This is a genomic window from Mangrovimonas sp. CR14 (genome assembly GCF_011764015.1).
Classification (GTDB): domain Bacteria; phylum Bacteroidota; class Bacteroidia; order Flavobacteriales; family Flavobacteriaceae; genus Mangrovimonas; species Mangrovimonas futianensis.
In genome coordinates, this window is the sequence record NZ_JAAFZY010000001.1 from 230,687 (window position 1) to 288,357 (window position 57,671).

General features: G+C 35.1%; 57 protein-coding genes (1 of these 57 cut by a window edge). 50 read left to right on the top strand and 7 right to left on the bottom strand.

Features of this window, described 5'->3' with window-relative positions; translation table 11 throughout:
• Window positions 1–1,012 precede the first annotated feature (1,012 nt).
• From GZ212_RS00920 to GZ212_RS00930, 3 genes are all read right to left on the bottom strand, one after another.
• Window positions 1,013–1,603 (bottom strand): hypothetical protein, encoded by a 591-nt coding sequence (locus GZ212_RS00920; protein ID WP_166956400.1) that lies wholly within the window; start codon window positions 1,601–1,603, stop codon window positions 1,013–1,015.
• A 744-nt stretch (window positions 1,604–2,347) separates the two neighbouring features.
• Window positions 2,348–4,933, bottom strand: a complete 2,586-nt coding sequence (locus GZ212_RS00925) for a phosphoenolpyruvate carboxylase (RefSeq protein WP_166956403.1) — start codon at window positions 4,931–4,933, stop codon at window positions 2,348–2,350.
• 162 nt (window positions 4,934–5,095) lie between these two features.
• Entirely contained in the window at window positions 5,096–5,428 is a 333-nt protein-coding gene (locus GZ212_RS00930; protein WP_166956406.1) for a single-stranded DNA-binding protein, read from the bottom strand.
• A 176-nt stretch (window positions 5,429–5,604) separates the two neighbouring features.
• On the opposite strand from GZ212_RS00930, the gene GZ212_RS00935 reads away from it, so the two are divergent.
• From GZ212_RS00935 to GZ212_RS00950, 4 genes are read left to right on the top strand one after another with little or no spacing between them, the layout of a single operon-like run.
• A complete protein-coding gene (locus tag GZ212_RS00935; RefSeq protein ID WP_166956409.1) occupies window positions 5,605–6,243 on the top strand; it encodes a spermidine synthase in 639 nt (212 codons plus the stop codon).
• A 44-nt stretch (window positions 6,244–6,287) separates the two neighbouring features.
• The gene (locus tag GZ212_RS00940) at window positions 6,288–7,427 is read left to right on the top strand and encodes a serine hydrolase (RefSeq protein ID WP_166956412.1); all 1,140 of its coding nucleotides are present in this window, start codon (window positions 6,288–6,290) and stop codon (window positions 7,425–7,427) included.
• Between the two features lie 2 nt (window positions 7,428–7,429).
• The gene (locus GZ212_RS00945; RefSeq protein WP_053970611.1) at window positions 7,430–7,780 is read left to right on the top strand and encodes a hypothetical protein; all 351 of its coding nucleotides are present in this window, start codon (window positions 7,430–7,432) and stop codon (window positions 7,778–7,780) included.
• A gap of 48 nt (window positions 7,781–7,828) precedes the next feature.
• Window positions 7,829–8,527 carry a hypothetical protein gene (locus GZ212_RS00950; RefSeq protein WP_166956415.1) on the top strand — a complete coding sequence of 233 codons (699 nt, stop codon included), beginning with the start codon at window positions 7,829–7,831 and terminating at the stop codon, window positions 8,525–8,527.
• Between the two features lie 8 nt (window positions 8,528–8,535).
• Here the strand turns inward: GZ212_RS00950 and GZ212_RS00955 are convergent, their stop codons facing one another.
• The gene (locus GZ212_RS00955) at window positions 8,536–9,015 is read right to left on the bottom strand and encodes a CBS domain-containing protein (protein WP_166956418.1); all 480 of its coding nucleotides are present in this window, start codon (window positions 9,013–9,015) and stop codon (window positions 8,536–8,538) included.
• Between the two features lie 121 nt (window positions 9,016–9,136).
• Between GZ212_RS00955 and GZ212_RS00960 the strand changes: the two genes are divergently transcribed.
• The 5 genes from GZ212_RS00960 (at window position 9,137) to GZ212_RS00980 (ending at window position 16,351) form a co-directional block, all read left to right on the top strand.
• Entirely contained in the window at window positions 9,137–11,434 is a 2,298-nt protein-coding gene (locus GZ212_RS00960) for a M28 family peptidase (protein ID WP_166956421.1), read from the top strand.
• Window positions 11,435–11,554: 120 nt separating this feature from the next.
• Window positions 11,555–12,937 (top strand): sensor histidine kinase KdpD, encoded by a 1,383-nt coding sequence (locus tag GZ212_RS00965; RefSeq protein ID WP_166956424.1) that lies wholly within the window; start codon window positions 11,555–11,557, stop codon window positions 12,935–12,937.
• The gene (locus tag GZ212_RS00970; protein WP_053970616.1) at window positions 12,934–13,635 is read left to right on the top strand and encodes a response regulator transcription factor; all 702 of its coding nucleotides are present in this window, start codon (window positions 12,934–12,936) and stop codon (window positions 13,633–13,635) included. The genes GZ212_RS00965 and GZ212_RS00970 overlap by 4 nt, the downstream gene beginning before the upstream one ends.
• Before the next feature lie 15 nt (window positions 13,636–13,650).
• Window positions 13,651–15,435, top strand: a complete 1,785-nt coding sequence (locus GZ212_RS00975; protein WP_166956427.1) for a T9SS type A sorting domain-containing protein — start codon at window positions 13,651–13,653, stop codon at window positions 15,433–15,435.
• A 214-nt stretch (window positions 15,436–15,649) separates the two neighbouring features.
• Window positions 15,650–16,351 carry a lipopolysaccharide assembly protein LapB gene (locus GZ212_RS00980; RefSeq protein WP_166956430.1) on the top strand — a complete coding sequence of 234 codons (702 nt, stop codon included), beginning with the start codon at window positions 15,650–15,652 and terminating at the stop codon, window positions 16,349–16,351.
• Window positions 16,352–16,410: 59 nt separating this feature from the next.
• Here GZ212_RS00980 and GZ212_RS00985 read toward each other — a convergent pair whose 3' ends face one another.
• Both GZ212_RS00985 and GZ212_RS00990 read right to left on the bottom strand, forming a co-directional pair.
• A complete protein-coding gene (locus GZ212_RS00985; protein WP_166956433.1) occupies window positions 16,411–18,501 on the bottom strand; it encodes a M13 family metallopeptidase in 2,091 nt (696 codons plus the stop codon).
• A 74-nt stretch (window positions 18,502–18,575) separates the two neighbouring features.
• A complete protein-coding gene (locus tag GZ212_RS00990; protein WP_166956436.1) occupies window positions 18,576–19,082 on the bottom strand; it encodes a hypothetical protein in 507 nt (168 codons plus the stop codon).
• Window positions 19,083–19,212: 130 nt separating this feature from the next.
• On the opposite strand from GZ212_RS00990, the gene GZ212_RS00995 reads away from it, so the two are divergent.
• The 11 genes from GZ212_RS00995 (at window position 19,213) to GZ212_RS01045 (ending at window position 28,586) form a co-directional block, all read left to right on the top strand.
• On the top strand, window positions 19,213–20,175 hold the full coding sequence (locus GZ212_RS00995; RefSeq protein WP_166956439.1) for an NAD-dependent epimerase/dehydratase family protein: 963 nt from the start codon (window positions 19,213–19,215) through the stop codon (window positions 20,173–20,175).
• A gap of 173 nt (window positions 20,176–20,348) precedes the next feature.
• Window positions 20,349–20,999: an ankyrin repeat domain-containing protein gene (locus GZ212_RS01000; protein ID WP_166956442.1), complete on the top strand. Its 651-nt coding sequence runs from the start codon at window positions 20,349–20,351 to the stop codon at window positions 20,997–20,999.
• A gap of 155 nt (window positions 21,000–21,154) precedes the next feature.
• Window positions 21,155–22,030, top strand: a complete 876-nt coding sequence (locus GZ212_RS01005; protein WP_166956445.1) for a hypothetical protein — start codon at window positions 21,155–21,157, stop codon at window positions 22,028–22,030.
• Between the two features lie 242 nt (window positions 22,031–22,272).
• Window positions 22,273–22,815: a hypothetical protein gene (locus tag GZ212_RS01010; protein ID WP_166956448.1), complete on the top strand. Its 543-nt coding sequence runs from the start codon at window positions 22,273–22,275 to the stop codon at window positions 22,813–22,815.
• 115 nt (window positions 22,816–22,930) lie between these two features.
• Window positions 22,931–23,848 carry a DUF4240 domain-containing protein gene (locus GZ212_RS01015; RefSeq protein ID WP_166956451.1) on the top strand — a complete coding sequence of 306 codons (918 nt, stop codon included), beginning with the start codon at window positions 22,931–22,933 and terminating at the stop codon, window positions 23,846–23,848.
• 29 nt (window positions 23,849–23,877) lie between these two features.
• Window positions 23,878–24,684 (top strand): hypothetical protein, encoded by an 807-nt coding sequence (locus GZ212_RS01020; protein WP_166956454.1) that lies wholly within the window; start codon window positions 23,878–23,880, stop codon window positions 24,682–24,684.
• A gap of 93 nt (window positions 24,685–24,777) precedes the next feature.
• Complete coding sequence (locus GZ212_RS01025; RefSeq protein ID WP_166956457.1) at window positions 24,778–25,239, top strand: hypothetical protein; 462 nt, start codon at window positions 24,778–24,780, stop codon at window positions 25,237–25,239.
• A gap of 196 nt (window positions 25,240–25,435) precedes the next feature.
• Window positions 25,436–26,551, top strand: coding sequence for an acyltransferase (locus tag GZ212_RS16205; RefSeq protein ID WP_206080358.1), 1,116 nt, complete (start codon window positions 25,436–25,438; stop codon window positions 26,549–26,551).
• Window positions 26,548–26,955: a hypothetical protein gene (locus GZ212_RS01035; RefSeq protein WP_166956462.1), complete on the top strand. Its 408-nt coding sequence runs from the start codon at window positions 26,548–26,550 to the stop codon at window positions 26,953–26,955. The genes GZ212_RS16205 and GZ212_RS01035 overlap by 4 nt, the downstream gene beginning before the upstream one ends.
• Window positions 26,956–27,133: 178 nt before the next feature.
• The gene (locus GZ212_RS01040) at window positions 27,134–27,823 is read left to right on the top strand and encodes a hypothetical protein (RefSeq protein ID WP_166956465.1); all 690 of its coding nucleotides are present in this window, start codon (window positions 27,134–27,136) and stop codon (window positions 27,821–27,823) included.
• 157 nt (window positions 27,824–27,980) lie between these two features.
• Window positions 27,981–28,586, top strand: a complete 606-nt coding sequence (locus tag GZ212_RS01045; protein ID WP_166956468.1) for a hypothetical protein — start codon at window positions 27,981–27,983, stop codon at window positions 28,584–28,586.
• A gap of 40 nt (window positions 28,587–28,626) precedes the next feature.
• On the opposite strand, the gene GZ212_RS01050 is transcribed toward GZ212_RS01045, so the two are convergent.
• Window positions 28,627–29,871, bottom strand: coding sequence for an NAD(P)/FAD-dependent oxidoreductase (locus GZ212_RS01050; protein WP_166956471.1), 1,245 nt, complete (start codon window positions 29,869–29,871; stop codon window positions 28,627–28,629).
• 107 nt (window positions 29,872–29,978) lie between these two features.
• Between GZ212_RS01050 and hutH the strand changes: the two genes are divergently transcribed.
• The 30 genes in view from hutH to GZ212_RS01200 are tightly spaced (at most 24 nt apart) and all read left to right on the top strand, a layout consistent with a single transcriptional unit that may run on beyond the window.
• Window positions 29,979–31,499: a histidine ammonia-lyase gene (gene hutH / locus GZ212_RS01055; protein ID WP_166956473.1), complete on the top strand. Its 1,521-nt coding sequence runs from the start codon at window positions 29,979–29,981 to the stop codon at window positions 31,497–31,499.
• Between the two features lie 12 nt (window positions 31,500–31,511).
• Window positions 31,512–32,639, top strand: coding sequence for a WG repeat-containing protein (locus tag GZ212_RS01060; protein WP_166956476.1), 1,128 nt, complete (start codon window positions 31,512–31,514; stop codon window positions 32,637–32,639).
• Between the two features lie 24 nt (window positions 32,640–32,663).
• Window positions 32,664–33,395, top strand: a complete 732-nt coding sequence (gene fabG / locus GZ212_RS01065) for a 3-oxoacyl-ACP reductase FabG (protein WP_166956479.1) — start codon at window positions 32,664–32,666, stop codon at window positions 33,393–33,395.
• 11 nt (window positions 33,396–33,406) lie between these two features.
• A complete protein-coding gene (locus tag GZ212_RS01070; protein WP_166956482.1) occupies window positions 33,407–34,630 on the top strand; it encodes a beta-ketoacyl synthase in 1,224 nt (407 codons plus the stop codon).
• Between the two features lie 2 nt (window positions 34,631–34,632).
• The gene (locus tag GZ212_RS01075; protein ID WP_053970631.1) at window positions 34,633–34,875 is read left to right on the top strand and encodes an acyl carrier protein; all 243 of its coding nucleotides are present in this window, start codon (window positions 34,633–34,635) and stop codon (window positions 34,873–34,875) included.
• 21 nt (window positions 34,876–34,896) lie between these two features.
• Window positions 34,897–35,790 (top strand): lipid A biosynthesis acyltransferase, encoded by an 894-nt coding sequence (locus GZ212_RS01080; protein WP_053970632.1) that lies wholly within the window; start codon window positions 34,897–34,899, stop codon window positions 35,788–35,790.
• Window positions 35,790–36,719 carry a dialkylrecorsinol condensing enzyme DarA gene (locus tag GZ212_RS01085; protein WP_166956485.1) on the top strand — a complete coding sequence of 310 codons (930 nt, stop codon included), beginning with the start codon at window positions 35,790–35,792 and terminating at the stop codon, window positions 36,717–36,719. Before GZ212_RS01080 ends, GZ212_RS01085 begins: the two co-directional genes overlap by 1 nt.
• A gap of 3 nt (window positions 36,720–36,722) precedes the next feature.
• On the top strand, window positions 36,723–37,856 hold the full coding sequence (locus GZ212_RS01090) for a beta-ketoacyl-ACP synthase III (protein ID WP_053970634.1): 1,134 nt from the start codon (window positions 36,723–36,725) through the stop codon (window positions 37,854–37,856).
• Entirely contained in the window at window positions 37,857–38,288 is a 432-nt protein-coding gene (locus GZ212_RS01095; RefSeq protein WP_166956488.1) for a hypothetical protein, read from the top strand. It abuts the gene before it with no gap.
• Complete coding sequence (locus GZ212_RS01100) at window positions 38,281–38,730, top strand: ABC transporter permease (RefSeq protein WP_053970636.1); 450 nt, start codon at window positions 38,281–38,283, stop codon at window positions 38,728–38,730. The genes GZ212_RS01095 and GZ212_RS01100 overlap by 8 nt, the downstream gene beginning before the upstream one ends.
• A 6-nt stretch (window positions 38,731–38,736) precedes the next feature.
• The gene (locus GZ212_RS01105; RefSeq protein WP_166956491.1) at window positions 38,737–39,147 is read left to right on the top strand and encodes a hypothetical protein; all 411 of its coding nucleotides are present in this window, start codon (window positions 38,737–38,739) and stop codon (window positions 39,145–39,147) included.
• Window positions 39,137–40,132 carry a BtrH N-terminal domain-containing protein gene (locus GZ212_RS01110; protein WP_053970638.1) on the top strand — a complete coding sequence of 332 codons (996 nt, stop codon included), beginning with the start codon at window positions 39,137–39,139 and terminating at the stop codon, window positions 40,130–40,132. The genes GZ212_RS01105 and GZ212_RS01110 overlap by 11 nt, the downstream gene beginning before the upstream one ends.
• Window positions 40,133–40,137: 5 nt before the next feature.
• Window positions 40,138–40,881 (top strand): ABC transporter ATP-binding protein, encoded by a 744-nt coding sequence (locus GZ212_RS01115; protein WP_166956494.1) that lies wholly within the window; start codon window positions 40,138–40,140, stop codon window positions 40,879–40,881.
• Window positions 40,874–42,145 carry an ABC transporter permease gene (locus tag GZ212_RS01120; RefSeq protein WP_166956497.1) on the top strand — a complete coding sequence of 424 codons (1,272 nt, stop codon included), beginning with the start codon at window positions 40,874–40,876 and terminating at the stop codon, window positions 42,143–42,145. Before GZ212_RS01115 ends, GZ212_RS01120 begins: the two co-directional genes overlap by 8 nt.
• Entirely contained in the window at window positions 42,123–42,572 is a 450-nt protein-coding gene (locus GZ212_RS01125; protein WP_166956500.1) for a thioesterase family protein, read from the top strand. Before GZ212_RS01120 ends, GZ212_RS01125 begins: the two co-directional genes overlap by 23 nt.
• A complete protein-coding gene (locus GZ212_RS01130) occupies window positions 42,565–43,713 on the top strand; it encodes a beta-ketoacyl synthase (protein ID WP_166956503.1) in 1,149 nt (382 codons plus the stop codon). The genes GZ212_RS01125 and GZ212_RS01130 overlap by 8 nt, the downstream gene beginning before the upstream one ends.
• Window positions 43,710–44,774: a methyltransferase gene (locus tag GZ212_RS01135; RefSeq protein ID WP_166956506.1), complete on the top strand. Its 1,065-nt coding sequence runs from the start codon at window positions 43,710–43,712 to the stop codon at window positions 44,772–44,774. The genes GZ212_RS01130 and GZ212_RS01135 overlap by 4 nt, the downstream gene beginning before the upstream one ends.
• Complete coding sequence (locus GZ212_RS01140) at window positions 44,775–45,392, top strand: 3-oxoacyl-ACP synthase (protein WP_166956509.1); 618 nt, start codon at window positions 44,775–44,777, stop codon at window positions 45,390–45,392.
• Between the two features lie 2 nt (window positions 45,393–45,394).
• Complete coding sequence (locus GZ212_RS01145; RefSeq protein ID WP_053970645.1) at window positions 45,395–45,652, top strand: phosphopantetheine-binding protein; 258 nt, start codon at window positions 45,395–45,397, stop codon at window positions 45,650–45,652.
• Between the two features lie 7 nt (window positions 45,653–45,659).
• Entirely contained in the window at window positions 45,660–46,862 is a 1,203-nt protein-coding gene (locus GZ212_RS01150) for a beta-ketoacyl-[acyl-carrier-protein] synthase family protein (protein ID WP_166956512.1), read from the top strand.
• A gap of 2 nt (window positions 46,863–46,864) precedes the next feature.
• Window positions 46,865–47,926: a beta-ketoacyl synthase N-terminal-like domain-containing protein gene (locus GZ212_RS01155; protein WP_166956515.1), complete on the top strand. Its 1,062-nt coding sequence runs from the start codon at window positions 46,865–46,867 to the stop codon at window positions 47,924–47,926.
• A complete protein-coding gene (locus GZ212_RS01160) occupies window positions 47,920–48,696 on the top strand; it encodes a polysaccharide deacetylase family protein (RefSeq protein ID WP_166956517.1) in 777 nt (258 codons plus the stop codon). Before GZ212_RS01155 ends, GZ212_RS01160 begins: the two co-directional genes overlap by 7 nt.
• On the top strand, window positions 48,689–49,306 hold the full coding sequence (locus GZ212_RS01165) for an outer membrane lipoprotein carrier protein LolA (RefSeq protein WP_166956520.1): 618 nt from the start codon (window positions 48,689–48,691) through the stop codon (window positions 49,304–49,306). The genes GZ212_RS01160 and GZ212_RS01165 overlap by 8 nt, the downstream gene beginning before the upstream one ends.
• The gene (locus GZ212_RS01170; RefSeq protein ID WP_240923694.1) at window positions 49,284–49,892 is read left to right on the top strand and encodes a hypothetical protein; all 609 of its coding nucleotides are present in this window, start codon (window positions 49,284–49,286) and stop codon (window positions 49,890–49,892) included. Before GZ212_RS01165 ends, GZ212_RS01170 begins: the two co-directional genes overlap by 23 nt.
• Window positions 49,893–49,897: 5 nt before the next feature.
• Window positions 49,898–50,509, top strand: a complete 612-nt coding sequence (locus tag GZ212_RS01175; RefSeq protein ID WP_053970651.1) for a porin family protein — start codon at window positions 49,898–49,900, stop codon at window positions 50,507–50,509.
• A gap of 4 nt (window positions 50,510–50,513) precedes the next feature.
• A complete protein-coding gene (locus GZ212_RS01180) occupies window positions 50,514–50,879 on the top strand; it encodes a 3-hydroxyacyl-ACP dehydratase (RefSeq protein WP_166956523.1) in 366 nt (121 codons plus the stop codon).
• A 1-nt stretch (window position 50,880) separates the two neighbouring features.
• Window positions 50,881–51,375 (top strand): hypothetical protein, encoded by a 495-nt coding sequence (locus GZ212_RS01185; protein ID WP_053970653.1) that lies wholly within the window; start codon window positions 50,881–50,883, stop codon window positions 51,373–51,375.
• 19 nt (window positions 51,376–51,394) lie between these two features.
• On the top strand, window positions 51,395–52,591 hold the full coding sequence (locus GZ212_RS01190) for a DUF2062 domain-containing protein (protein WP_166956526.1): 1,197 nt from the start codon (window positions 51,395–51,397) through the stop codon (window positions 52,589–52,591).
• A complete protein-coding gene (locus GZ212_RS01195) occupies window positions 52,584–56,273 on the top strand; it encodes a 1-acyl-sn-glycerol-3-phosphate acyltransferase (RefSeq protein ID WP_166956529.1) in 3,690 nt (1,229 codons plus the stop codon). The genes GZ212_RS01190 and GZ212_RS01195 overlap by 8 nt, the downstream gene beginning before the upstream one ends.
• A gap of 1 nt (window position 56,274) precedes the next feature.
• Window positions 56,275–57,671: the 5' portion of an NAD(P)/FAD-dependent oxidoreductase gene (locus tag GZ212_RS01200; protein WP_166956532.1), read on the top strand. The gene runs 133 nt beyond the window's last position; only the first 1,397 of its 1,530 coding nucleotides appear in the window; the start codon lies at window positions 56,275–56,277; its stop codon lies off the right edge, out of view.

Sequence of the window (57,671 nt, forward strand, 5' to 3'; positions counted from 1 at the left end):
ACAAATCCTGTAACGGAGGCTGTCCACTTCAATCTCACGTTGAAGTTTATTTTCAATTCATTTTTTCTTTTTTAAAAACAGTAGATAGCAAATCATCTATCGGGCACGGAATAAAAAGTGGGTACACGGTTGGTAGTTCGTTTTTCGGCATTGGGAAATTTCAAACATTCCAAAAAGAATGGTTTCAATTTCTGAACACCTTAAAGGAACAACTACTCGTAGTAACCTATCCAATTATTCAAAGTACATTCTAGATTGCTTGTTAACCCTAAAGTTTTAAAGCCAACTTGCCATCTACCATTTTTGGTTATCAGTTTTACAAGATGATAAGCTTTGGTGTTGATGGATTATAAGTCCATAAACTACATTAAAAGTGTAGTGCTCTGCCGTTGAGCTACAAAAGCCATGGATGTCTCCAAGCTTAAGACCGGACTCGAACCGGCACCCTCTAAAGAGCTAATGTTCTAACCAGACTGAACTACGGAGCCATTTTAAAATATCTTTGTGGCTCCGGTGGGATTCGAACCCACGACCTATAGCGTGTCAACTATTTTTTGGTTAATAGTCTAAACCTCCAAGTCTGGTTGGATATAAAAGAGTCATACGAAACCGCAACCTTCTATACAATAGTGCCATACAGAAACACCCAACAAGACCAGCTTGATATTATTTCCTGCGTAGGCAGGAAGTTTTTCAATTAACTATTCATTTAAGGAACATACAGGAATTGAACCCGCCACTTTCCGAGAGACAGCCGAGTGCTCTACCTTTTGAACTACAGTCCTATTTTTAGTGTGGGAATGAAGGATTAGTTCGCAAGTCTTCTATCTATTTTCCAATCGTGCTCATGAATGCTTTGCATTTCGAACCTCCTAAGCAAAATGCAACAAGTTTTAACTCAAAATCAATATTTAATATTATTGATTCGCTGAATGCATAAATGCATTTCAGACAGTTTCAGCTCTCCAACGCTGACGAATTCCCGAGAATTCCCCAGCACTTAGGCTGGGGATTACAACAAGCCGTTTAGTCTATTTTTAAACCAACCGTTTGAAGCTTCTTTTTCCTTTTCTAACTCTTTTTTCTCTTCATTTTCTTTAACACGCTCTTTATTATTTCTCTCCTTTCTTTTTTTATCTACACGTGTTAAAACTTCATCTACATAGTAAGAAAAATCATTATTCATGCTCAGTTGCTTCGCTTCTTTCAAAGCATCTTGAGCAGCTACATAGTCTTCTTGAGCTTCCATGATATAGCCTTGATACAAGGCTATTAATGCTCTATCAATACCTTTAACATCTTTAGCATAATCAATCACTTTTTGAGCCACATCATAATCATGGTTGTTAATTAAAACCATGATGTAATCAGGGTATACATAAGATGTTTCTATATTGATTGCGATAGCCTTTTCAAAATAACTTTTGGCTATCTCATAGTCATTTAATTGCTCACTGTAAACTTTACCCATTAGGTGTAACCCTCGTACATTTACTGGATCATAGGACAGTGCATAATTTAAAGCCTCCACTGCTTTCTCCAATTCATAGGGATAATTCTCTATGGCTCGAAACAGATACATGTTATTTAAATTTGTTTCCATTTTCTTTAGTTTTAATAATAAATACTTCTGCAAGCTTACAGTACAAATACTGTAAGGTACTTACTGTTTGGATAGTTGTATCCTAAAATGAATGCGTAGGAAATCAATCCGAAACAGTAATTCTATTTGCTTCGGATCTCTTGTGGAAAGTTCTACAGAAAATACCGAAGCCAACTGAATGATCCATGATCACCCTTTTGTATTGTAATTGCTATAAGCTTTAACATGGCTTCTTAAGTTTTTATAAATATTATTTCTTTTGACAGTTTGTTTATTGAAAACTGCGGTGCAAAGATGAAAACAAATTTTTAAAATCCAAACAATTTTTTGATATTAATTTACTGATTATCAATGTTTTATATTGCTTTTAGACATGGTTATTCCTGTCCGCTTATGGCAGATATTTAGAGCTTACCGGCAACATACTGTCTCTCAATTGCTTACTCTTCAATTGCTGTATTCTTACTTTTTAAAATCTTGTTCCAAATTCTTCAAAAATTTTTTCATAAAAAAAGCGCCCAATACCTTGGACGCTTCTAAATCTATATATGTTTCTAACTTAAGTCAATAAAAAAATCAGTTTGAAATAGATACATAACGCCCTTTTCTTTGTGGATTACTTGATTCAATCCCACAAAAATCACACTGCTGTAAATACAGCGGTCCAGTTGCTTTATGTATACTTAAATCTCTCATTAGTTCTGCAAATATCATAAAAATCAGGATACTTACAAATTTATCTTTCTAAGCTGAGTTTCTACTGGCATTGATATTCCCAAATAAGGAACGGGTCACCAATTTTTCGAAAACCTCTATTTTCTCTTTATCTGGCTCTCCCTCTTTCTGCATTTCTTGAATCTTTTTCAAGGCGTATTGCTGTATGGTCAAAAGAGGTAATACAATGGATTCCCTTATGGCTATAGAAGCCTTCCCTGAAGGTTCTTCCTGCATTAATTCAGAATACCCTGTCAACTTCAAAATAAGTCGCTTGGAGGTTTCAGATTCCTCATAGATGATTTTCCAAAATTCCCCAAACTCAGGATCATCAGCCATGTATTTGGTTAGATCAAAAAAGGATTTGGATAAAGACATCATACTGTTTTCAATCAATGTTTTGAAAAAGCTAGATCCCTTATATAATTCCACGACTTTATCAAACTCACCAGCATCTTCATAATGTTTCAATGCTGTTCCAACTCCATAAAATCCGGGAACATTTTGTTTTAACTGACTCCAACTACCTACAAATGGAATAGCCCGTAAATCTTCAAATACCAGTTCAGAAGACTTTCCTCGCTTGGAAGGTCTACTTCCTATATTTGTTTTGGCATAATATTTAAGTGTACTCATCCGCTCCAAATAAGGTACAAATTTTGGATGCCCTTTAAAGTCTGAATATGCCTTATAGCTTCTTTTGGCCAAATCATCCATCACTTCAATATGTTCTTGTGACATAGCTAAACTTTCACCGTGCAATTTATTCTGGATTCCAGAACTGATTAATTGCTCCAAGTTATACTGGGATGAATCTAAAGTTCCAAAATTGGAACTGATGGTTTGTCCTTGAATGGTTAACTGTACTTCCTTGTCCTCAATAGTTGGCCCCAATGAAGCATAGAATTGATGGGTTTTACCTCCACCACGAGCTGGTGGTCCACCACGACCATCAAAGAAAATCACCGTTACATCATACTTTCTTGAAACCTCTGTCAAACGTTCTTTAGCTTTAAAGATTCCCCAATTGGCCATAAGATATCCACCGTCTTTAGTACCGTCAGAGAAACCTAACATAATAGTTTGCTTATTGCCTCTTTTCTTTAAATGTGCCGCATATTGCGGATTGGTATAAAGTTCCTCCATAACTGCAGGCGCATTTTCCAAATCCTCGATTGTTTCAAATAAAGGTCCAATATCTACTGTGAGGTCATCATGGAAAGCCACCAATTTTAACATAGCCCAAAGTTGCATCACATTCAGGGTAGTCTGGTTGTTACTGATGATATATCTATTGGCTGCCCTTTCCCCATTTTCTTCTTGAATGGCTTTGATAACCTTCATCGTCTCCAATGTTTTCAATACATCTTCATCTTCAAAAATGGACAAATCAATTTTTCCCTTGATATTGGAGAGAATTTTTACTTGTTCCTGTTCAGTTAAATCATGGTAATTCTTCGGGAAAATATCACTTCCTGTTTCAAGAAGTTTATCAACCATATCGTTGAATACCTTTGCGTGTGCTCTACTATCTTGGCGAATGTCTAAATTGGCAAAATGGAAACCGAAAAGATGTACTTTATTGATCAAACTGTTTACCTGATCGATATACAAGCTTTGATGCTCCTTGATTAAAGTCTGTTTGATGTTTTGTAGAATGGATTTAAACTCCTGTACATCCATAGCTTTTGGGTTCTTACCCTCACACATAGGAATGATTTTACTTTCCAGTTCTGACACCTTATCTTCCACACCTCTAAAAGTCAAGCGTCTTTTTAACCTACGAACATCTTTATAGTAATTTCTTAAAATGCTCTCTTTAAGCCTTTGAGCGACTTTTAAAGTAATTTCAGGAGTTACAAATGGATTTCCATCTCGGTCTCCCCCAGGCCAAAACCCTATGTTGATGACTTCATTTTCTAAAACCTCATCTTCAAAAATATTCTGTTGGATGTAGTCATATATTTTTCCGAAGGAATGATAGAATACATTCTGTAAGTACCACATCAAGCTTACGGCCTCATCATAAGGTGTAGGTTTGTGGTGTTTAAAAAATGGTGTTTTACCCAACTGCGCCAACAAGTCATTTATTTTTAAAAGATCATTGTCTTCAATAGCCTCAGAAAGATCTGTGATAATTCCCAATACCTCGCCAGGATAAAATTGCGTTGGATGCGCTGTTAAAACAATACGCACCTTAAACTCCCGAAGGTATTTTTTAAGTTCCTCCAACTTGTTTTCGGCACGGGCAGATCCTTTTAAACTTCTTAAGGTACCTATTCCATCCATGTTATTTACAATAGGAAAAGCAGCATCTTCAATGGCATCAAACAAAACCACTTGTCTTTCGATATACTGAATGAATCTGAAAAGTAAATTTAATTGGCTTTCTTCATTTCTTCTACCTTGATACTTTTTAAAGAAGGTCTCAACAATTGTAGTTGGATTATCTCCATTCTTAAACCCTTTTTCACAGGTTTCATGAAACAACGGTAAGAGGACTCCAGTTTTTGAAATGGTATCAAAAGGCAGCGTCATAAAAATACTGTTGTAAATATGATATTTGGATAAGACGTTTTGTTTAAAGCGTGTTAATTTTGGTTGTTGTGTAGACATAAAATATGCTTGGTTTTTCATAAAATTAAGAAAGCTTTGGCAAAGGCTCAAGTCGATTTAAATATTTTAAGTATAAAATAACGTTACAACGATTTCGAAACCCGACTTAGAAATAAAAAAGGAGGCCCTAAGACCTCCCTTTCATTTAAAAATAACATACGTCTATTTACTAAGCATCAATAATTCATTGCAAATTATTTCTGTAATATACCTCGTTTCGCCATCCTTCGTTTCATAACTTCTCGAGGTTAATTTCCCTTCAACAGCAATTTCCTGTCCCTTGTTTACATAATTTTCAACAACTTTTACGAGTCCATTACGAACTACCACATTATGCCAATAGGTGCGTTCTACTTTGTTTCCCATTTTGTCTTTGTAGCTATCATCTGTAGCCAAAGAAAATTTTGCCATTTTAGCTCCGTCACCAAAAGTGATAATTTCTGGGTCTTGCCCTAATCTTCCAATCAACTGTACTTTGTTTCTAAGTGAGTTCATAATAATTTCATTTTACGGTTAAACAGTTAATACTATCGAGTTCTTATGTTTCGACAAGGCAAAGATGATTTGATCGATAGTGATTATTCGGTAGTTACCTATTTAAATTCGTTTGTAAATGTTTGTAGTCGTTTGTAAACGATTAAGTTATTGTTCTAAAATTGTACTTTAGCCCCATGAAACGCTGGTTAAGCTATATTATTCCCTTTACCAAAAAGGTGTCATCTTCTCATAATGGTATATTGGAAATTACTTGGTATAATGGAAAAAAACATCTCAACACCCAAAACACTAATTACTCTTATGGCTCTTTGCAACGTATTTTAAAAACCGGATTACGGCAATTAAACATAGAAGGTTGCCAACATATTTTATTACTTGGTTTGGGAGGCGGCTGTGTGATAGAAACCCTTTGGAAAGACTTTGACTATCAAAATAAAATAACAGCAGTTGATATCGACCCAACCATGATTTCCATCACGAAAGAAGAATACGGGTTGCAGGAAAATGAGTTCTTGGAATTGATTTGCATGGATGCACATGAATTTGTTTCGAATGCAACTTCAAAATTTGACCTAATCATTGTTGATATTTTTGTCGATGATCAAGTTCCGAAACTATTTTTAGAACGCCCCTTTTGGTCAGAACTAGTCCATCGTTTTTCAAAACAGGGACAATTACTATTCAATGCCTCCTTGAACGGAAATTCCAAGAATTTAAAAGCCATAGAAGAGATCTTAAATTCCAATGGTTTCCATTGCCAATGGTTAACCAAAGTTCACGGTACAAACACTTTAATATTAGGGAAGAAATAGTTTAGGAAAATTCGCTATCTTGAATAACTAAACGCGCTTCCTCCATGAAAAAATATGGTCTTCTATTTGCTCTTTTGTGTACGTTTCATTTGAGTGTTAATTCGCAATCAAAAGTAACCACGGCAGATTCTATTACTTCATACTTAGAAAGAATTGTTAAAGAGAATAAGCTGCCTGGAATGAATTTCACCTATGTGAGTGATGATGGATGGCATCATGATTTTTCAGTAGGCTTGACGGACGTTGAAAAAGAAATTCCATTAACTACTGAAAACACTTTTTTTTCTGGCAGCATTGGAAAAACCTATGCAGCAACCATCATTTTCCAATTGATTGACGAACAAAAACTGGCATACAACCAGTTGTTTAAAAGCTATTTTCCTGAAATAGATTGGTTATCTAAGCTACCAAATATCGATGAGATTACCATCGAGATGCTTCTTACCCATAGCAGTGGTTTGCCAAGATATGTTTTGCTTCCCGAAATATGGAACCAACTTCATGAAAACCCTGATAAAGTATGGAACTACGAAGATCGCTTATCAGTCATTTTTGATAAGGAACCTATTCACGAAGCTGGAAAGGGATTCGCTTATTCAGACACCAATTACATCTTATTAGGAATGCTTATTGAAAAGTTAACCAACAAGCCCTATTACGAACTCATTCAAGAAACCATTTTGACACCTTATGAATTAAGCTCCACTTATCCATCACTACAAAGGGACATGCCAAATTTGGCAGTGGGCTATTCTAAAATGCCCAAAAGTTTTATGGTTCCCAACAAAACAGTAACCGATGGTTTCTATATTTTTAATCCGCAATTTGAATGGACAGGAGGTGGATTTGCAAGTACCGTTTCAGATTTAGCTCAATGGGCAACCATCTATTATACGGGTAAATTATTTTCTGACCTGGCTTTGAAAAGAATTCAAAACTATTCTCCAGAGGATTTTAAGAATGGGAAACCCATGGTCTATAGTATGGGAAGCTTTGTCTTCAACACACCTCATGGCATCGCTTATGGCCACTCGGGATTTATGCCCGGATTCAATTCCATTTTTATGTATTACCCCGAATTGAAAATAGGTGCTGCCATCCAAAGCAATTGTGACTATGTTGAATCCAAAATCCGGTTACATGACTTAATGAATCAATTGATTGGAATTGTAAAATCTAACTAAATATGGCAAAAAACTGTTTGGAATGTGATGAAAAAATTGTGGGACGCATCGACAAGAAATTTTGTAGTGATGCCTGCCGAAATGCCTACAACAACAAACTGAACAAGGACTCAAAAAACCTCATCAGGAATGTCAATAACAGATTGAGAAAAAACTACCGTATTTTGGAATCCTTGAACCCCAATCAAAAATCAAAAGCCTCCCGCTCAAAACTCATAGAAAAAGGATTTGATTTCAATTACGTTACCACCATCTATACTACCAAAGCTGGAAAAACCTATTATTTTGTATACGATCAAGGATATTTGCCATTGGAAGATGATTACTATGCCTTAGTAAAAAGAGAAAATTAGATTGTAACAAATAGACAAAAACAATCACTTATCCTAAAAATACCACCAATGAAAATCTTTCTTTCTGGAACTCCTTGGCCTGTTATAATCATAATCGCTGGTTTCGTTATTGCTATTATCTTAACACAAGTATTTAGCGCCAAAAATGTCATTTTAAGAACCCTTAAAAGACTTCCAAGTAGATCAATTAATGGTGTTAAATCCAATGAATTTGTAAAAATACACGGCAAAGCACTCCACGCCAACGAGCCCCTTTTGGCACCATTAAGCCAAAGGAAATGCGTCTTTTATAGTATTAAAATTGAGCAGAAAAAAGGCAGTGGCAAAAACTCCCATTGGAAGACCTTGGTGCAAGAAGAACACTATCAGGATTTTTTTGTGGAAAAAAATGGTGAATTACTGCTTATAAAACCCACTAAAAACCCTCTAAATTATATCAATTATTTAGTTACGGATAAAGAAACAGACTCTGGAACTTTTAATGACCCAACCCCTGAATTTGAAAGGCTACTATCTCAATACGGCATAAGCAGCACGGGGCTATTTGGTTTCAATAAATCACTAAGGTATACTGAAGGAATTATATCGGTGGGAGAACGCATTACAGTAGCGGGGAAAGTTTCTTGGAAAACACTCAATGAGCCCATTCCAGAATATCCCTATTCAAAAATTGCGCAATTAGAAGCTGATGGCAAACAAAAAATAATCATAACCGATCTACCCGAAGCACAAAAAACGACTATCTAAACAATAGATCATTTCCAATTATGCCCCCTTAATTTCATGGCGGCTTTAAGGATGTCTTTTTGGCTAATTTGACCAACCAATTTTCCACCTTCCAATATGGGGAATCGCCTTACTTTAGAATCCAAAAACTTTTTAGCAGCATCAAAAACATCCATATTGGCATCAATGGTTTCTACTTCAGTCACCATTCTGCTTCCTACATCATCCTGCATCATAGGCATGTTATAATATCTGCTGTCACTTATCTGTTTTAGACAATCTCCTTCTGAAATAATTCCCACCAATTCATTGTTGTCATTTACTACAGGTCCCCCCGATATTTTATGTACAATTAATGCTGAAATAACCTCCTCAACAGATTGCTCTGGCCTGAAGGTTACAAGCTCTTTGGTCATGTAATCACTCACCTTGATAGGGTCCTGTAACATCGTGTTTTGTTGCTCTTTTTGGGTTTGCCTTCTTGCCCCTTGAAAACTTTTAATTCCCATAAGTCTGATTTTGAGTTTCTTAAATATACCTTTTTTTTTTGAGCATTCCTAAGAAATATTATTAACAGCCATTTTGTCTATAATTTCCTTATTTTTATAAGAACTAACTTTCATTCCACCCATGTTAAGAAAAATCATTTCCGTTCTTCTAATAGCTTTGGCTATCTATTGGAGTTTTAAAGCTTTGTTACCTAACACCATTTCAACAAAAGAGGCCGCTTCCAATCAATTTTCAACGGCACGAGCTTTAGAAAAGTTAAAGCCCATGAGTTTAGCGCCACACTTTTTAGGAAATAAAGAGCATGAAAGCGTGAGAAACTATTTAGTGAACGAGTTGAGAGCCCTTGGTTTAAAACCAGAAATTCAGGAAGGCTATTCCATGAGCCAGTGGGGCAATCTAGCAAAGGCAAAAAATATCCTAGCCAGGATAAAAGGCTCCCAAAACACCAAGGCATTGTTGTTGTTAAGCCATTACGATAGCAACCCTCACTCTTCCTTAGGGGCCAGTGATGCCGGTTCTGGAATTGTAACGATCCTGGAAGGTATTCGAGCTTACATGGCTGATGGTAAAAAGCCAAAAAACGATATTATTATTCTTTTTTCTGATGGAGAAGAGCTTGGATTAAATGGCGCCGATATTTTTGTCAACCAACATCCATGGGCTAAAGATGTAGGGTTGGTTCTCAATTTTGAGGCCCGAGGTAGTGGCGGTCCTAGCTATATGCTGGTAGAGACTAATCAAGGAAATAGTCTATTAATGAAAGGTTTTGTGGAAGCTCATCCAGAATATCCCGTGGCAAACTCCCTCGCATACAGTATTTATAAAATGCTTCCTAATGACACCGATTTAACTCGGTTTAGGGAAGATGGAAATATTGATGGTTTCAATTTCGCATTTATAGGGGACCATTTTGACTATCACACTGCATTGGACAATTTTGAAAGACTGGACAGAAATACCTTAGAACACCAAGGCAGTTATTTGATGCCGCTTTTATCCTATTTTTCTCAAGCAGATCTCACCCAATTAAAAAGTAACGACGACCACATTTATTTTAATGTTCCCTTTTTGAAGACTGTTACTTACCCTTTCTCATGGATTTTCCCTATGTTAATTATTGCCTTTGGGCTCTTTCTATGGCTTTTAATTTATGGCTTTAGGAATCAAAAACTGTCTGGTAAATGGCTAGGAAAAGGGTTTTTAGCATTTTTTGGAAGTTTGATTCTATCTGGGGGAATCGGTTTCTTTCTTTGGAAACTTCTGCTAACCATTTACCCTCAATATGGTGAAATCCTTCATGGGTTTACCTATAACGGCTATACCTATATTGCAGCATTTATTTCTTTGGCAATGATGATAAGTTTCTTCATCTACTCTAAGTTTCATACAGAAACTAAATTAGCTAGTTTGTTCGTCGCGCCCTTAACTTTTTGGCTCTTAATATGTACTATAGCAGCCTTTGCCTTAGAGGGAGCAAGCTTCTTTATTATTCCTGTTTATTTTGGTCTTTTAAGTCTCTTTATCATGCATAGGCAACAAAAACCAAACCTCATACTATTGACGTTACTGACCGTTCCAGTGCTCATGATTATGTCACCATTTGTAAAAATGTTCCCAGTAGGTTTAGGCTTAAAAATTCTTTTTGTAAGCTGTATTTTGACCGTCATGATTTTTGGGTTGGTTGTTCCTGTTCTGGGATCCATAAAACATAAAAACAGGTTCACAATCGTGTTTGGGGTACTAACTCTATGGTTTTTATTTTCGGCTCATTTTAACTCTGACTTTTCTGAAGATAGACCTAAACCCAATAGTTTAGTATATCTATTGGATTCCGACACACATACAGCCCAATGGGCCACCTATGACCATTTGCTCGATGACTGGACGCAAAACTACATCTCTCAAGAAAAAATGGAGGTTCAATCAGAAAACCAAAATGTATTTGCGAGCAAATACAGCACGGGTTTAACTTATACACACAAAGCTCCAGTAAAAATGCTACCAGAACCTACTATTGAGTACATTCAGGATACGATAATAAATGGCTTTAGAAATATTGAACTCATTTTGATTTCAAATAGATCTGCCGAGAGAATTGAAGTATTCTCAGACTCCACTTCTGTTTTCAAAAACACCAAAGTTAACGGAGTCTTAGCGTTTTCAGACTCTTTAGGATATAATTTCTCTGAGAGGAAAAACAATCGCCTTTTTAGTTACTATGTATCTGATGAAGAACCTTTGAAACTTTCCTTTTCAGTGCCCGAGAATCAAGCGACAACCTTACAGTTTTATGAAGCTACTTTTGATTTATTAACCAATAAAAAAATTACAATACCACAACGAAAATCCAACATGATACCAAAACCATTTGTTTTAAACGATGCTGTGATTATTAAAAAAACCGTTCAAATTAATTAAGTCCCTTACCATAGCGAAATAAGGGAATTTTTAATTTTTCTTTATCGGTTAATTTAATGTTAAACGGATTGTTTATTTTACTGTAAAATAAACCGTTACAATAATTTTAACGCCGTGAAGATGATAAAAAATACCCGCCTTCTAGTTTTCCTGTCTGTGTTTACTTTAATAGCACTAACGGGCATACAGTCCTATCTTATCTTCAATACCTACAAATTAAAAAAGAAGGATGCTATAAACAATGCCAGAATTTCTTTAGCGAAGGTATATACCACAAAGAAAATCGATTCACTTATGTGGATTTACAGAAATGATTTTCTAGTTCAGCTTGAACAATTTGAGCAAGGAAAAATTTCTAAAGATCAAGTTTTAAAAAACCTCGAAATTAAAACTGAAGAAGTTAATCCTGTTTTTAGAGAAGCCTACCAAAATGGATTAAAGGACCAAGCCCTACCATTTACGGTTAAGTTCAATAAAAGTGCCATATCCATATTTGTAAAAGATAGTTTAGATCAAACCACGTCATTTTTATCTCAAAGCGATGCCCCCATATTTTTATTAGGAGACAAGCTAGGACCAGACGAAGAATCTATCCTGGTAAACAACAGCTCATGGAATAAAGACCATGAAATTATAATAGATGGTCAATCGCAAACTTTTCTATTAGACTTTAAAACTCAAATCTATATGAGTGTGGAAAACTGGAGAATGTTTGTTGCAAAGCAAATGACCATTCTTCTGCTTTTATCTTGTCTTCTATTTCTATTCATGACGGGTTTATTTTATTACTCGATTAAGAGCCTAATGAAACAAAAAAAACTGTCGGAAATCAAAACAGATTTCATTAATAACATGACTCATGAATTAAAGACGCCTCTATCAACTTTATCCATAGCCACTCAAAACTTAACAGACAATTTTGATCACGATGACAAATCTATGTCTGCAGAAATCATTAACGTCATTAACAGACAAAATATTAGGTTACAAAAATTGATTGACCAGGTGTTGAATAGCAGTCTGGGATATCAAGAAATTGAGTTAGAAAAAGAGGAAATCGAATTCGTCTCTTTCATGGAGGAGCTTATAGATGATTTTAAAATCCCTCTTCCAGATAATATTGAAATTAGATTCCTTTCTGATTTAAAGTCTGCCACTATGGTTTTAGACCGATTTTATATCAGTACTGCCATTTTAAATATTTTAAACAATGCTGTGAAATATGGTGGTACGGTTGTCGACATACATTTTTCAAAAGATACATCAACCAATTCCTATTTATTGAATATTCATGACAATGGTATTGGTATTGACAAGAAACACTTACCAAATCTTTTCCAGAAGTTTTATCGTGTGAGTGAGAAGGACCAACATAATTACAAAGGCCTGGGCTTGGGTCTATATTATGCAAAGCAAATTATCACGGCACATAAAGGGACTATTTCAGTAGAAAGCTCTAGAAGAACAGGAACCACATTCACCATTAAATTACATCATCCATGAAAAAAATATTGCTAGCAGAAGATGATATCGATCTAGGTACCATGCTTAAGCATTACCTAGAAGGAAACGGATATTTGGTGGATTGGGCTCAAGATGGAAATCAAACTTTGGATGCATTCACAACAAAAAATTACGATCTGTGCATTTTGGATGTGATGATGCCCAAACTAGATGGGTTTAATGTGGCTAAAAAAATGGTTTATATCAACCCCGAAATCCCTTTTCTATTTGTCACAGCCCGAATAACCGGTGAGGATAAAATAAAAGGATTAAAATTGGGTGCCGATGATTATATCACCAAACCATTTAACGCTGAAGAACTTTTATTAAGAATAAAAAATATTATTAAAAGAACAGAACAGCAGCAATTTGTTTTAAAGGATATAGAAGACAAAAATATCATACAAATAGGCTCTTATGCTTTTGATTTTAAAAATTCACTTCTTAAATCTAAAGACGAATCCTTTAACCTAACTAAAAAAGAAGCGCAATTAATTTACCTCCTATACAGCCAACAAAATCAATTAATTAGAAGAGAAGATATTCTAACAAAAATTTGGAATAGTAATGACTTCTTTTCAGGCAGAAGTATGGATGTGTATATAAGTAAAATCAGAAAATACTTTAAAGATGACGAAAGCATTCAAATCAAAAGTATAAGAGGATTGGGCTTAGAATTTCAAATAAATAATATTTAATTAAAACTAAATTTCATGAAACACTTCAACCTTTTAATTTTAATGGCTATTTTCTTGGGACAATCCGTTTGTGCCCAAGTCTACAATCAGACCAACACCTTTGGTCAGGCAGGACTTACCTTCCCATTTGGAAGAGCTTATGACAGTCAAAATAATTATTATACTGTAGGTTTCCATCAAGGATCATTTACCTATGGAGATACAACGGCAACCTTTGCCGGAGGGAATCAAGATGTTTTTTTAACAAAAACAGATGCCAATGGTAACCCGGTTTGGGTGAAATCATTTAATGGCGGGGCAGATAATGCTGGATTAAATATTACCATTGACAACAATGATAATATTTATCTCACTGGTTTTTTTCAAGGAGCTGGATCCAATGCTTTTGATGCAGACCCAGATCCAAATACTGAGTACTTTTTAGCACAAACTTCCTTTTTATTATCACGTGATGCTTTTATCATCAAATTAGATAGTAATGGTGATTTTTTATGGGCAAAACAATTTAGCAATGCCTACGGTGCAGCCAATGAAAATGGTAAAGGTATTAAGGTAGACTCAGAAGGTAATGTTTATGCTATTGGTGAGTTTATTGTTGCAGATTTTGATCCAGGTTCTTCAGAATATGCGCTTTGTGCTAATAACGGAGCTGGCACCTATACAACTCAAATTGATTGTGTTTCTACCAGTGAATCACTTTCTCAAGATGCCTATATTGTAAAATTGAATGCCAGTGGTGATTTTATTTGGGCCAAACAACTAAAAAGTCTTGGTACCAACCAGAGTACTACAACTGCTGAATCTATTGATATTGATGATGCAGACAACCTTTACATAGCTGGAACTTTTAACCAAACTATTGATTTAGATCCTTCCTCAGAATCTGAAGACCTTCATGTTAATGTAGGAAGCTTTGATTCTTATATAGTAAAACTTACCAATGATGGTGATTTTGTTTGGGGACACACTTTTGGAAATGCCTCTCTTGATGATGTACAATCTGTCATTTGCATCAATGAAAATGTTTATGTAACAGGTCAAGTTTGGGGGAATACAGATTTTGACCCAACCGAAGAAGAAAATACTATATCCATTCTAGGTGGTACTGCCGGATTTGCATCAAAATTTAATCAAGATGGCACCTATTTAAGCACTTATATAGTTGATGGAAATGATGCAAGTGGAACCAGTGAGATGATTTATTCAGTGGGCTTAAATGGCAGCAATCTTTATTTCGCTGGAGTTATTCAAGGTGAAACAGATTTCGATATTGCTACAGAAGGTGTGGTATCAGAAACATCAAACAACAATTCTGAGGATGCCTTCTTGCTAGTTATTGAGGAAGCGACTGGAAATTATGTTGAACATTATCTAATAGGTGGCACAGGAGATGAAGAAAAGATTTGGGCAGATGTATTAGATCTAAACATATTTTTGACTGGAACTTTTAGAAGCGCAACTGTAGATTTCAACCCTTTTGAAGGAGAAGATATCCAATCAAAATCAGCTGGACAAGCAGACTCTTATGTTTCTGTTTTTCAATTAAATTCTTTGAGTATTGATGAATTCGATGGTTCTACGGTACTTACTCTTTATCCTAATCCTGCTGTTGACGAAATTAGAATTTCTGGAAATAATCCAATTAATAAATTCGAAATCTATTCCATCACAGGTCAGTTAGTAAATAAAGGGGATCTAACCTCAAATACCATTGACATTTCTCAACTATCAAAAGGAACCTATCTCCTAAAATTAGTTGGAAGAAATCAAGTGTTTGCAAAAAAAATCATCAAAAAATAGGTCATGTTTAAACAGTTTATAAAATACAGGCTACAGGTAGCTTTAGCTATTTTATATCTCTTAATAACGATTTGCATCTTTTTATGGGTCATTGAATAATCAATTCATGCTCTATTCTCAAGCAAAAAGGCCATCATTATGATGGTCTTTTTATTTATATATTGACTTAAAAGTTAATATTTTTACTAGATTTGGCTCATTAAATTAAGAAGAAATGAAAAGAATTTTAATCCTATTTTTATGGGTTGGAGTGGCTGTTCAGGCCCAAAGCAATCAAGAACTGATTAACCATTATAAAGCCTATTATAAGCAAATGCAAAAGCAAGCAGATGCACAAGGGGTCATTAATGCACTTACTCATTTAAATGTCTTACAACCATCTACGCAGCGCCAAGATACCTTAGCCTATGTTTACATGAGTGAAGGCATGTACTTTCAAGCTCTGAATACCTCTGGAATTGAACTGAATCCTACTGATTCTGACATGTCTGTTGAAGTAAAAGCTGTTTCCCTAAAGGCGATGAAACAAGTAGAAAAAGCCATTCCCTTTTTTGAAGAACTATTTAAAAGAGAAGCTACAGTAGGAGTTGCTTATGAACTTGCAGAAATGTATTTGCAAACCCAACAATTACTTCAAGCTACCAAATATGTTGAATACGGAATAGAAAACTCAAAGCCAGATGTAGGTAGAACCTATTACGAATCACAACAGCCTTATCAAGTACCTATCAAGGCTGGTTTTTTATATTTAAAAGCATTGGTTACTTTTAATAAAAACAAGGCGACCAATATTGATACGGCCATAACCACATTAGATGAAGCCATTGCCTTGGCACCTAATTTTAATTTGGCTTATATAACCAAACAGGCGTTACAGGGACAGAAAAACCCACCGCAACCAGAAACCAAAAACTAAAAACATATAAAAAAGGGGCGTTTAAAACGCCCCTTTTTTTATTATTATTTCAATAGCTCTTACCAGATTCTGACTCTATCTTCTGGCGCCAAGTACATGGCATCTCCCTCTTTTACATCAAAAGCTGAATAAAAAGCATCAACATTCTTTAATGGCATAACAGCACGGAACATTCCTGGAGAATGTGGATCTGTTTTAATTTGGTTTCTTAAAGCGTCATCACGATACTTAGTTCTCCAAACGGTTGCCCAACTTAAAAAGAAACGTTGCTCTGGAGTAAACCCATCAATTTCCCCTGGGTTTCCATTTTCTGCCAAATACATTTGTAATCCATCATAAGCGGCATTAACACCTCCTAGATCACCAATGTTTTCTCCTAGAGTAAATTCACCATTAAGATTAACTCCTGGAAACACTTCTTCATTACTAAATTGACCCGCTAATTCTTTACCCAGCTTGGTAAATTGCTCCAAATCTTCTTCGGTCCACCAATTATTTAAATTACCATTGGCATCATATCTAGAACCGGAGTCATCAAAACAATGTGAAATTTCATGTCCTATAACTGCTCCTATACCACCATAGTTTACAGCCTCATCTGCCTCATAGTTGTAAAAGGGAGGTTGTAAAATAGCTGCTGGAAACACAATCTCATTATAAGATGGGTTAAAATAGGCATTCACAGTTTGAGGAGACATCCCCCACTCTGATTTATCCACAGGTTTTCCTAAATCTTCTAAATCCTTATTAAATCTCCATTTAGATACATTAGTCATATTATCATAGTAAGAACCACCCTCTTCATAAGTTTTCACCTCCATTTGGGAGTAGTCTTTCCACTTATCTGGATAACCAATCTTAACGGTCATTTTTTCTAGTTTTTCAATAGCCTTTTCTTTAGTTTCTGGGCTCATCCATTCTAGATTTTTAATTCTATTACCATAAGCGAGCATCACATTTTTAATCATGGCTTCTGCTTTGGCTTTAGCCTCTGCAGGGAATTTTTGCTCCACATATAGCTTTCCAAGAGCTTCTCCAACAGTCCAGTTGATAGTCTGCAAAGCACGCTCGTCTCTTTCTCTTTGTTCTTTAGAACCCTTTAAATCTCTTCCGTAAAACTCCCAACTTACTCTATCTAGTTCAGTCGTTAGCTTTCCAGAAGCACCATTAAGTAAAGTCCAAGTCAAATAGTCTTTCCAGTCTTGAACGTTCCCTTCTTTTAGGATTCCGTCCAAAGCTTTAAAATAACCAGGATCTGAAACAATAACCGTGTCTACAGATTGCACGCCGATACCTTGAAAATAAGTGTTCCAATCGATAGATGGCGTCATTTCTTTCAATCCTTCCAAGCTTTTAGGATTATAGCGCTTTCTAGCATCTCTACGCTCTTCCTTCGTCATTCTTGGTTCAGCCAATCGTGTTTCAAATGCCAATATGTTTTCAGCCTTTTGGGTAGCGGTAGCATCATCGACACCTAGATATTTCATCATGGTTGCAATATGCGCCTTGTAAAGATCCCTTTTTTGCTTGGTATCTTCGTCTTGGTCAACATAATAATCTCTACTTAAACCAAGCGACCCATTACCTAAATAAGCTGCATTAATATCGCTATTCTTTGGGTGAGATCCCACTCCAAAACCTAGAAAACCAGCTCCACCTTGTGGTTCCATTTTTATTAAATAAGCTTGTAAATCGGCCAAATTGCTGATTCCATCTATTTCTGCTAAATAAGGTTTAATAGGTTCCAATCCTTGATTATCCCTTGCAACAGTATCCATGATGGTTTCATAGATTTTAATGGCTTTTTCTTGATCAGATCCAGGCATAACTTTTATTTGTGCCATGTCTTTGTTGTCTGATGCCATGGCCGACTTTAAAATACCTAAGGCATCTTCATCAGTCATTTGACGAAGTTCGTCAAAACTTCCCCATCTGGTTCTATCAGCTGGGATTTCGTTGTTTTCCAACCAGGTCCCATTGACATACTTAAAAAAATCTTCACTTGGTTTTACCAAAGTATCCATGTTCTTGAGCTCAATACCCGGAGCAACATATACTTCGGCCATTTCCTTCTTTTCTTCCTTACAAGATGATAAGCCTACTAGCACACCCGCGGCAAGAACAGAAGCGTTCATGATTTTACGATTCATATTTAATTATAATTTTAAAATTTGCTATTATTTAGTTGAGAGTAATTTGTATAAATAAGGATTATTACAGCTATTTAGGGTTTGTAAATCTGTTGGGATTCACGTTCCAATTTCTTGTTCATTTGAAGGCTCATATTGTTAAAAGCAATTAATACCTCACCAATAACACTAACCATTTCTTCATTGTCAATATTTGATAAATTAGCTAAGCTTTCCAATTTTAAACAGGCATTTTCAACAGCTACCAAACGCGCCATTACCGAAGGCGAGTTTAACTCTGCAGGTATGGTTTTTTGAAGATCTGTCAACAAGGTAGATAAGATTTCCTGGTTGTCTTGAAAATAGGAATAATCGCCTAATTTCAATTTAGCTATAACATCATTCAGTTCGGTATATTTGTTCCAGTTTTCAGTGTAGACAGCGACTTTGGGATCAACGACATACTCGGTATATTTTATTTGGGCTATGTCCTCTTTGGTTATGGACGAACTTTTTTCAACCTCTTGAACTACTTCTGTTTGTTGGGATTCACCACAACTTAAAAGGATAAAAAGAATAAAAACATATGTTATCTTGCTCATGGGCACTACTATAAGATTAGCAAATATATTGAATTCAAACCATTCCCAAAGAGCTTTAAGATTTAAGTGGCTTTTATGATTTGAAACCACAAAATCTTCTTAATTTTGTGCAACTTTTTAAATGACCAAAATGACTTCAAAAATCTTAATCATTGGTGCTTGTGGGCAAATAGGATCTGAACTAGCTCAGGCACTTAGAAACAAACACGGTAAAGACAATGTGGTTGCCAGTGATATTGATTCCAGAAATATGGAAGTTGTTCAATCTGGTCCTTTTGAAATCGTAGACGCCAAAGATTATAATTCGGTCAAGAATTGTATTGACAAACATGACATAGACACTGTTTATTTAATGGCGGCCATGTTGAGTGCAACGGGAGAAAAAAACCCAATGGCTGCCTGGGATTTAAATATGAATTCTTTATTTCACGTGTTGAATTTAGCCAAGGACGGGGTGATTAAAAAAGTCTTTTGGCCTTCAAGCATTGCTGTATTTGGCAGCAATACCCCCAAAGAAAACACACCGCAACATACCATCATGGAGCCTTCTACTGTTTACGGTATAACCAAGCAAGTAGGTGAACGCTGGTGTGAATATTATTTTAAGAATTATGGTGTGGATGTGAGAAGCATTAGGTATCCAGGAATCATCAGTTGGAAAACCTTACCTGGTGGAGGAACCACAGATTATGCTATAGACATTTATCACAAAGCACTTACCGAAAAATCCTATGAGTGCTTTTTAAGTGCAGATACCTCTTTGCCCATGATGTTTATGGATGATGCCATAAAAGCGACCATCAACCTTATGGAAGCCCCAGAAGATGATGTAAAAATTAGATCTTCCTACAATTTGGCCGCTATGAGCTTTACACCTCAAGACCTATTTGAAGCCATCAAAAAACACATTCCTGATTTTACAATCACCTTCAACCCTGACTTTAGACAAAAAATCGCCGACTCCTGGCCTAAAAGTATTGATGACTCTTCGGCCCGAAATGACTGGCACTGGCAACATGCCTTTGACATTGAAAAGATGACGATTGAAATGCTTGAAAAATTGGGAGAAAAATATGGGGTGCGTATTTCTTAATGGCACAAAACAGGTACTTCTTTTTCAAATAGAAATTTTTATCTAGCTACTGAAGGGATAGAAAAGAGTTCCATGTAAGTATTTCTTTATATTTGGGTGTATGTATAATAAAAATAAACACACCAGTGTGTTTATACATATGTTGTACTGCATTATGACCAACCAAGAAACTAATGAATTTATTTAAAGGTTTGTTCTCTCCAAAAAAGTCTGAATCTAAAATTAATCGGACTAAACAGCTATACGAAATTGATGATAAAATCAGAATTCAATTTTTTCAAAATTTGTATCAAGCCTCTTACGACAAAGTAATTGAGCTAATTGAAAATCAAAAAATAGATGTGAATGGATATGCTGATTACGAACATTCAAGAAGTATTTTAATAAGTGTAATTAGTGACTGTAACTCTGAATTTAAAGGTTCTGAAAATCATGTAAAACTTGTTAAATACATAATTGATAAAGGAGCAGATATTAATCTCAAAACAAAGGAAGGTTATAATGCATTGGAAATAGCATTATCTTTTCATAGTATGTCAAATATTGCTTTAATTTTAATAAAAACTGGAAAAGCGGACATTAACTCAACCGAAAAACATGGAAATAATCTAATATTTACAGCGATTAGAGAATACGGTTTGACTTGGAGAGAAGAACAAAAAGCAGTCAACCAATTACGATTTGAAATTATAAAAGAACTCTTAAATCGTGGTGCGGATTTGGACAAAATAAACAATCATGGAATTTCAGCCAGAACGTGGATTGAAAAAATACCTGAAAATGACAAATTGCATAAATTGATAAACGAATTTGATAAAAAATAACGCAGTACAACAACGGCTATAGTTCATTGCTTCTGACTTTCCTCACGGAAAGTCCTCGCAAATTTGCTATCTTCGGTTTTCGGCGGAAAATCCTCGCGGATTTTCACGCAACGAAACCATAGCCAAACCGTTAGGTTCAATTATAAAAAACCCAAATGGACATCATCAGAACGTTTATCCATACAAACAGAGATATTCACGGAAAAGATTGTATTTCTGAATTTTTACTGCCAAATATTGCCGAAAATAAACCAAACTTCATTGGAATGACTTCTGGAAAATCTTATGATTTAGGCTTGATTGTTAGTACATCCAGAAAATGGGATGAAAAAGTTCTTTTTAACGCATTTAAAAAAATCAAAAGCATTGGCCTTTTTGGGAGAAAACGAAAAAAGCAGATTTTAAAAAACTATATCTCAGAAATATCAAAATTAAGAGATGAATTTCCTGACTCAATTGTTAAGCTTGACAATAATTTTAGTTTGGTAAGAGTAGAATTCAGGACTGAATACATTAATAGAACAAGACCGAAACCAAAAGCGATTTCAAAAAAGGTAAAGGAAAATTACTTGAATTTAGGTCAAGCTTGTTTGAATGAAGAACAATTTTCTGAATTCCAATCTTTCGTGAAAACACTAAAGAATTATAATGGACATTGGAAATATGGAACAACTCTAAATTATGTAAAGGAGTTTTTGAATCAAAAAAAGATTTTTCTATTTCTGGTTTTGGACTGGAAAGCTGAAATTGCAGATTTAAACTGGATATTAAATTCAGCATTTGAAAAGAACTTTAATAAAACAATTGAATTACCAAGTCCTAAAGATTATCCAGAAAGAGCTTCTGTTTCTTTTGACAAGGTATTTTGCGATTATAAAAAAGCATTAAATAAATCGGATTTTGATTTAAGCTTTATCGACACTGATAGCGACCAATACGTTCTTGTTTTACATAAAACATCTGTAAAAGGTACTATTTCGGAGTATATAAATGGGATTGAATTTAAAGAAATGAAAATAAACTGCACCTAACACCGTGTTAAAACAATTGCTTGGTTCTAGCCTACTCAAAAAATTCTCGCAACTTTACTATCTTAGTTTCATGACTTGAAAATCCTCACATATTTACAAGAAATTAGACCATATACAAACCGTTACCACCAATTTGAATGAAAAACTACAAACTGACAATATTTAATCAATCAAGGGTTGTAACTATAGTCTTTCTGCTTCCTATAATACTATTGGGTTCTTTATTTACGGGATTAGAACTTATGCAGAAAAGCTATTTTTGGATTGTGTCAATTCCTATGTTTGCAGGATTATCAGGACTGATATACTATTTCGCCAAAGGTGATTTAATCGTTGACTTTGATGATGAAACTTTGCGATTCACTTGGAAAAAGAAACTCATTTTTAATTACGATGCAATAGAACCAATATCAGTTAAGGACATTAAGACAGTTGTAATTGACCAAGGCGAATTATTAAGAAAAATAATCACTTCTGACCGAGAAATTAATATTAGCAATGGGAAATTACTAATGAAGGACTCGCAGAAGTTTATAGCGTTGTTACATTCAACTATCAAACAGAATGGAGGAAGGATTATTGACAGCTGGGACGTTTGGCAAGAGAAAGGATATCTAAAATGGGCACTAAGAATCAATACCGTAGTTATTGTTTCAGTTGTAGGACTAATTGTAGCGTTCGGAATATTCAAAGGCTTTGACAAAATACCACCAGCAAGTTTCTTTATGTTGATATTCCTATTGCCCCAAATGCTTTTATATCATAAACAAATGAAAGAAAAATAAAAAAATACTGGCAACACCGTATATAAAAAATCACATCTGATTTTCCTACTGAAAATCCTCGGACACAAAACCGCACTATTCTTATACACACCGTTAGCCATAATTAAACCAAAAAATGAACGAATTAACTAAACTTGGAAAGAAAAGAACCATACTGATTTCAATAAGTATTTTATTAGTTTCTATTCACACAATATATTTTTATCATTCTGTGAGACCAGAAATTGAGTCAAAAAAACTTATCCAACAAATAATAAGATTTTCATTGACAGTTGGACTATTAATAATGGTTTATAAAGGGAAGAATTGGGCGAAAATTGTTTCAATAATTTTATTTTCTTTAGCACTTTTGGGAGCATTAGTTGGTTTAGCAACTTTAGACACACCTTTTATCAATAAAACACCTTTATTGGTTATGGTTTTTGTTTATTCAATGGCAATTTATCATTTTGGTTTTGCTAAAAGTTTTAAAGAGTTTTTCAAATTTCAAAATACTGAAATCACAGAATCAATTCAAGATTCTAAAGAAATTATGGAATCGGAAAAATTTTGGAGAATTATTGAGATTACAAAATCTGAAAGTTCTGGAGATTATGAAAAACAACAATCTCTACTTGAAAGAGAATTATTAAAACTAACTGCAAAAGAAGTTTTAGAATTCGACAATAAATTTAGAACATTAAAAGGGGAAATCTATACTTGGGATTTTTGGGCTGCTGCATATATCATCAATAGAGGTTGCTCAGATGACTGTTTCTCTGATTTTAGAGGTTGGTTAATTGGACAAGGAAAATTAGTATTTGAAAGTGCAGTTCAGAATATTGAAACACTTTCCGAACTCAAAGAAACAAACGATGGAGATTGGGAAGGTTTGAGTTATATTCCAACCGACGTTTACGAAAAAAAGACGGGAAATGATATGCCTCAAGGAATTCTAGAAAATTTTGAAATTACTGGAGAAGAATGGGAAGAAGATGAAAATGAATTAAAAAATAGATTTCCGAAGTTATACGCAAAATTCGGAATGGAATAAAAATTACTGTGACTAACAAAATTAAAAAAATGAAAAGTCTATTAAAAATCATCATCCCTTTCTTACTACTAGTTAGTTGTAGTAATGATGATATTTCTGAAAATGTACAACCAAATAATCTACTTGATACTAAAGTAAAATACCTTTTATTTAATGATGGCATTAGATTTACGGACGATCATTTTGTTTTTTTTCAATTAGATTCTATTGTTTATGAATACCAAAATCAAAATATATCTAAAGTAATTGGAGGATTCATACCTTTTGATCCTTTTTCATCTTTCTTAAATAAGACGTTAACTAACAATATGTATGATTCAATAATTAAATTGAATGAAACCTATAAAGTTTATACATTACCAACATCTGTGCCTTATTATTTCGCGGATAATCCAGATAACCCTGTCGAATATATTATCAACAATCAAGGAATACAACAAGTCACTCGAAGGGATGGTTTAATTCTGAACTATGAATATGAAAACAATTTCATTTATGAGAAAAATGAATCCGGTTTAGTTCTTAAAAAATTCTATGTGGAAAACAATAACATATCAAAAGTTGAAAAATTTAGGTATGACTTGAATCTTGAAGTATATAACAGGACAGAAATATTATTTCAGGAATATGATTCAAACCCAAATCCATTTAAAGGAAAACACTATTTACTTGGAGCATTCTATCGCTCATTTTCTGAAAACAATTTTAGTAGTTATACCATAAATTCTTATAATAGATTAGACGATGGCACTTTCCAATTATATTATACATTTGAAACAACGACATCTTTTGGATACAACAATGATAATTATCCATTATTTGGAAATTATGAATAAAATTCAATTGCCAACCATTTATAACCCAAATTGCTAAGGATTTTTGCGCAACTATTCTTACCCAAGCCGTTTCCAGTAATATAAAAATAACCTATGAAACAAATCTTACTATTTTTAATTCCATTTTTACTTTTAACCTCGTGTGATTCAATAACTGGAGAAGAAATTGCCAGGTTACCAATCAATAAAGTAAGTACTAGCGAAGAAAATTATTTTGAAAAAGAGACTTCTTTAAATTTAAAAAAAGGAGATAAAATTGCTTTTTGGTCAGAAATGGATTTTGAATATTCCGGCGAAGAATCTTTTCTGTTTAGATTCAGAGTTTACAAAAATGATGAACCTTATGCAATTCTGGAATTTGACCCAACCAATAAAAACATAACTATTGGAGAAATCAAATCAACAATTGGAAATAAGACTAAATGGAGTTTTACTGGAAAAAATAAAGAGTTAAAAATAAAAGAAGATGGAAAATATACTTTTAAGGGGATTCTTAAAACTACAAAAAATCCAAGTTTGATAGTTAATAAAGCTATTGTGGTAATTAAAAAATAAATACTCCTGGCAATATTGGCTATAATTTATTGCTTCTCATTTTCGGTAAGGAAAATCCTAACGGTTTTACTATCTTGGTCTTATAACTTGAAAATCCTCACAGATTTACAAATAATTAAATCATATACAAACCGTAATTGTTAATGCGACTAATATCACTTGAGTTGCGGTGAATTAGGCAATGACGAATATTAATATGCCTAAAGGAAAAATTAGAATTTTAGCTTTAGATGGATTCAGAGCAATTGCTATCATAGCAGTTATGCTTTTTCATTATTTTTCAAGGTGGACAACACCAAACCATGAATTTTCTTTATATCCATATGGCAACCTTTACAACTATTTTAATTGGGGGAAACTAGGAGTACAGTTTTTTTTTATCATAAGTGGCTTTGTAATCTATTTCACTCTTGAAAAAACAGAAAACCTTACATTATTTTGGAAAAAAAGAATGATTCGATTAATGCCTTCGATTGTAGTTGCTTCCTTAATAACCTTTATTTTCTTTATAATTTTTGACAAAAACAATGTCTTTCCAAATAGTCACTTTGCGGAAAATTTCATCCCAAGCATATCATTTATCAAACCATCATTGTTAAATGAAATTTTCAACACCAAATTTGAATATATAAATGGCTCTTACTGGAGTCTATGGCCAGAAATTCAATTTTACTTTCTATCCAGTTGTATTTATTATTTAAATAAATCACGCTTTATGTCAAATTTTATGGTTGTGTCCATTTTTCTAATTTCAATTAATTATGTTATGCAAAATGTGCAAGGTGGGAACAATTTAAATATTGAAATTTCTGACTACACATTAAATGTATATAACACCTGGATAACCAATGGCTTTAACTTAATATCTTATTTACCTTTCTTTAGTTTGGGGGTATTAGCCTATGTTTTGTATCAGAACAATATGAATAATACAAAAGTTCCCTTGTTTTTAAAACTTTGTATTTTCTTTATTATCCTATTCATTATTTATTCTGGAGTACGCCTTTATGTGAGACTATTTTATGCAGTAATGATCTGCCTTGTTTTTATATTCATTTATTACCCACAAAGGCTCTCTTTTCTAGAAAACCCAAAGATTACAAAAATTGGAGAATCTTCTTATTTCCTATATTTAATCCATGAAAACATTGGTGTATTTATAATTTATACCTTAGGACAAATTATTCTCCCCAATTCATTTTTATTACCAATAATCTTGATAATTGGATTTTCCTATTTGAGCATTTTATTCACAAAAAAGGTAGATAACCCTATTAATCAAACTTTAAAAAGAAAACTAGTCAAAAAATGAGACAGCTACCAATTATATTGTTATTCTTTCTAATTAATTTAAAGTCTCAAAATATTGAAAATGATAAAGTTTATATAACACATGGCAATAACCAGGGTGTTAATTATCCATATGGTGTTTCAGAGTTAATCATAAAAGCAGATTCAACTTTTTATTGGAAAAGTTTTAATGTACATAAACATAATTGGAAAAATTATTCTCAGAGTGAGAATATTATTAGCATCAGTGGTAATGTTATCAAATCAAATGATTTATACATTCTAAAAGAAATGGGATGCAATTCTAAAGGACCCAATAAATGGATTGTAAAAATCACTGAGGAGAAAATTGAATTTTACATTAATAAAAAATCTAAACTGACTAAAACCAAGACAGAATACAAACGAATTAAGTCCAGTGGGTAATATGTTCCAGAAATTAAGATAAACCCTTTCTTTTAACTATGCTCAAGACGTCCATGAACCTATAGAGAATTGCTTATATCGGCGGCAAATTAAATACTAACCCAAAAATCATTAACTTTAACCCGTCTTGACGCAATTAGTTAACCCAACTAGTGTCTAAACGAAAGACATCAAAAAAATGAAATTTGTCGCAACCATAATAGTGCTGCTTCTTGTTTTAACCGCTTGCCAAAACGAGAAGAAACAATCATCTGAAGATATTGAAGGATCAAAAAACTTAGTCTTTTCAGATTTGGTACTTCATGACCGTTTTGACAACACCCTGGTTTTAGACACCCTATTATTGGGTCGTGAGGCACAGTTTTCACCAGTCTATATTGGTAAAATGAACGACTCCATCCAACCTTATTACAAAACTGCAAAGGTTGGTTACCGTGTCGAAGATTGGAACAAATACCGAAGTCCGGAAGCCGATGACTTAGAGATCTATATTGACACCACGCAAACCATTGGTTTCCCAATGGGTGTATGGGAATATGAGCAAGAACCCGAACGAAGAGTCAATAAAAAATCCTACCCTATATTTATTAGAAACCAAAGCAATGATACTTTGAGCATTGGGTTTGGAGAGATTTTACCTATCGTAACAGAGGCTCAAGACTCTTTGGGGAACTGGATGCAAATTGAAAGTCCGCTGATGTATGATTGCGGGACCGGGTTAACCCAGTTCTACTTGCCTCCAAATGAAATTGCCATTTCTACTTTAAGGCAAAACAAGGGCACCAATAATACCAAGTTTAGAGTGAAATTTAGTTTTGGCGACCATCAAATCTATTCTAACGAGATTGAAGGAAAAATGAATGACTAATTTTCATTTAAATTCAACCTTGAATTCAAAGGTTAAAAATACAATGAAAATTTAGGAGTTATCTTCATATTTTTTCTTTCAAATAATCTATTTCCTACTTGTTTTCTATAATGGTATTTGTTTAGATTTGAGACTTAATCTAAACTATTCATCTATAATGAAAAAACTATTATTTATTGCCCTAAGTTTATTTATTACAACTAACCTAACTGCGCAAAAGGCCAAGGTAACCAAAGGAGAATGGAGTAACCTTAAAGGTATTACCGCCTATAATGTGGTATTTGATTACTCTGATTTAACCATTCCTAAATATGATTCTGAGGAAGAATTTTTAAAAGACAAAATGGCAAAAAGAGAAGAAAAAGAACCAGGAACAGGAGAGGCTTTTAAAAAGTCTTGGTTTTCTGATAGAGAAGAATTTTACGAGCCAAATTTCATTAATACGTTCAACGACAGATATAAAGATGGCACTGTAAAAGTTGGGAAAGACTTACCCAATGCAGAATACACCATGAAAATTCATACGACCTTCATTTACCCAGGTTATAATGTGGGTGTGGTAAGACATAATTCAAAACTTGAAGTGACCTTAAGCGTTTATAAAAATGATGCTCCTGATAATGTGATTTTTTCAGTTGATTACACAAAAATTGAAGGACAAGGAAATGGAGGATTTGATTTCAATTCTGGACAAAGAATTGCTGATGCCTATATCATTTTTGCAAGAGCCTTGACAAAGCATATGTACAAAAACAACAAATAAAATTTACTTGATAAAGAAGATGTAATGAGCGAATAGAAATCTATTCGCTCATTTCTTTTTGCATATCGATCACATGGGCCAAATTGGCTACAATACGATCATGTTTCTTTACAAATGGATTGGTTTCATCCCAAACATAACCAGCCAATACGGCACATATTTGTTTTTTAACCTCTAAGTTCTCAGGACGATGGAAAAACAAGGTCTGTAAATTACCCGTGTACCATTCCTTCACATAAGTAGCAAATACATTAACGCCATATTTAATGTAATCGGCATAGTCTTTTTCCCAATCTACGGTCTCGCCATTTAGTTCTTTTGAAATCAATTTAGACGATTGTAAGGCAGATTCTGTAGCAAAAGTAACCCCTGAAGAAAACACAGGATCCAAGAATTCGGCACTATTACCTGTTAGTACAAAGCCCTTTCCATAGAACTTTTTCACGGCTTTAGAATAATTTCTAATACAAACGGGCTCAAACTCAAACTCCAACCCTTCAAACCTAGAATGGTAATACTCTGTAAGCTTCAACATGGCTTTCAGTCGTTCACTATTAGAACCGCTGTATGAATCTATCAATTCATTTTTTCCAACAAAACCGATACTGGTGATACCATTTGAAAAAGGGATAACCCAAAACCAAGTATCTGTATCCAATACATCAAAGGTAATTAGGGTTCCTTCTCTTCCCTCTGGGCGCTTTAAATCTTTAACATGAGTAAAAATAGAGGAGTGCTCTGGAATGGAAGAGGGTTTATCCAAATCCAACAAGCGAGGAAGCACCCTACCGTAACCACTAGAATCGACTATAAATTTAGCGTTTACCTGATAGGATTCTCCTTGGTCATTCTTTATTTGGGTTGTCGAACTTCCATCCTCCTGAATTTGTACATCCAATACCTCATGACCAAATTGAATATCTACGCCTCGTTTTATAAGTTCTTGAGTCAAGGTGTGATCAAAATCGGCTCTAGGTACTTGCCAAGTCCAATCCCATCCTTCGGTATGCTTTTGGCTAAAATCAAAATTACAAACCACATCATCCCTAAGAAATCGGGCTCCCGCCTTAACTTCATAATTTCGTTCCTTTAAGCAATCTAGCAAACCAACTTCTTCAAAATGGTCCATGCACCTAGGGAGCAAGCTCTCACCTATTACAAACCTCGGAAAATGGCTTTTTTCAACCACTTTCACACGATGGCCTTGGTTAAATAAATAAGAGGCTGCCACACATCCAGAAGGACCAGCACCAATAATTAACACATCTACTTGCACATCCATCATAATCAATCAGCTATATAATTCATTTATTATATTAAATTTGCAATCCAAATTAACTATTTTTAGTTCAAGTTATTTAAATTTTTCACAAAAAAATCCAATAAATATTAATGCTGACACTTAAAGGGACTCTAGGGATCAAGGAATTCTATCAAATCATTTTTGAACAACAAGATTTTCAATTGGATGACTCTGTTTTAGAGATTGTAGAAAAGAGCTTTAATTTTCTTAAAGAATTTTCTGAAAACAAGGTCATATATGGGGTAAACACAGGGTTTGGTCCTATGGCACAATACAAAATCAAGGATTCTGAGCGTAATGAATTACAGTACAATCTCATACGCAGTCATGCCTCTGGGACTGGCAACCCCATTCCTCCTATCTATGTGAAAGCTGCTATGGTTGCTAGATTAAACACCCTATCACTGGGTAATTCTGGAATTCATAAATCAGCTGTTATGTTGATGACGGAGTTGATCAATAGAGATATTACCCCTTTAATATTTGAACATGGAAGTGTTGGAGCTAGTGGTGATTTGGTTCAATTGGCCCATTTGGCCTTAGTGTTAATAGGCGAAGGTGAAGTCTTCTATCAAGGAAGTTACCAACCCACCAAAGAGGTTTTTGAAAAGGAACAGTTAACACCTATCTCTGTAGAATTAAGAGAAGGGCTAGCACTTATGAACGGAACGTCAGTGATGACTGGTATTGGATTGGTCAATACCGTTTTCACAAGAAGATTACTGGATTGGGCCATCACTTCTTCTGCTGCTATTAATGAAATAGTGAAAGCATATGACGACCATTTATCCTTTGAGTTAAATGACTCTAAGAAGCATATCGGTCAAAGAGAAATTGCTAAGAAAATGCGTGAGCATTTAGAAGATAGCCAATTAACCAGAAAAAGAGAACATCATTTATATTCTAAAAACGAAGATGTTTCTGTCTTCAAAGAAAAAGTCCAGGAATATTACTCCTTAAGATGTGTTCCCCAAATTTTAGGTCCTGTCCTAGACACCTTAAACAGTGTGGAAAAAATTCTAATTGAGGAAGTGAATTCTGCAAATGACAACCCTATCGTGGATGTAGAAAGACAACATGTTTACCACGGCGGGAATTTTCATGGTGATTATGTGTCTCTGGAAATGGATAAACTTAAAATGGTTGTTGCCAAATTAAGTATGCTTTCTGAAAGACAGCTAAACTACTTGTTAAATTCGCGTTTAAATGACATGCTACCTCCATTTGTTAATCTCGGGCAACTTGGATTAAATTTTGGTATGCAGGGAGTGCAGTTTACAGCAACCTCTACAACGGCAGAAAACCAAATGCTGTCAAACCCAATGTATGTGCACAGTATTCCTAACAACAATGACAATCAAGATATAGTCAGTATGGGAACCAACTCGGCTCTTATTACAAAAAAAGTCATAGAGAATGCATTTGAAGTGGTTGCTATTGAATTGATAACTATCGTTCAAGCTATTGAATATCTGAATGTTAAAGATCAGGTTTCTTCAAAAACACGTAAAGTATATGATGAGATAAGGAATATAGTCCCTATCTTTACCAAAGACGTTGTGATGTACCCCTATGTCAATAAAGTTAAGGAGTACCTCATCAATCATTAAAAGCTATTAATCATGTTTCGAGTATTCTTTTTTATTTTCATGATTGCTGGTTTCAGCAGTCATGGCCAAGAGTTAGCACTTGCCAGAACAGACGGTCAATTTGGTTTTGTCAACACTTCTGGAGAATGGCATATTAAACCCCAATTTAAGGACGCCAAAAGTTTTTCAGATGATTTGGCTGAAGCCATGAATGATGACAAATCTTGGGGATACATCAATAGAAAAGGAGAATGGGTGATTAAGCCACAATTTAAAGATGTTAAGGCTTTTCACTCTGGAATTGCTTTAGCTACCGATGGCGATGATTGGTTTTACATTGACAAATCTGGAAATAAAACACTTGCTCAAGTACAAACGGATAAATTCTATGATTTTAGTGATGGAATGGCCATCATCAGAAATGGAGATTTGGTAGGTTTTATAAATACCCAAGGAGCGGTTGTTGTCCAGCCTAAGTTTGAAAAGGCGTTCCCTTTTCAAAATGGTCACTCTAAAGTATTGGAAGGTGGAAAATGGGGATTGATTGACAAAACTGGAGCCTATCTGGTGAAAACAGAATATGATGGAATAGGTCAAGTTTCCAATGGCCCTGTTGTTGCTGAAATGGGATCCTCTAAAGGCTTAATAATTGACGGTCAATTCAAAGAGATTCCAGGAGCTGAAAAAATTTGGGATTTCACCTCTTCTGAAGGTCTTGCCTTTGCAAAAAAAGATGGTCAATTGGGCTTTATAGATACTCAAGGTAATTGGGTTATTGAACCCCAATTTGACAAAGTAAAAGATTTTAGCAATGGATTAGCCCCTGTTATGAAAGACAAAAAATGGGGGTATGTTGATACCAATGGTCAAGTAATTATTGACCATCAATTCAAGGACGCTGAGACTTTTAGCAAAGATGGATTAGCACCAGTTAAACCATCTAAATTATGGGGATTTATTGATAAAAAAGGCAACTTAGTAATTGAGGATAAGTACGATATTTCCTCGGTAAATTTTGGCGCCCTTTTTGGTGCCACAGAAGACAAAGGCTTTATTGATGGCTTATCAAGAGTCAAACTGAAAAAAGAATGGGCTTTTATCAAACCCAACGGTGAAGTCCTAGGTAATATATGGTTTGAAAACCTAGAATTATTTAAATAAACGAAACTAAACGAACTATTATAAATGAAATGTGCCCTAATCACAGGCGGTTCTCGCGGCATTGGACGAGCAATTTGCATCCAACTGGCAAAAGATACCGACTATCATATTCTTATTAATTACAACAGTAACGAACAAGCAGCATTAGAAACCCTAAAAGAAGTAGAAGCTTTAGGAAATTCTGGTGAGATTTTAAAATTTAATGTTTCTGATGCCGAACTAGTTACCTCTACCTTAGACACTTGGCAAACCAATAATCCTGATGCTATGGTAGAAGTTATAGTTAACAATGCAGGAATCACTAAAGATGGTTTGTTTATGTGGATGCCATCAGAAGATTGGAATTCTGTTATTAATACCTCTCTCAATGGATTCTATAATGTAACCCACTTCTTCATTCAGAAATTACTTAGAAATAGATACGGAAGAATTATCAACATTGCCTCAGTTTCTGGTGTGAAAGGAACTGCTGGTCAAGCAAATTATTCAGCCGCTAAAGGCGCCTTGATTGGCGCAACCAAAGCACTAGCACAAGAAGTAGCCAAAAGAAAAATCACTGTTAATGCAGTAGCTCCCGGATTTATTAAATCTGATATGACTGCAGAACTGGATGAAAAAGAATTAAAAAACATGATTCCAATGAACCGATTTGGAGAGGCTGAAGAAGTTGCCCACGTCGTATCCTTTTTAGCTTCTAAAAAAGCATCGTATATTACTGGAGAAGTCATTAATATTAATGGTGGAATTTACTCATAAATAAAGGGAACATGAAGCGAGTTGTAATTACAGGAATGGGTATTTATTCTTGTATAGGTGAAAATTTGGAGGAAGTAAAAAAGTCTTTGTATGAAGGTAAATCTGGTATTGTCATAGATCCTCAAAGAATAGATTTTGGATACCGATCACCGCTTACAGGAATGGTCAATAGACCCGATTTAAAAGGCATGCTATCTAGAAGACAAAGGATAAGTATGGGTGAGGAAACTGAATTTGCCTATATGGCTACCATTGAAGCCTTAAAAAATTCTAGGATAGACCAAGACTTTATTGACAACCATGAGGTAGGTATCCTTTATGGCAATGACAGTACAGCCAAATCTGTGGTAGAGTCCAATGACAAAATAAGAGATAAAAAAGACACAACATTAGTAGGTTCTGGAGCCATTTTTCAAGGTATGAATTCTTCAGTCACCATGAACCTCTCCACCATATTCAAACTGACTGGCGTTAATTTTACTATCAGTGCAGCCTGTGCCAGCGGATCCCATTCCATTGGAATGGCTTACCAACTTATAAAAGCAGGTTTGCAAGAATGCATTATTTGTGGTGGAGCCCAAGAAATTAATCCCATTGCCATGGGTAGTTTTGACGGATTAGGAGTGTTCTCAACCAATACAGAAAACCCAGCGCAAGCCTCTAGGCCTTTTGACAGTAACAGAGATGGACTGGTTCCTAGTGGAGGAGCTGCAACGCTTATTTTAGAATCTTATGAATCTGCCGTAAAAAGAGGCGCCCCCATTTTGGGAGAAGTATTGGGTTATGGCTTTTCTTCTAATGGCGACCACATATCAACTCCCAATGTAAATGGTCCAAGCAGAGCAATGGAAATGGCTTTGAAACAGTCAAACATTAAAGCTTCAGATATTGAATATGTGAATGCCCACGCCACCTCTACTCCTGTAGGAGATGCCAATGAAGCACGAGCTATTTTTGAAGTATTTGGTGAAAATGGACCTTATGTGAGTTCCACCAAATCCATGACAGGTCATGAATGCTGGATGGCAGGTGCCAGTGAGGTTATCTATTCCATGCTAATGATGCAAAACGATTTTATCGCTCCCAACATAAACCTAGAAACTCCAGATGAAGCCGCTTCAAAATTAAATTTGGTGAGCAAAACGCTAGATAAAAAATTTGATGTATTTTTGTCCAATTCATTTGGATTTGGCGGGACAAATTCCGCCTTAATTATTAAAAAAATGTTGGTGTAGCAATGGATAAAGAAGTTATTATTGAGAAAATAAACGACTTTCTTATAGATGAATTTGAGGTTGAAAGTGAAGATATTTCACCTGAAGCCAATTTAAAGGACACTTTGGAACTTGACAGTCTAGATTTTGTAGATTTGGTGGTAGCTGTTGAATCTAATTTTGGTGTTAAATTGGTAGGAGAAGACTTTGTAGGGGTTAAATCCCTTGAAGACTTTTATAACCTTATAGAAAGAAAATTAAGCTAAATACAGCCCCTAAAATAATGTATGGCTACTGAGTGGAAAGGTAAATCCCGCGGAACGGTTTTGGGTTACAAAATATTTGTATTTTGTATGAAAAACCTAGGATTGGGGTCTGCCTATTTCGTCCTTAATTTTGTAGCTACATATTTTGTTTTCTTTGCACTAGATGGTTCTAAGGCTATCTATTATTACTTTCACAAACGCTTAGGATATTCCAAATTCAAAAGTCTAATTAGCATTTTTAAAAGCTACTACGTTTTTGGGCAAACCATCATTGATAAAGTGGCGATTTCTTCAGGACTTCGGGAAAAATTCACTTATGAATTTGACGGCATGCACCTCATTGAAGAAACTTTAAGAGCCAAAAAAGGAGGGGTTCTTATTAGCGCTCATGTTGGCAATTTTGAAATAGCTGAACATTTTTTTGGAGATCTTGAAGAAGACGCATCCATAAGCCTTCTCACCACAGATGTAGAACATTCCGCTATCAAAGATTATTTGGAAAGCGTGACCAAAAAATCCAATATCAATTTCATTCTTATTCAAGAAGATTTATCACACATTTTTGAAATTAATGCCGCTTTAGCAAGGAATGAAATTGTTTGTATGACCGGAGATCGCTATATTGAAAATTCAAAATTTTTAGAACATGAATTATTGGGTAAAAAGGCTAAATTTCCTGCCGGACCTTTTTTGCTTGCATCCCGATTAAATGTTCCTGTTTTGTTTGTGTATGTCATGAAAGAAACCAATACCCATTATCACCTTTACACCAGAAAATCGCACACCAAACATAGAGATGCTTTAGGCCTTCTTGAAGAATACACACAAAGTGTCACTTGGATGCTGAAAAAATACCCCTTGCAGTGGTTTAACTATTTTGATTTTTGGGGTGCAAATAAAGACCTCAAAAACTAATGAAACACGTTTTAGTCATCCATTTTTCCCAATCTGGACAATTAACAGAAATAGTCAATAACGTGGTTACGGATCTCAAGAACCATGATCAAGTTCAAATAGATTATCACCAAATTGAAATGGAAGACCCCTTCCCTTTTCCTTGGTCCCGAGAAGCCTTCTATGGAGCTTTTCCTGACACCTATAGTCAGAAACCAAGAGCCGTAAAACCTGTTTCTGAAACCATATTGAATACCTCATATGACCTGATTATTTTGGGATATCAAATTTGGTATTTAACCCCTTCTCTACCCACCATATCTTTTCTAGCAACAGATGACGCCAAGAAGCTTTTCAAAAACACCCCAGTAGTTACTGTTATTGGGTGTCGAAATTTATGGATGATGGCCCAGGAAAAGATGAAAGTTCATTTTACTAGTTTGAAAGCCCAGTTAGTTGGCAACATTGCATTGGTAGACCATCACCTAAATCATATCAGTGTGATCACTATTGCCCAATGGATGTTTTCTGGTGAAAAGAAAAAGTATTTAGGCATCTTTCCTAAACCTGGTGTACAACAAAAGGACATTGACCATTCCGTAAGATTTAGTAAAACGATTTTAAACCATTTATTGAGTGGGGACTTTTCCAATTTACAACCCAGTTTATTAAAACAAGGTGCTGTTTCGCTTAAATCCTTTTTAATTTTAACCGATCAAAAAGGAAATAAGATTTTCTCAAAATGGTCCCAAATAATTCTAAGAAATAGTAAGGAAAATACATCAAAAAGAAGATTATTGGTAAAAATGTTCAGTATTTACCTTTTATTTGCAATTTGGGTCATATCCCCAATAGTTTTTATTTTATTTTTGTTGACTTATTTACCTTTGCGAAAGAGGTATAGTAAACAAAAAAGCTATTATTCATCAGTCGCCTTAAATGGAGAATAAACAATGAAGGAAGTCTATATAACACGCATATCTAAATTTTTACCTAATCGCCCTATTTCTAACGATGAAATGGAAGACAAATTAGGTTTAATAAACGGCCAACACTCAAAGGGAAGACGTATTGTATTGCGTAACAATCAAATCAAAACGAGATATTACGCGATTGACGACAATGGGAACATTACCCATAACAATGCCCAATTGACTAAAGAGGCTGTAGAAAGATTGTGTGATGACAACTTCAAAACCACAGACATCGAATTGCTTTCCTGCGGTACGTCAAGCCCAGACCAAATTTTACCTTCACACGCAGCCATGGTACATGGCTTTCTGAAAAATGGTAATATTGAAATCAACTCTCCTTCAGGAGCGTGTTGTTCTGGCATGAACGCCATGAAATTTGGATACCTTTCGGTGAAATGTGGACAAACTCAAAATGCTGTTGTAACTGGATCTGAAAGAACGTCTTCTTGGATGAAATCCGATGTTTTTGAAGACGAACTCAAGCATTTAGAAAACCTAGAAGACAACCCCATATTAGCTTTCAACAAAGATTTTCTTCGCTGGATGTTATCAGATGGTGCTGGAGCCTTTTTATTGGAAAGCGAGCCCAAAGGGGATTGCCCTTTAAAAATTGAATGGATGGAGGGCACTTCATTTGCCCATGAGATTGAAGCATGTATGTATGCTGGCGGTGATAAATTGGAAGACGGCTTTTTAAAACCTTGGAGCGAGTACCCTTCTAACGAATGGAGCAAAAAATCGCTATTTGCTATGAAGCAAGATGTTAAGCTTCTTGGTAAATTTATTTTGAAGAAAGCGGTTGAAACCCTTCAAATGCTTTTTGAAAAACACCAAATGTCTTCATCAGAAATTGACTATTATTTACCTCATATCTCCTCTTACTATTTCAAAGAGCAACTTTATAAAGAGATGAAAGAAGGTGGTGTAGAAATTCCATGGGAAAACTGGTTCATGAATTTGGAACGTGTTGGAAACGTAGGTGCTGGTTCCATTTACATCATGCTTGAAGAATTAGTAGCTTCTGGAAAGTTGAAAAAAGGAGATAAAATACTCTTATCTGTTCCTGAAAGTGCCCGATTTGCATATTCTGTCGCATTAGTAACAGTGGTTTAGATGTCAAAACTCCCAATTACTGATATTTCAAATCTTATTCCGCAAAAATCACCTTTTGTGATGGTGAATTCTTTGGAACATTTCTCTGAAACAGAAGTTGTTTCCACCTTTACGATTACAGAAAACAACATTTTTGTTGAAAACGGTCAATTACAAGAACCTGGATTGGTGGAGAACATGGCCCAGACGGTGGCGCTTCATACTGGATATGCCTATTTTCTAAAAGGAGAAGATGCACCCACAGGATATATTGGATCCATAAAAAAAATAGCTGTAAAAAAACTTCCATCCATCAAAGAGACCATAACTACAAAAGTTAGTATTTTACACGAAATAATGGGAGTAACTATGGTTAACGTAACTGTATTAAACGTTGACCAAGAGGAAATTGCCTCAGGCGAAATGAAAACTGTTATTGCTGATAATGGATAAGATTCACAATCTTGATATCACCAAATTTCTACCGCATCGTGAACCTTTTTTAATGGTTGATCATGTACTTTCAATTGATGATCAACATGTATCGACCTCTTTTCATGTAACCGAAAATTGTCTTTTTACTGAAAATGGTTTTTTTAATGAAGTTGGGCTAGTAGAAAATGCTGCCCAGACTTGTTCTTCAATTGTCGGAAAAACCTATTTTGATGGCAACGATGCCAATGACATCAAACTCATTGGATATATTAGCGCAATTAAAAAAGTTTCCATTCTTTCTTTACCAAAAGTTAACTCTACTATAGTTACCAATGCCAAGTTAATTTCCCGTTTTGACACAGAAGAATTTAGCATCTGTACGTTACAATGTAAAATTGTCCAAGACCACAAAGAATTAGTATCTTGTGAATTGAATTTAGTGATTCAAGAATTAACATAGGAGCAAATGAAGAAGAATGAAGTACCTCAAGATAAAAGTAATTTAGAATCTGCCAATTTTAAAGAATTGTGCTATGCTGTGGATGAGAATGGGGAGTATACCACGGTAAATAGTAGTGGTTGGACCCCTAAAACCATCGCTCTTAATCAAGCCATTGAAGATATTAATGAACGTGTTGCAGCAGCCAAAAATAGGGTCTTGAATAACGATGTTAGCCCTATTGAGTACTACATGGAATACCATAAAATGGATTTAGGTATCTTATCCAGTTATGTTGGTATGTGGCAATGGCGCGTAAAACGTCATTTTAAACCTAATGTTTTTAAAAGGCTATCTACCAAAACTCTAAAAAAATATGCTGATGCTTTTGATGTGAGCATTGAGCAATTAAAAAATATCGAATTGCATGAAAATTGATTTTACGCACCATCAATCGGCACATTGTGAAAATGGTGTGGTATCCAATTTAATGAAGCACAATGGATTTGAAGTAAGTGAACCCATGGTTTTTGGAATTGGATCTGGATTGCTTTTCTGCTATGTTCCATTGTTGATGGTCAATCATGCACCTGCCATTACATATCGCGCGATGCCAGGATTTATTTTTAAGCGATTTGCCAATCGTGTGGGTATTAAAATTAAAAGAGAAAAATTTAAAGACCCAGCCAAGGCCAAGGCTCGATTGGATGAAAATCTTGAAAAAAATAATCCTGTTGGATTGCAAGTAGGTGTTTATAACCTACTTTATTTTCCAGATGAATATCGCTTTCATTTCAACGCCCACAATATGGTAGTTTATGGCAAGGAAGGAGACACATATCTTATTAGTGATCCCGTTATGGAAACGGTCACAACACTTACCGATAAACAATTGGAGAAAGTACGGTTTGCAAAAGGTGCTTTTGCACCTAAAGGACATATGTACTACCCTATTGCCTTCCCCAAGGAATTACACTTGGAAAAAGCCATCATAAAAGGCATCAAACAAACCTGTAAGGATATGTTGGCCCCTGTACCCATTGTAGGAGTCAAGGGCATTCGAATGATAGCCAAACTGATAAGAAAATGGCCCAAAAAGAAAGGGACCAAAGTGGCCAACCACTATTTGGGACAGGTCGTAAGAATGCAGGAAGAGATTGGAACTGGCGGCGGTGGCTTTAGATACATCTTTGCAGCTTTTTTACAAGAATCCAGTAAAATTTTGGGCAACCAAAAACTTTCCGAACTTTCAAAAGAAATGACTAGCATCGGTGATGCTTGGAGGGATTTCGCACTGGAGGCTTCCCGCATATATAAAAATAGAAGTCCGAAAACAGATGCCTACAATCAAGTGGCCGATATGTTGGACGTCATAGCAGATAGGGAAGAACAATTCTTTAAGAAATTAAGAAAAGCTATCTAGTAGTTATGATTCAAATTGACCAGGTATCAAAAAAATATAAGGACGCCGATTATTATTCGGTATCCAATTTGAGCCTGCACGTCAATGAAAAGGAAATTTTTGGTCTATTGGGACCAAATGGCGCTGGAAAAACAACTCTCATTTCTATTTTGTGCTCCTTGATTAAACCCACTTCTGGGACTTTCAAAATTGATGGATTGGATTATCAACGTGATAAAAACCGATTAAAACAACTCATAGGTATTGTTCCGCAAGAATACGCCTTATACCCTGCTCTAACAGCCTTTGAAAACTTGCAGTACTTTGGAAGTATGTATGGTTTGAAGGGAAAGGATTTATCCAACAAAATTAATGTTGCCTTAGAGCGATTGGGTTTGCTCCCCTTTGCACATAAAAAAATACGAACGTTTTCAGGAGGAATGAAACGCCGAGTCAACCTGATTGCCAGCATTCTTCATCATCCTAAAGTATTATTTCTTGATGAACCCACCGTTGGTGTGGATGTCCAATCCAAGAATGCGATTATTCAATTTTTACAAGAACTGAATCAAAATGGGACCACTATCATTTACACCTCCCATCATTTAAATGAGGCCGAAAATTTTTGTACTGAAGTGGCTATCATTGACCACGGAAAAATTATTATCCAAGGAAAACCAAAAGACCTTATTTCTAACCATGAAGGAACTCACAATCTGGAAGATGTCTTTTTAAGCTTAACAGGTAAAGCACTTAGGGATCATGCGTAAATTATGGGCATCTGCATATAAAGAATTTTTGTTGCTTACCAGAGACATTGGGGGTATTGCTATCTTATTTATCATGCCTTTGGTACTAATTGTAACCATTACATTAATTCAGGATAGCTCTTTCAAAACCATCGAAAATATTGACATTCCCATTTTGGTAGTTGACAACGACCAAGGTGATGTTTCTAAAACAATATTGGATGGCCTAAAAGAATCCGACGCATTTGAAATCCATTCCAAAACCTCTGAAGATGAAGCCAAGGATTTGGTTTTTAAGGGAAAATATCAAATGGCTATTGTCATTCCAAAAGAGCTTTCTGAGGAACTACAGGCCCAAGTAGATCAAAATGTGGAAGGGATCATGGCTAAATTTTCTATGGATTCTGATAGCACAGATACCACTCCCAAAAAACAGATTGCAATAAAAGAAGTTCGTCTTTATTTTGATCCTGCCACTCAAATTACCTTTAAGACATCGGTGAAGAACGGGATTGACAAGATGATCTCTAAAATTGAAACCGAATCCATTTATAAAGCTTTTCAAGAACAAATATCAAATGACCCTGAAGAAGTCATTTTTGATACAAAAAGCTTAATTAGCTTTAAAGAAGTTCTCCCAGAAAAAGACGAAAAAGAAATGATTCCTAATTCGGTGCAACATAATGTTCCGGCTTGGTCTCTATTTGCCATTTTTTTCATCATTGTACCTTTATCCATCAATTTGGTAAAGGAAAAAAATCAAGGAACGTTCGTTAGACTCCGAACCAATCCTGTGTCTTATGCTACCGTATTGGGAGGAAAAACATTGGTTTATTTATTGGTTTGCCTGATTCAGTTCATGCTTATGTTGATGATTGGGGTGTTTCTTTTCCCAAAAATAGGTTTACCAACCTTGGATGTATCTGGACGTATACCACTATTGTTTGTCGTGGCATTGTTTGCTGGGTTAGGAGCCATAGGTCTGGGGCTTTTATTAGGAACCATTGCTAAGACCCAAGAACAATCAGCGCCATTTGGAGCTACCTTTGTGGTAATTTTGGCAGCTTTGGGAGGTGTATGGGTTCCAGTGTTTGTAATGCCTAAATTTATGCAGACACTATCTCATATTTCCCCTATGAATTGGGGGCTTAATGCTTTTTATGATGTTTTCTTGCGTAATGCTTCATTTTTGGATATTTTACCTGAAATTTTCACCTTACTTATCTTTTTTTTGGTGACAACTTTAATTGCTATTGTTTATAATGAAAGAAAAAATGCCGTCTAAACCTATCATTTCACATACCAGTAAAGTACGTATCCGATTTGTAGAGACCGATCCATTGGGAATTGTTTGGCATGGAAACTATATTCAATACTTTGAAGATGGAAGGGAAGATTTTGGAAGACATCACGGTATTTCCTACTTAGATCAAAAAAAATATGGCTTTGCCACTCCGATCATAAAATCAAGTACCGATCATAAAAGACCGTTACGCTATGGTGATATTGCGACCATAAAAACCATTTTTATAGATAGTCCGGCAGCCAAAATGGTATTTCGTTATGAAGTATTTAATCAAGATGATGAGCTTGTTTGTACTGGAGAAACCGTTCAAGTTTTTGTAGACCAAATTGGGGAAGGAGAGCTTTGGCTCACGCCTCCAGATTTTTTTATTGCATGGAAGAAAAGTGTAGGATTGCTAGATGAATAAGGTATTTCTTTCATATAACAATATTATTTCTTCTTTGGGATTTTCAAGTGAAGTCGTTGTTGAACAAATTCAAAAGGAAGTTTCTGGTTTATCTTTAATTAAAGACAAAACTTATCTTCCACAACCTTTTTATTCGTCACTGATAGATAACAACCTTTTAAATGAGGCCTTTGAATCTTTGGGGAACCCACAAGACTATACCAAATTAGAAAGAATGATGATTCTTTCTCTAAAGGACGTTATCACCCAATCAAATCTATCTATAAACGATCGTGTTGGATTGATTGTCTCAACTACAAAAGGAAATGTAGATGCCCTTGATGCAGACAATTCATTTCCTGAAGAAAGAGCCTATTTGAGCTCTTTGGCAAATTCCATTTCAAATTTCTTTGGAATAACTAGGACTCCCATCGTTATTTCCAACGCATGCGTTTCAGGGATTTTAGCGTTGGCTACTGCCAAAAGGTACATCCAACAAGGCATGTATGACCATATATTGGTAGTTGGTGGTGATTTGGTTACCGAATTTATTTTGTCAGGTTTTAATTCCTTTCAAGCCCTTAGTGACGAACTTTGCAAACCTTATGATAAAGATCGCAAAGGAATCAATATCGGAGAAGTAACCGCTAGCGCATTGGTTACAAATAACATAGAATTATTATCAGAAGATGCTGTTGCGATTATAGGAGAAGCTTCCTGCAACGATGCCAATCATATTTCAGGACCTTCCCGAACGGGTGAAGGTCTATTCAGAAGCATTCAGTCGGCCTTGGAACAGTCACAAATTTCGGCCAAAGACATCGATTTTATTTCTGCCCATGGAACGGCGACCCTATATAATGATGAAATGGAAGCCATTGCCTTTAACAGATCTGGATTGGAAAACGTACCAACCCATAGTCTTAAAGGTTATTTCGGACATACCCTTGGTGCTTCTGGTTTGCTTGAAGCCATTGTTGGGGTTCATTCATTAAAAAATGATACACTTTATAAATCTTTAGGTTTTGATACCCTTGGTGTTTCAAAACCCATTAATCTTATAACTTCTACACAAAAAACACCGTTACGAACCATGCTTAAAACAGCCTCAGGTTTTGGAGGTTGCAATACAGCTGTTGTTTTCAAAAAACATGCACTATGACAAAAACCGCCGTAAAAGCTTTAGATGCCTTAAATGAAGCCCATAAAATTGCTTTGGCTCCATTCTTATTTCAATCTGTCGTCTGCCTAAGAAATTTGGGAGTTTTTGATGAAATATTCAAGCATCGTAAAAAAGGAGGCGCTAAAATGGCCGAGATAGCTGAAACTTTATCTTTAAGTGAGTATGGATTGGGTGTGCTTTTGGAAATGGCAGAAAGTTCAGATATTGTGGAAAAAAATGAATTAGGCCATTTTGAATTGACAAAAACGGGTTATTTCCTCGCCTATCATCCAACGGTCAATGTTAATGTGAATTTCACTCAAGATGTATGCTATAAAGGGCTGTTTCATTTAGAAGATGCGATAAAAAATGGGCAACCTGAAGGGTTAAAAGAATTGGGGTCTTGGCCTACCATTTATGAAGGCCTATCTAAGCTTCCTTCTGATGTTCAAAAATCTTGGTTTGAGTTTGACCATCATTACAGTGATGATATTTTTAGATTGGCGCTTCAGCAGGTTCTTAAAAACAAACCCAGAAAAATCTTTGATATAGGAGCCAATACTGGCAAGTTCTCAATAGCATGTTGTGAAGAAGATGAACAGGTTGAAGTAACAATGATTGATTTACCAGGTCAACTTGAAATGGCTCTCAAAAACGCTCAAGAAAAGGGATTTGAAGAGCGTATAACAGGGTATGAAATAGATTGGTTAAAGGATAATCCTAAAATACCTACAGGAGCTGACACCATTTGGCTCTGCCAATTTTTAGACTGCTTTTCAAAGGAAGAAATTTTAAAAATTCTATCCACTTGTGTGGCTTCTATGGATGATCATACTCAATTGGTGATTGTGGAAACCTATACAGACAGACAACGTTTTGACAGCTCCAAGTATGTGTTAGAAGCCACCTCGCTTTACTTTACGGTGATGGCCAACGGCAATAGTAAAATGTACAAGTCAACAGACATTTTGGAATTAGCTGAGCAAGCTGGATTGGAGATCTATAAAGATTTACCTTTAGGAGAATATCACACCATGTATATTTGCAAGAAATCCTCTTAAATGACAAAAGGGAGCTTAGCCATATCATCATATGTCCAGATTAAGGACAATCAAATTAAACTTAACGGGGAAAATTTATTTTCTCAAGACGGCCCCTTTTCAGAATTTATAAAATTGGGGTACAAACAATGTGGTGTTGCCTATCCTAAGTTTTTTAAAATGGATGATTTAAGCAAATTGGCATTGGTTGCGGCAGACATCCTTTTAAAACATGAAGGTGTCCAACCCGAGAATGAAGAAAATATTGCTCTTATTTTTTCAAACAAGGCCTCTAGTTTAAATACCGATAGAAGCCACCAAGAATCTATTCAAAATAAAGACAATTACTACCCAAGTCCGGCTGTATTTGTCTATACTTTACCCAATATTTGTTTGGGTGAGATCAGCATTAAATATAAACTCTATTCTGAAAATAGTTTTTTTATCTTTGACAACTTTAATGCTGAACATCTGTATCATTACAGTCAAAGTTTAATACAATCCAAACAAGCAGAAAAAGTTTTGTGTGGTTGGGTTGATGTTGATAATGACACTTATGAAGCATTTTTATATTTGGTTTCCAAAAATGGAAGCCACGAACACACAATAAACGAGATTAACAAATTATACAAGAAATAACTATGGACGCATTAAAACAAGAATTGAAGGAGAACATTATTGAGCAGTTGAATTTAGAGGATATGTCTCCAGCAGATATCGCAGATGATGATATGCTTTTTGGCGATGGTTTAGGATTGGATTCCATAGACGCTTTGGAATTGATTGTCATGTTAGACAAAAATTATGGTATCAAATTAACTGATCCAAAAGAAGGGCGTTCCATCTTTGAGTCCATTAATACTATGGCCACTTATATTTCAGAACACAGAACCAAGTAATTCATTTATGGGGAAAGGTGTTGCTATTACTGGGATGGGAATTATTTCTGCCATTGGAAACAATGTGGAAGAAAATTTTCAGTCCTTAATCGATAAAAAAAAGGGCATTGGAAGAGTCAAAAAAATCCAAACAAACCATGTCAATGACATTATGGTAGGAGAAATTGATTTCACCAATGATGTTTTTATTGAACAATTGCAATTACCCGCTACTAATAATTATTCGAGAACCGCTTTACTAGGTGTCATAGCCGCGAAAGAGGCTATTAAAAATGCTGGAATTTCTGATATAACTCAGTACAAAACTGGTTTGGTTTCAGCCACCAGTGTTGGTGGTATGGATATGACTGAAAGGTATTTTTATGAGTATTTAGAGAATCCTGAAGTCCAGAAATATATTGATGGTCATCATGCGGGAGATTCTACTCAAAAAATAGCAGAACAACTTGGTATAGATGGCAGTTTGGTTACTACTATTAGTACGGCGTGTTCTTCTGCTGCAAACGCCATAATGTTGGGTGCCCGTTTAATTAAAACAGGCCGTTTGGATCGCGTTGTGGTGGGCGGGTCTGATTGTTTATCAAAATTTACCATCAACGGATTCAAAACGTTGATGATTCTTTCAGACACCTACAATACACCTTTTGACGAAAATCGTAAAGGCTTGAATTTAGGGGAGGCTGCTGCGTTTTTGGTATTGGAATCTGACGAAGTTGTTCAAGCCGAAAACAAAACCGTCCTTGCCTATGTAAAAGGTTATGGGAATGCCAATGACGCATTTCACCAAACCGCCTCTTCAGACGATGGAGATGGTGCTACCCTAGCCATGGAACAAGCCCTTAAAATAGCGGGTCTACATCCTGAAGATATTGACTACATAAATGCACACGGGACAGCTACTGGCAACAATGATCTTTCAGAAGGAAGAGCCATACTAAGGGTTTTTGGAGATCGTGTACCCGATTTTAGTTCTACCAAAGCATATACCGGACATACCCTAGCTGCTGCTGGAGGAATTGAAGCAGTATATTCTGTTTTGGCATTACAAAATAATGTGATTTATCCCAATCTCAATTTTGAAACACCCATGAAGGAGTTTGACATTACTCCCGAATTGAGCATTAAACAAAAAGAAATCAAGACAGTACTTTCCAATTCTTTAGGATTTGGAGGGAATTGTTCTACCGTTATATTTTCAAAAGAACCATAATCATGAAGCAAGTATATGTAAATAGTGTTGGTTCTATTTCTACCCAAAAGACCTTTGACGGCAGTTTTTTGGAAGATGTTATTGATCATGAAGATCATGTAATCCATGCCTTGGATCCTGTTTATAAGGATTACATCCCACCGGCTGCAGCCAGAAGAATGGCGAAAGGTATCAAAATGGGAATTGTGGCTTCCAAAATAGCCCTTACCGAGGCTGGTATCCATAATGTGGATGCCATTATTACAGGAACAGGAATGGGATGTGTAAGAGATTCTGAGAAATTTGTTAGTGCTATTATTGACAATGACGAACAGTTTTTAACGCCCACACCATTCATTCAATCGACACACAATACCGTTGGCGGTCAAATAGCTTTAGAAATTCAATGTAAAGGTTACAACTTCACTTATGTACATGCTGCCATTTCATTTGAATCAGCTTTGTTAGATGCTTTGATGCAAATTCAAGAGGAGGAAGCTAATCATATCCTTATAGGAGGAGTTGATGAATTAGGAGATCATACCGTAAAAATACATCAGATTATCAAGCATATCAAAGCTGAAAAAGTAAAATCTTCCCAACTATTAGCTTCTAAAACATCGGGTGCTGTATTTGGTGAAGGTGCTAATTTTTTTGTGCTCTCCAGTGAAAAAGGTGAAACTTCGTATGCTGAAGTTCTCGACACTAAAACATTTAATACCTTAGAAAAAGATCAGCTGCAATCAGAGTTAAATATCTTTCTAAAGGCGAACAACATGGAAGCCAAAGATATTGATTTACTAGTTTTAGGAAACAATGGGGATGTTGATTTTGATGATTACTACAATGCACTTGCCCAAGATCTATTCACCCAAACACAACAAGTTTATTTCAAACATTTAAGTGGGGAGTTTAACACCGTATCTTCCTTTGGGTTTTGGCTAGCGTCAAACATTTTAAAACATCAGTCGGTTCCTGAAGTCATAAAATTAAATCATACTCAGACAGTTCAATTTGACAACGTCTTATTGTATAATCAGTATCGTGGGGAAAATCATAGTTTCACTTTACTTAAAAAATGCTAACTTTTAAAACAGTTAATATCATCACTGTTTTATTACTTATAATATTACTTCTTGGTTATGTTTTAAATTGGAATCCATTTTGGTTAATCTTCCCAATAATTACCATTTGGCTTATTCTAACAGCATTGGGATCGGGTTTAATAGGCTGGAATTATCATTTTAAATCTGTTAATTCCAATCCAAATACTCAAAAACACCAAGTTGCTATTACATTTGATGATGGCCCAAACCCAGAATTTACGCCACAGGTGTTAGCTCTTTTAAAAAGCTTTCATGCAAAAGCCACTTTTTTTTGTATTGGAAAAAATATAGATCAGCATCCAGACCTTTTCAAGACAATAATTGAAGACGGTCACACGATAGGAAATCACACCTACTCCCATTCCAATACCTTTGGTTTTTTTGGATTTACCAAGGTATTAACAGAACTTCAAGAGACCAATCAGTCTATTAAAAAACATGGAGGACTGCATTGCAAATTATACCGACCTGCATTTGGTGTAACTAACCCAAACATTAAAAAGGCTATAAAAGCATTGGGATTGACTTCCATAGGATGGAATCAACGTTCTTTTGATACTACCAATTTGAGTGATGTAACCATTCTGAAGCGCATAACCAAAGACCTAAAAAAAGGTGACATTATTTTACTTCATGACAGCAGCGCAAAAACCCTTCGTGTTTTGGAACAGTTATTGTTATTTTTACAACAACAAAATTTGGAATCTGTCACTATAGACTCCTTATGTCAATTGGAAGCTTATGCGTAACCTATACTTTCTTTTCTTTTTCATGATGTTTTCGGTTTATGGCCAAACCATAATGAATAGCTCACAAGCTCAAGCATTAAGAAATTTGGTTAAAGAACAAGCTGAAACCACCAAAACAATAAAGAGTGATTTTATTCAATACAAACATTTAGATTTTTTATCAAATGATATAATTACAAAAGGAGAACTGCACTTTAAGTCACCAAATTTGGTGAAATGGGCCTATACTGAACCTTTTGAATACTCAGTTATTTTTAAGAATGAAACCTTATTTGTAGATGATGAAGGTAAAAAAAGTCAAGTTGATTTAGGGTCAAATAAAATGTTTAAACAATTAAATCAATTGATCATTAAAAGTGTCAAAGGAGATATGTTTGATGAGCAAGAATTTAATATTGCTTATTATGCGTTGCCTAACGGTAGCGAAGTTCATTTCTCTCCCCAGGATTCCAAACTTCTAGAATACATTAGCAGTTTTCAAATAATTTTCAGTGCCAAAGGGGATGTAGAACAAGTCAAAATGTTAGAGCCCTCTGGGGACTATACCAAAATAGAATTTAAACAAAGGACTCTTAATTCAAGATTGGATGATGCGATTTTTAATCCTTAGTTTATGCCTGCTCACATTAGCATGTGGTTCTTATCCAAAAAAAGCTGACCTTACACCAACCGATCTTCAGGTTAATACAGTTTCTAATTCCTACTTTTCAGATCTTACTAAAGACTATGTCTATAAAGCTCAAATTGAAGTTTACGGCAAATCTTTTGGTGGCTTATTTATTATAAAAAAAATAGGAGAAAACCATCACCGCGTAGCCTTCACAACAGAAATGGGAAACAAGTTATTTGACTTTTCATTTAACGGTGATAACTTCAAGGTGAATTACATCATGGATGATTTAAATAAGAAAATGTTTATAAACATCCTAAAAGAAGATTTTTCAGCTTTAATAAAAGAACAGCTGACTGTAACCGGTTCCTATCAAAAAGGAAATTATACGGTTTATAAAACTCATATTTTAAACCAACCCTACTTTTATTTCATTCAAAACGAAGGATTGGAAAAAATTATAAAAACCAAAGGAGGAAAAGAAAAAACCTCCTTTCTGTTTCAAGAAATAAATGATAATATTGCAGACCAAATTACAATCAAGCATCAATCTATCAAACTGATTATTCAGTTAAAATCTATTTAAACCCTATGAAAAAAAACCTATTTATTTTAGCCCTTACTTTGGTCTCATTTACTTCTTTTTCCCAGGTCTCATTTCGACCAGGAGTAAGAATCGGGGCGAATTATTCAAGTATTTCAAACACAAGAACAGATTCCAAAATGGGATTGAATGCGGCCATTTTTGGAGCCCTAAAACTGACCGAATTCTATACCTTACAGCCTGAAATAGTATACAGCAACCAAGGTGCCGAAAGAAATTTTATAGGCGGTATCGAGGATAACTACGACATTCATTATGTATCTGTTGCAGTAGCAAATAAATTTTTCCCAGTTAAAGGATTAGGATTACATCTCATTGCTGGACCAAGTTTAGATTTTAACTTTGATGACAATTGGATTAATCTCATAAATGATGATAGTGATAGTGACATCACCCCATTTGATTTTTCCTTGTTTGCTGGTATAGGTTATGAATTCCCGTTTGGACTAGCAATTGAAGCTAGATACAAACAAGGATTTATTGATCTGGATTTTTGGGATGATAGCTATTATGATTCAAATGGATATTACCATAATGAAGAAAACAATCAACTTAATTCAGTCATTCAATTAGGGGTGGCTTATAAGTTCAACTTTTAAACTCATGCTAATCAAAGACTTTTATACCCTAAATGATTTGAGCGTAGTTGAAAACTCAGCTAATGCCCATATCACTATCAATAAAAACCATGAGGTGTTTAAGGGGCATTTCCCTGGAAATCCTGTGACTCCAGGTGTTTGTATGATGCAAATCATTAAAGAACTTACCGAACAAATTGTTGGTAAATCTCTTTTTATGGAATCTTCAAGTAATGTGAAGTTTATGGCCATCATCAATCCTGAAAAAACTCCAGATTTGGAATTAACCTTGGATATCGTTGAAGAAGACCAGCACTATAAGGTAAAAAACACGACGAAGTTTGGAGAAACTGTGGCATTAAAACTTAGCATGGGATTCAAAACCATTTAAAATGAAATTTCTATACCTTATCATAACTTTATTTGCCTTTACAAATCAATCTTTAGATTTGAAAGAGGTTAGAGATATGTATAGAGATGCTGCACACGACAAATCCAAGGTAGAAGCATTTTATGTTGCCTTGTCTCCAGTAAAAAAGGAAGATGCAGTTACACTGGTAGCCTACAAAGGAGCTTCCATAGCATTAAAAGCTAGAGGTGCTAAAACCATTAAGGAAAAAAAGGAAGGATTTGTAGAAGGAGCCACTCTCTTGGAATATGCCATACAAAAGGAGCCCAATGCTATCGAACCCCGTTTTATAAGATTAGGGATTCAAGAAAACACACCCAAATTATTGGGTTACAAAGAGGACATAGATAAAGACAAGTTGTTTTTATTGAAACAATATTCAAGTATTTCTTCCATCAACTTGAAAAATCACATTAAAGATTATATCTTACAATCAACTCTTTTTACTCCTGAAGAAAAAGATTTGGTGCGTAATTAAGAACTAAGATTTGTAGCGGGTGAATTCAAATCAAATCACAAAAAAAATAGATCAGTTAAAAGTTTGTGTTGTTATTCCAACTTATAATAACGAACGCACTTTAAAACGTGTTATAGATGGCGTTTTAAACTATACAGAGCAAATCATTATAATCAATGATGGATCTACAGATTCCACTCCATCGTTGTTATCTGACTACCCCAATCTTACGGTTATTCATTTTGAAAAAAACCAAGGTAAAGGGATGGCATTAAGAAAAGGTTTTGAAGTGGCTTTGGAACAAGGTTATGAATTTGCCATTACAATTGATTCTGACGGACAACATTTCCCAAGTGATATTCCCCTTTTCATTAATGAATTGGAACTTAGCAAGAATCGGGATTTATTATTAATTGGTGCCCGTAATATGAGACAAGAGGGGGTTCCCTCAAAAAGTAGTTTTGGAAACAACTTTTCTAACTTTTGGTTTTGGTTCGAGACTGGCATCAAACTTGAAGACACCCAATCTGGATATCGCATGTATCCACTGCACATCATTAAAAATCTAAAGTTTTTTACTACCAAATTTGAGTTTGAAATTGAAGTCATTGTTAAGTCGGCATGGAAAGACGTCGAAGTCAAAAACATTCCCATTCAAATACTTTATGATCATTCTGAAAGAGTATCACACTTTCGTCCATTTAAAGACTTTACTAGAATTAGTATTCTGAATACCTGGCTGGTATTTTTGACTTTATTTTTTATCAAACCTAGAAATATTTTTAGGAGTCTTAAAAAAAAAGGGGTTAAACGATTTTTTGTTGAAGATTTTTTAGGCAGTTATGATTCTCCCAGAAAAAAGGCATTATCTATTGCCCTAGGGGTTTTTATAGGGTTATCTCCATTTTGGGGATTCCATACCGTTATTGTTATTTTTCTAGCCATTTTTTTCAACTTAAACAAAGCTATCGCCTTTGCATTTTCAAATGTGAGTTTGCCACCATTCATACCCTTTATTTTGTATGCCAGTTCCAAGGTGGGACAATGGGTTTTAAATGTTAATTACCCCTTCACTTTGGATGACCTTGTTAACAATTTTGAAATTGTCAAACATTTAGAAACTTATATCGTCGGAAGCTTTACATTAGCCGCTTTCTCTGCCCTAATTTTGGGTATTTTGGCCTATTTCTTCTTCACTGTTTTTGAAAAAAGGAAAATGGTTTTAAATAATGGCTAAAATCTTCTTCAACATATACCAACAAATCAAAAAAAGGAAGACTCTTAGTTTCGTTGGGATGCTCTTTGCTATTTTAGGTTTGTTCTATGTGTCATTTAATATCCAATTTGAAGAAGACATTACTAAACTAATACCTGTCAATGACAAAAATGAAAATGCGGGAAAAATTTTCAAAACAGTCGATTTTGCTGATAAAATCATTGTCAATATTTCTAAATCGGAATCAGGAACCTTAAATGACCTATCCAAGTATGCCTCACAATTCTTAGACAGTTTATATGCAAAGACTCCTTCATATGTAGCTTCTGTTCAAGGGAAAGTCGAAGACGAGGAAGTTTTAAATACCCTAAATTTTGTTTATGACAATCTTCCTTTATTCTTAGATGGACAAGATTATGAGACCATCAAACAAAAACTAAATCTTGACAGCATTGAACGTATAACTGAAGCTAACTACAAAACGTTGGTTTCTCCATCGGGATTCGTTACCAAAAAACAAATTGTAAAGGATCCTTTGGGACTTGGTTTAATAGGATTAAAAAAACTTCAAAGTCTATCTTTTGGAGACAAAATTAGTCTTCACGATGGCTTTTTGGTAAGTGAGGATAAAAACCATATTTTACTTTTTATATCCCCCACTTTCCCTTCTAGTGAAACAGGTGAAAATGCCAAGTTTGCTGATCTTTTGTATCAAATAAACAAGCAACTAAATGCAGAATTTAAAGGAAAGGCAAGTTGCGAATATTTTGGAGGCGCCTTGGTAGCCGTCGAAAATGCCAAACAAATTAAACATGATATACAGTTTACGGTAGGTATTGCCATGACCGTTTTGCTGTTGATCTTGATACTCTTTTACAAAAAGCTTTTGCTCCCTATCATACTTTTTGTTCCCACTCTTTTTGGCGGATTGCTCGCCCTGACACTTCTGTTTTTTATTAGAGAAAAAATATCAGCCGTTTCCTTAGGAATAGGCTCTGTGCTTCTGGGAGTAACCCTGGATTATTCCTTACATGTGCTTACCCACATCAGAGCCAGCAACAACATGAAAGCCTTGTTTGAGGAAATCACCAAACCTATTTTAATGAGCAGCCTAACTACAGCACTGGCTTTTTTATGTTTGTTGTTTTTAGAATCCCAAGCATTACAGGATTTGGGGATATTTGCCGCCACTAGCGTTATTGGCGCTTCCTTCTTTGCTTTGGTTTTCATCCCACAAGCCTATAAAGATTCTATAAAACTAACTGATAGGAAAAGTTTAATTGACCGCTTTGCTGAAATTCCATTTCACAAGAAAAAGGTCATGTTTGTGATTTTAGGAGGACTCATACTTATAAGTCTATTCAAGTTCCATCATGTCTCTTTCAATAAAGATATTACCAAGTTAAATTATGAGCCCCCAAAGTTAATGGAAGCTCAAAACCGCTTGGAACAGATCACAAATATTGGATCAAAATCAGTTTATGTAGCAGCATTTAACACAGAACTGCAAAAAGCACTGCAAACGAATGATTCCGTTTACTCAACGCTTAAAAAAATGGAATCCAACAAGGAAATCACTGATTTCAGTTCCATTGGAGGTTTAGTCAAGTCGATGAAAATCCAAAATGAACGCATTGCTGAATGGCAATCATTTTGGGATGAATCCACCAAAAATGACTTGAAAAAGAATCTCATTTTAAGTGGAGAGAAGTTTGGCTTTAAGCCCAAAACACATGAAGATTTTTATAGTCTATTGGACAAGGAATTCAATTCACTTTCGGTAGAAAGTTACCAAGCCATTGACGCCATCCAAATTGAAGACTACGTGTCTACCAAAGACGGTTTTTCTACCGTCACATCTTTGGTGAAACTTGACTCAAATGAAGTCAAAAACATCCATGAAAAGTTTGATTCCAATCCACATATATTTTTGATTGATCGACAAGGGATGAATGAGACATTCTTAGGGAATTTGAAAAATGACTTTAACGATTTGGTTCTTTATTCTCTATTGGCCGTACTGTTCATATTATTGGCCTTTTATAGAAGCTTTTCCTTAACATTAGTTACCAGTATACCCATTGGTTTAACTTGGTTCTTCACCATTGGTTTAATGGGGCTCTTTGGGATAGAGTTTAATATTTTTAACATCATCATATCCACATTTATTTTCGGATTGGGTATAGACTACAGCATTTTTATTACCAATGGCTTGTTGCACGAATACCGAACTGGAGAAGTGGTTTTACCGACCCACAAAACCTCAATCATCCTGTCGGTAATCACTACCATTCTTGGAGTTGGGGTGATGATTTTTGCCAAACATCCGGCACTATATACCATTTCCCTTGTGTCCATAATTGGCATTTTATCAGCCATGGTCAATGCGTTTACAGTGCAACCCTTGTTATTTCAACTTTTTATTGGAAGCAATAAAAAGCGACCCATCAGTTTTAGATACTTGGTTTTTGCCATTATTTCATTCTCTTATTATGGTTTGGGAACTGTAATAATTCCGATAATTGGAACCTTATTTGTAAAAATACTTCCCATAAGCCGAAAAAAAAGCATGCCGTGGTTTCATAAATTGGCTTCCAACTTTATGACTTCGGTATTATACTCCAATCCTTTTGTCAAGAAAAAAGTTATTAATGAGGTAGGTGAAACATTTGAAAAACCTGCCATAATTATTTCAAACCACACGTCTTTCTTAGACACACTTGCCTTAGAAATGCTTTACCCAAAAATCATTTTTTTGGTCAACGATTGGGTATACAAGTCTCCCATTTTTGGATATGCCATGAAATTTACAGGTTACTACCCTGTAAGTGAAGGAATTGACAAAGGGATGGATCATTTAAAAGAAAAAATAGAACAAGGCTATTCCATAGTGGTTTTCCCTGAAGGCACCAGATCTTACACGCACAAGATGAAACGCTTTCACAAAGGCGCTTTTCATTTGGCAGAAGAGTTTCAATTGGATATCCTTCCAGTTCTAATCCATGGAAATTCTGAGGTAATCCCTAAAGGTAGTTTTGTCATCAGGGACGGCAGTATTACCTTAAAAGTATTGGAACGTATTTCACCTCAGGACCCTTCTTTTGGCACAACAACCCGAGAAAAAACGAAACAAATAAGCGCTCATTTTAAAAACGAATTTTTCAATTTCAGAAGAGAAATTGAAGACGGTCGTTATTTTCATCGCGTACTTTTGGAGGAATATCGTTATAAAGGTGATACACTTTACCAAACAGTAAAAAAAGATATTTTCAATAATGAAGATACGTACCACCAAATTCTTGATGAACTGACTGAATATACACAAGTTGCTCATTTATCTAAAGATTTTGGCGCTTTTGATTTCTTAATGGCTCTGGATAAACCAGAGAGGAAAATCAGTGTTTTCATTGAAAATTTAGACATAAGAACTATTTTAAAAAATAGTTTCTTAACCAATAGTCCTCATTACAATCTACATTTTAATGAAACAATTTCTTCAACAATCCATGATCAGCTTGAAGTAGTCGTCATAGACGCTGCCTTTAATTTTGATATTTTAACTTTAAATTCCCTGCCAAAACTTAAAAAAGTTGTGCTGATTAAAGATGGTATATCCCTAAAAAACAAACTTTTGGAAAATTACCAACTAACCCCCACGATTGAAAACGAAAAACTTATTATCTTAAAGCTTCAAAAAAAATAATATGCAAAACCATTACGATGTTGTCATTGTAGGAAGTGGCCTGGGAGGTTTGGTCTCAGCCATTATTCTTGCTAAAGAAGGCTATAGCGTATGTGTTTTAGAAAAAAACCAGCAATTTGGAGGAAACCTTCAAACCTTCACCAGAAATAAAACCATATTTGATACAGGTGTCCATTATTTAGGAGGACTTAGTGAAGGGCAAAATCTTTTTAAATATTTTAATTATCTAGGAATAGCACATGACCTCAACCTAAAAAAGATGGATGAGTTGGCCTATGATAGGATTACTTTTGGGAATGACCCACAATGGTACCCTCATGCCCAAGGCTATGCCAAGTTTGAAGAGGAACTTATTAAGAAATTCCCGACCGAGTCTGAAGCCATAATGGCTTATTCCAAAAAAATGAAAGAAACTTGTTCCAAGTTTCCTCTTTATTCTCTACAGAAAGGATCTCCTTATGATTTGAGTGTGTTTCAAGAGTCTACTTGGGAAGTCGTGAATGCGCTCACTCAAAATAAAAAGTTACAAGCGGTTTTAATGGGGTCTAACTACCTTTATGCCGGTTTGAAATCCACACCTTTTTATGTTCATGCCCTCTCAGTCAATTCCTATATTGAAAGTTCATATAGATGTATTAATGGAGGCAGTCAAATCACCAAATTATTGATAAGAAAACTGAAGAGTTTGGGGGGTGTTGCCTTAAAACATCAAGAGGTTGTAAAAATGGATCTCAAGAATGATAAAATATCAAAGGTTTCCTGTTTAAATGGCACCGAATTTACCGCTAATTGGGTTATTTCAAATATCGAGCCTCAAACAACATTAAACATGTTTGGTGAAAGTCCGTTGAAAAAACCATACATCAATAGGATCAAAAACATTAAAAAAACCGTAGCGGCTTTTAGTCTCTATATTGTATTTAAACCCGATACCTTCAAATATTTCAATCACAATATTTACCATTTCAAAACTCCAGAAAAAGTATGGACCTCTCAAGACTACGACATCCAAAATTGGCCTGAAAGTTATATGGTATCCTTAGGAGTGAAAAAAAACATGGATGACTATGCCGAAAACATGACAATCATGTCCTACATGAGATATGAAGAGGTGCTTCCTTGGGCCCATACGTTTCATACGGTTAAATACAAAAACGAACGGGGTCAAACCTATGAGGAATTCAAAGCTGAAAAAACAGAACAAATCCTGTTGGAATTGGAAAAACAATTTCCAGCCATACGCTCTTGTATTTTAGAGACCTACACTTCTACCCCTTTATCTTACAGAGATTACATAGGAAGCCTTGGAGGGTCTATGTACGGCTTTCTAAAAGATGCCGAAAAACCTATGCAAGCTATCCTTTCGCCTAAAACCAAAATAGACAATCTCTTGTTTAC

Excerpts from the sequence above, each read along its gene's own strand:
- GZ212_RS01140 (WP_166956509.1), top strand. The coding sequence starts at position 44,775 with ATGACAAAAGGGAGCTTAGCCATATCATCATATGTCCAGATTAAGGAC.
- GZ212_RS01120 (WP_166956497.1), top strand. The coding sequence starts at position 40,874 with ATGCGTAAATTATGGGCATCTGCATATAAAGAATTTTTGTTGCTTACC.
- GZ212_RS00980 (WP_166956430.1), top strand. The coding sequence starts at position 15,650 with ATGAAAAGAATTTTAATCCTATTTTTATGGGTTGGAGTGGCTGTTCAG.
- GZ212_RS01165 (WP_166956520.1), top strand. The coding sequence starts at position 48,689 with ATGCGTAACCTATACTTTCTTTTCTTTTTCATGATGTTTTCGGTTTAT.
- GZ212_RS01050 (WP_166956471.1), bottom strand. The coding sequence starts at position 29,871 with ATGATGGATGTGCAAGTAGATGTGTTAATTATTGGTGCTGGTCCTTCT.
- GZ212_RS01020 (WP_166956454.1), top strand. The coding sequence starts at position 23,878 with ATGAAAAGTCTATTAAAAATCATCATCCCTTTCTTACTACTAGTTAGT.
- GZ212_RS01075 (WP_053970631.1), top strand. The coding sequence starts at position 34,633 with ATGGATAAAGAAGTTATTATTGAGAAAATAAACGACTTTCTTATAGAT.
- GZ212_RS01095 (WP_166956488.1), top strand. The coding sequence starts at position 37,857 with ATGTCAAAACTCCCAATTACTGATATTTCAAATCTTATTCCGCAAAAA.
- GZ212_RS00925 (WP_166956403.1), bottom strand. The coding sequence starts at position 4,933 with ATGTCTACACAACAACCAAAATTAACACGCTTTAAACAAAACGTCTTA.
- GZ212_RS01170 (WP_240923694.1), top strand. The coding sequence starts at position 49,284 with ATGATGCGATTTTTAATCCTTAGTTTATGCCTGCTCACATTAGCATGT.
- GZ212_RS01025 (WP_166956457.1), top strand. The coding sequence starts at position 24,778 with ATGAAACAAATCTTACTATTTTTAATTCCATTTTTACTTTTAACCTCG.
- GZ212_RS00970 (WP_053970616.1), top strand. The coding sequence starts at position 12,934 with ATGAAAAAAATATTGCTAGCAGAAGATGATATCGATCTAGGTACCATG.
- fabG (WP_166956479.1), top strand. The coding sequence starts at position 32,664 with ATGAAATGTGCCCTAATCACAGGCGGTTCTCGCGGCATTGGACGAGCA.
- GZ212_RS16205 (WP_206080358.1), top strand. The coding sequence starts at position 25,436 with ATGCCTAAAGGAAAAATTAGAATTTTAGCTTTAGATGGATTCAGAGCA.
- GZ212_RS01180 (WP_166956523.1), top strand. The coding sequence starts at position 50,514 with ATGCTAATCAAAGACTTTTATACCCTAAATGATTTGAGCGTAGTTGAA.
- GZ212_RS00985 (WP_166956433.1), bottom strand. The coding sequence starts at position 18,501 with ATGAATCGTAAAATCATGAACGCTTCTGTTCTTGCCGCGGGTGTGCTA.
- GZ212_RS00990 (WP_166956436.1), bottom strand. The coding sequence starts at position 19,082 with ATGAGCAAGATAACATATGTTTTTATTCTTTTTATCCTTTTAAGTTGT.
- GZ212_RS01070 (WP_166956482.1), top strand. The coding sequence starts at position 33,407 with ATGAAGCGAGTTGTAATTACAGGAATGGGTATTTATTCTTGTATAGGT.
- GZ212_RS01015 (WP_166956451.1), top strand. The coding sequence starts at position 22,931 with ATGAACGAATTAACTAAACTTGGAAAGAAAAGAACCATACTGATTTCA.
- GZ212_RS01035 (WP_166956462.1), top strand. The coding sequence starts at position 26,548 with ATGAGACAGCTACCAATTATATTGTTATTCTTTCTAATTAATTTAAAG.
- GZ212_RS00920 (WP_166956400.1), bottom strand. The coding sequence starts at position 1,603 with ATGGAAACAAATTTAAATAACATGTATCTGTTTCGAGCCATAGAGAAT.
- GZ212_RS00930 (WP_166956406.1), bottom strand. The coding sequence starts at position 5,428 with ATGAACTCACTTAGAAACAAAGTACAGTTGATTGGAAGATTAGGGCAA.
- GZ212_RS00945 (WP_053970611.1), top strand. The coding sequence starts at position 7,430 with ATGGCAAAAAACTGTTTGGAATGTGATGAAAAAATTGTGGGACGCATC.
- GZ212_RS01100 (WP_053970636.1), top strand. The coding sequence starts at position 38,281 with ATGGATAAGATTCACAATCTTGATATCACCAAATTTCTACCGCATCGT.
- GZ212_RS00965 (WP_166956424.1), top strand. The coding sequence starts at position 11,555 with ATGATAAAAAATACCCGCCTTCTAGTTTTCCTGTCTGTGTTTACTTTA.
- GZ212_RS00950 (WP_166956415.1), top strand. The coding sequence starts at position 7,829 with ATGAAAATCTTTCTTTCTGGAACTCCTTGGCCTGTTATAATCATAATC.
- GZ212_RS01005 (WP_166956445.1), top strand. The coding sequence starts at position 21,155 with ATGGACATCATCAGAACGTTTATCCATACAAACAGAGATATTCACGGA.
- GZ212_RS01010 (WP_166956448.1), top strand. The coding sequence starts at position 22,273 with ATGCAGAAAAGCTATTTTTGGATTGTGTCAATTCCTATGTTTGCAGGA.
- GZ212_RS00935 (WP_166956409.1), top strand. The coding sequence starts at position 5,605 with ATGAAACGCTGGTTAAGCTATATTATTCCCTTTACCAAAAAGGTGTCA.
- GZ212_RS00995 (WP_166956439.1), top strand. The coding sequence starts at position 19,213 with ATGACTTCAAAAATCTTAATCATTGGTGCTTGTGGGCAAATAGGATCT.
- GZ212_RS01060 (WP_166956476.1), top strand. The coding sequence starts at position 31,512 with ATGTTTCGAGTATTCTTTTTTATTTTCATGATTGCTGGTTTCAGCAGT.
- GZ212_RS01145 (WP_053970645.1), top strand. The coding sequence starts at position 45,395 with ATGGACGCATTAAAACAAGAATTGAAGGAGAACATTATTGAGCAGTTG.
- GZ212_RS01040 (WP_166956465.1), top strand. The coding sequence starts at position 27,134 with ATGAAATTTGTCGCAACCATAATAGTGCTGCTTCTTGTTTTAACCGCT.
- GZ212_RS00975 (WP_166956427.1), top strand. The coding sequence starts at position 13,651 with ATGAAACACTTCAACCTTTTAATTTTAATGGCTATTTTCTTGGGACAA.
- GZ212_RS01080 (WP_053970632.1), top strand. The coding sequence starts at position 34,897 with ATGGCTACTGAGTGGAAAGGTAAATCCCGCGGAACGGTTTTGGGTTAC.
- GZ212_RS01175 (WP_053970651.1), top strand. The coding sequence starts at position 49,898 with ATGAAAAAAAACCTATTTATTTTAGCCCTTACTTTGGTCTCATTTACT.
- GZ212_RS01105 (WP_166956491.1), top strand. The coding sequence starts at position 38,737 with ATGAAGAAGAATGAAGTACCTCAAGATAAAAGTAATTTAGAATCTGCC.
- GZ212_RS01160 (WP_166956517.1), top strand. The coding sequence starts at position 47,920 with ATGCTAACTTTTAAAACAGTTAATATCATCACTGTTTTATTACTTATA.
- GZ212_RS01155 (WP_166956515.1), top strand. The coding sequence starts at position 46,865 with ATGAAGCAAGTATATGTAAATAGTGTTGGTTCTATTTCTACCCAAAAG.
- GZ212_RS01185 (WP_053970653.1), top strand. The coding sequence starts at position 50,881 with ATGAAATTTCTATACCTTATCATAACTTTATTTGCCTTTACAAATCAA.
- GZ212_RS01130 (WP_166956503.1), top strand. The coding sequence starts at position 42,565 with ATGAATAAGGTATTTCTTTCATATAACAATATTATTTCTTCTTTGGGA.
- GZ212_RS01085 (WP_166956485.1), top strand. The coding sequence starts at position 35,790 with ATGAAACACGTTTTAGTCATCCATTTTTCCCAATCTGGACAATTAACA.
- GZ212_RS00955 (WP_166956418.1), bottom strand. The coding sequence starts at position 9,015 with ATGGGAATTAAAAGTTTTCAAGGGGCAAGAAGGCAAACCCAAAAAGAG.
- GZ212_RS00960 (WP_166956421.1), top strand. The coding sequence starts at position 9,137 with ATGTTAAGAAAAATCATTTCCGTTCTTCTAATAGCTTTGGCTATCTAT.
- GZ212_RS01150 (WP_166956512.1), top strand. The coding sequence starts at position 45,660 with ATGGGGAAAGGTGTTGCTATTACTGGGATGGGAATTATTTCTGCCATT.
- GZ212_RS01135 (WP_166956506.1), top strand. The coding sequence starts at position 43,710 with ATGACAAAAACCGCCGTAAAAGCTTTAGATGCCTTAAATGAAGCCCAT.
- GZ212_RS01045 (WP_166956468.1), top strand. The coding sequence starts at position 27,981 with ATGAAAAAACTATTATTTATTGCCCTAAGTTTATTTATTACAACTAAC.
- GZ212_RS01110 (WP_053970638.1), top strand. The coding sequence starts at position 39,137 with ATGAAAATTGATTTTACGCACCATCAATCGGCACATTGTGAAAATGGT.
- GZ212_RS01090 (WP_053970634.1), top strand. The coding sequence starts at position 36,723 with ATGAAGGAAGTCTATATAACACGCATATCTAAATTTTTACCTAATCGC.
- hutH (WP_166956473.1), top strand. The coding sequence starts at position 29,979 with ATGCTGACACTTAAAGGGACTCTAGGGATCAAGGAATTCTATCAAATC.
- GZ212_RS01000 (WP_166956442.1), top strand. The coding sequence starts at position 20,349 with ATGAATTTATTTAAAGGTTTGTTCTCTCCAAAAAAGTCTGAATCTAAA.
- GZ212_RS00940 (WP_166956412.1), top strand. The coding sequence starts at position 6,288 with ATGAAAAAATATGGTCTTCTATTTGCTCTTTTGTGTACGTTTCATTTG.
- GZ212_RS01115 (WP_166956494.1), top strand. The coding sequence starts at position 40,138 with ATGATTCAAATTGACCAGGTATCAAAAAAATATAAGGACGCCGATTAT.
- GZ212_RS01125 (WP_166956500.1), top strand. The coding sequence starts at position 42,123 with ATGAAAGAAAAAATGCCGTCTAAACCTATCATTTCACATACCAGTAAA.
- GZ212_RS01195 (WP_166956529.1), top strand. The coding sequence starts at position 52,584 with ATGGCTAAAATCTTCTTCAACATATACCAACAAATCAAAAAAAGGAAG.